At 71.0% G+C, this 56,728-nt stretch carries 49 protein-coding genes and 2 pseudogenes (1 of these 51 cut by a window edge); 24 read left to right on the top strand and 27 right to left on the bottom strand.

From position 1 onward, the window contains the following. Window positions 1-1,484: the 5' portion of a M28 family metallopeptidase gene (locus tag ABE487_RS10245; protein WP_346452041.1), read on the bottom strand. 238 nt of this gene lie to the left of the window's left edge; 1,484 of the gene's 1,722 nt are visible here — the first part of the coding sequence; the start codon lies at window positions 1,482-1,484; the stop codon falls past the left edge of the window. Window positions 1,485-1,587: 103 nt separating this feature from the next. On the opposite strand from ABE487_RS10245, the gene ABE487_RS10240 reads away from it, so the two are divergent. Continuing rightward, complete coding sequence (locus tag ABE487_RS10240) at window positions 1,588-2,007, top strand: I78 family peptidase inhibitor (RefSeq protein WP_346441931.1); 420 nt, start codon at window positions 1,588-1,590, stop codon at window positions 2,005-2,007. A 51-nt stretch (window positions 2,008-2,058) separates the two neighbouring features. On the opposite strand, the gene ABE487_RS10235 is transcribed toward ABE487_RS10240, so the two are convergent. From ABE487_RS10235 to ABE487_RS10220, 4 genes are all read right to left on the bottom strand, one after another. Continuing rightward, entirely contained in the window at window positions 2,059-5,136 is a 3,078-nt protein-coding gene (locus tag ABE487_RS10235) for an efflux RND transporter permease subunit (RefSeq protein WP_346441933.1), read from the bottom strand. After that, window positions 5,133-6,227: an efflux RND transporter periplasmic adaptor subunit gene (locus tag ABE487_RS10230; protein WP_346452040.1), complete on the bottom strand. Its 1,095-nt coding sequence runs from the start codon at window positions 6,225-6,227 to the stop codon at window positions 5,133-5,135. Before ABE487_RS10230 ends, ABE487_RS10235 begins: the two co-directional genes overlap by 4 nt. Window positions 6,228-6,288: 61 nt before the next feature. Continuing rightward, complete coding sequence (locus ABE487_RS10225; protein WP_346441935.1) at window positions 6,289-6,921, bottom strand: TetR/AcrR family transcriptional regulator C-terminal domain-containing protein; 633 nt, start codon at window positions 6,919-6,921, stop codon at window positions 6,289-6,291. A gap of 309 nt (window positions 6,922-7,230) precedes the next feature. Next, a complete protein-coding gene (locus tag ABE487_RS10220) occupies window positions 7,231-7,455 on the bottom strand; it encodes a hypothetical protein (RefSeq protein ID WP_346441937.1) in 225 nt (74 codons plus the stop codon). Window positions 7,456-7,710: 255 nt separating this feature from the next. On the opposite strand from ABE487_RS10220, the pseudogene ABE487_RS10215 reads away from it, so the two are divergent. Next, window positions 7,711-8,796, top strand: a pseudogene (locus ABE487_RS10215) (LysM peptidoglycan-binding domain-containing protein). A gap of 61 nt (window positions 8,797-8,857) precedes the next feature. Beyond that, the gene (locus ABE487_RS10210) at window positions 8,858-9,403 is read left to right on the top strand and encodes a hypothetical protein (protein WP_346452039.1); all 546 of its coding nucleotides are present in this window, start codon (window positions 8,858-8,860) and stop codon (window positions 9,401-9,403) included. 59 nt (window positions 9,404-9,462) lie between these two features. On the opposite strand, the gene ABE487_RS10205 is transcribed toward ABE487_RS10210, so the two are convergent. The 3 genes from ABE487_RS10205 to radC all read right to left on the bottom strand — a co-directional run bounded on the left by ABE487_RS10205 (window position 9,463) and on the right by radC (window position 11,951). Further along, window positions 9,463-10,686, bottom strand: a complete 1,224-nt coding sequence (locus tag ABE487_RS10205; RefSeq protein ID WP_346441941.1) for a lytic murein transglycosylase — start codon at window positions 10,684-10,686, stop codon at window positions 9,463-9,465. 139 nt (window positions 10,687-10,825) lie between these two features. Further along, window positions 10,826-11,224: a YchJ family metal-binding protein gene (locus tag ABE487_RS10200; RefSeq protein WP_346441942.1), complete on the bottom strand. Its 399-nt coding sequence runs from the start codon at window positions 11,222-11,224 to the stop codon at window positions 10,826-10,828. A 52-nt stretch (window positions 11,225-11,276) separates the two neighbouring features. After that, on the bottom strand, window positions 11,277-11,951 hold the full coding sequence (gene radC, locus ABE487_RS10195; protein ID WP_346452038.1) for a DNA repair protein RadC: 675 nt from the start codon (window positions 11,949-11,951) through the stop codon (window positions 11,277-11,279). 177 nt (window positions 11,952-12,128) lie between these two features. Between radC and coaBC the strand changes: the two are divergent. The 4 genes and pseudogenes from coaBC (at window position 12,129) to ABE487_RS10175 (ending at window position 17,216) form a co-directional block, all read left to right on the top strand. Next, window positions 12,129-13,345: pseudogene (gene coaBC, locus ABE487_RS10190) on the top strand (bifunctional phosphopantothenoylcysteine decarboxylase/phosphopantothenate--cysteine ligase CoaBC). After that, window positions 13,342-13,800 carry a dUTP diphosphatase gene (gene dut, locus ABE487_RS10185; protein WP_337243592.1) on the top strand — a complete coding sequence of 153 codons (459 nt, stop codon included), beginning with the start codon at window positions 13,342-13,344 and terminating at the stop codon, window positions 13,798-13,800. Before coaBC ends, dut begins: the two are co-directional and overlap by 4 nt. A gap of 11 nt (window positions 13,801-13,811) precedes the next feature. After that, the gene (locus ABE487_RS10180) at window positions 13,812-16,115 is read left to right on the top strand and encodes a phosphomannomutase/phosphoglucomutase (RefSeq protein ID WP_346452037.1); all 2,304 of its coding nucleotides are present in this window, start codon (window positions 13,812-13,814) and stop codon (window positions 16,113-16,115) included. 192 nt (window positions 16,116-16,307) lie between these two features. Next, entirely contained in the window at window positions 16,308-17,216 is a 909-nt protein-coding gene (locus tag ABE487_RS10175) for a DNA ligase (RefSeq protein ID WP_346452036.1), read from the top strand. Between the two features lie 71 nt (window positions 17,217-17,287). Here ABE487_RS10175 and ABE487_RS10170 read toward each other — a convergent pair whose 3' ends face one another. The 4 genes from ABE487_RS10170 to hrpB all read right to left on the bottom strand — a co-directional run bounded on the left by ABE487_RS10170 (window position 17,288) and on the right by hrpB (window position 23,646). Then, the gene (locus tag ABE487_RS10170; RefSeq protein WP_346452035.1) at window positions 17,288-18,898 is read right to left on the bottom strand and encodes a mechanosensitive ion channel; all 1,611 of its coding nucleotides are present in this window, start codon (window positions 18,896-18,898) and stop codon (window positions 17,288-17,290) included. 345 nt (window positions 18,899-19,243) lie between these two features. Continuing rightward, window positions 19,244-20,293, bottom strand: coding sequence for a patatin-like phospholipase family protein (locus ABE487_RS10165; protein ID WP_346441947.1), 1,050 nt, complete (start codon window positions 20,291-20,293; stop codon window positions 19,244-19,246). Between the two features lie 201 nt (window positions 20,294-20,494). Continuing rightward, the gene (locus tag ABE487_RS10160; RefSeq protein WP_346441948.1) at window positions 20,495-20,860 is read right to left on the bottom strand and encodes a hypothetical protein; all 366 of its coding nucleotides are present in this window, start codon (window positions 20,858-20,860) and stop codon (window positions 20,495-20,497) included. 230 nt (window positions 20,861-21,090) lie between these two features. Further along, complete coding sequence (hrpB, locus tag ABE487_RS10155; protein WP_346452891.1) at window positions 21,091-23,646, bottom strand: ATP-dependent helicase HrpB; 2,556 nt, start codon at window positions 23,644-23,646, stop codon at window positions 21,091-21,093. 135 nt (window positions 23,647-23,781) lie between these two features. Between hrpB and ABE487_RS10150 the strand changes: the two genes are divergently transcribed. The 3 genes from ABE487_RS10150 to ABE487_RS10140 all read left to right on the top strand — a co-directional run bounded on the left by ABE487_RS10150 (window position 23,782) and on the right by ABE487_RS10140 (window position 27,487). Beyond that, window positions 23,782-25,548, top strand: a complete 1,767-nt coding sequence (locus tag ABE487_RS10150) for an endonuclease (protein ID WP_346452033.1) — start codon at window positions 23,782-23,784, stop codon at window positions 25,546-25,548. Between the two features lie 105 nt (window positions 25,549-25,653). Continuing rightward, window positions 25,654-26,463, top strand: coding sequence for a TatD family hydrolase (locus ABE487_RS10145; protein ID WP_346452032.1), 810 nt, complete (start codon window positions 25,654-25,656; stop codon window positions 26,461-26,463). A gap of 127 nt (window positions 26,464-26,590) precedes the next feature. Next, window positions 26,591-27,487, top strand: coding sequence for a pirin family protein (locus tag ABE487_RS10140; protein ID WP_346452031.1), 897 nt, complete (start codon window positions 26,591-26,593; stop codon window positions 27,485-27,487). 34 nt (window positions 27,488-27,521) lie between these two features. On the opposite strand, the gene ubiB is transcribed toward ABE487_RS10140, so the two are convergent. The 4 genes from ubiB to oleD form a co-directional block, all read right to left on the bottom strand. Then, on the bottom strand, window positions 27,522-29,204 hold the full coding sequence (gene ubiB, locus ABE487_RS10135; protein WP_346448541.1) for a ubiquinone biosynthesis regulatory protein kinase UbiB: 1,683 nt from the start codon (window positions 29,202-29,204) through the stop codon (window positions 27,522-27,524). Further along, a complete protein-coding gene (locus ABE487_RS10130) occupies window positions 29,201-29,845 on the bottom strand; it encodes an SCP2 sterol-binding domain-containing protein (protein WP_346448543.1) in 645 nt (214 codons plus the stop codon). Before ABE487_RS10130 ends, ubiB begins: the two co-directional genes overlap by 4 nt. A 107-nt stretch (window positions 29,846-29,952) precedes the next feature. Next, entirely contained in the window at window positions 29,953-30,111 is a 159-nt protein-coding gene (locus tag ABE487_RS10125; protein WP_047137175.1) for a DUF1328 domain-containing protein, read from the bottom strand. A gap of 68 nt (window positions 30,112-30,179) precedes the next feature. After that, window positions 30,180-31,187, bottom strand: coding sequence for a 2-alkyl-3-oxoalkanoate reductase (gene oleD / locus ABE487_RS10120; protein ID WP_346452030.1), 1,008 nt, complete (start codon window positions 31,185-31,187; stop codon window positions 30,180-30,182). 170 nt (window positions 31,188-31,357) lie between these two features. On the opposite strand from oleD, the gene ABE487_RS10115 reads away from it, so the two are divergent. Beyond that, window positions 31,358-32,464 (top strand): serine hydrolase, encoded by a 1,107-nt coding sequence (locus ABE487_RS10115; protein WP_346452029.1) that lies wholly within the window; start codon window positions 31,358-31,360, stop codon window positions 32,462-32,464. Here the strand turns inward: ABE487_RS10115 and ABE487_RS10110 are convergent. Both ABE487_RS10110 and oleC read right to left on the bottom strand, forming a co-directional pair. Further along, window positions 32,448-34,031, bottom strand: coding sequence for a winged helix-turn-helix domain-containing protein (locus ABE487_RS10110; RefSeq protein WP_346452028.1), 1,584 nt, complete (start codon window positions 34,029-34,031; stop codon window positions 32,448-32,450). The genes ABE487_RS10115 and ABE487_RS10110 overlap by 17 nt on opposite strands. Beyond that, window positions 34,024-35,691, bottom strand: a complete 1,668-nt coding sequence (gene oleC / locus ABE487_RS10105; RefSeq protein WP_346452027.1) for an olefin beta-lactone synthetase — start codon at window positions 35,689-35,691, stop codon at window positions 34,024-34,026. Before oleC ends, ABE487_RS10110 begins: the two co-directional genes overlap by 8 nt. 85 nt (window positions 35,692-35,776) lie before the next feature. Between oleC and ABE487_RS10100 the strand changes: the two genes are divergently transcribed. The 6 genes from ABE487_RS10100 (at window position 35,777) to ABE487_RS10075 (ending at window position 39,351) form a co-directional block, all read left to right on the top strand. Continuing rightward, a complete protein-coding gene (locus tag ABE487_RS10100; RefSeq protein ID WP_346452026.1) occupies window positions 35,777-36,208 on the top strand; it encodes a hypothetical protein in 432 nt (143 codons plus the stop codon). A 100-nt stretch (window positions 36,209-36,308) separates the two neighbouring features. Continuing rightward, window positions 36,309-36,746, top strand: a complete 438-nt coding sequence (locus tag ABE487_RS10095) for a rhodanese-like domain-containing protein (protein ID WP_346452025.1) — start codon at window positions 36,309-36,311, stop codon at window positions 36,744-36,746. A gap of 71 nt (window positions 36,747-36,817) precedes the next feature. Next, entirely contained in the window at window positions 36,818-37,348 is a 531-nt protein-coding gene (gene secB, locus ABE487_RS10090; RefSeq protein WP_346441961.1) for a protein-export chaperone SecB, read from the top strand. Window positions 37,349-37,350: 2 nt separating this feature from the next. Next, window positions 37,351-38,373, top strand: coding sequence for an NAD(P)H-dependent glycerol-3-phosphate dehydrogenase (locus tag ABE487_RS10085; RefSeq protein ID WP_346441962.1), 1,023 nt, complete (start codon window positions 37,351-37,353; stop codon window positions 38,371-38,373). 172 nt (window positions 38,374-38,545) lie between these two features. Continuing rightward, window positions 38,546-39,037 carry a hypothetical protein gene (locus ABE487_RS10080; protein WP_346452024.1) on the top strand — a complete coding sequence of 164 codons (492 nt, stop codon included), beginning with the start codon at window positions 38,546-38,548 and terminating at the stop codon, window positions 39,035-39,037. Beyond that, window positions 39,034-39,351, top strand: coding sequence for a hypothetical protein (locus ABE487_RS10075; protein WP_346452023.1), 318 nt, complete (start codon window positions 39,034-39,036; stop codon window positions 39,349-39,351). Before ABE487_RS10080 ends, ABE487_RS10075 begins: the two co-directional genes overlap by 4 nt. A gap of 556 nt (window positions 39,352-39,907) precedes the next feature. Here the strand turns inward: ABE487_RS10075 and ABE487_RS10070 are convergent. The 3 genes from ABE487_RS10070 to ABE487_RS10060 all read right to left on the bottom strand — a co-directional run bounded on the left by ABE487_RS10070 (window position 39,908) and on the right by ABE487_RS10060 (window position 41,950). Beyond that, on the bottom strand, window positions 39,908-40,486 hold the full coding sequence (locus tag ABE487_RS10070) for a diffusible signal factor-reguated Ax21 faimly protein (RefSeq protein WP_346447600.1): 579 nt from the start codon (window positions 40,484-40,486) through the stop codon (window positions 39,908-39,910). Window positions 40,487-40,734: 248 nt separating this feature from the next. Further along, entirely contained in the window at window positions 40,735-41,199 is a 465-nt protein-coding gene (locus ABE487_RS10065) for a tRNA (cytidine(34)-2'-O)-methyltransferase (protein ID WP_346452022.1), read from the bottom strand. A 46-nt stretch (window positions 41,200-41,245) separates the two neighbouring features. Beyond that, window positions 41,246-41,950, bottom strand: a complete 705-nt coding sequence (locus ABE487_RS10060; protein WP_346452021.1) for an SDR family oxidoreductase — start codon at window positions 41,948-41,950, stop codon at window positions 41,246-41,248. A 294-nt stretch (window positions 41,951-42,244) separates the two neighbouring features. Between ABE487_RS10060 and ABE487_RS10055 the strand changes: the two genes are divergently transcribed. From ABE487_RS10055 to ABE487_RS10045, 3 genes are all read left to right on the top strand, one after another. Then, window positions 42,245-45,013 (top strand): pitrilysin family protein, encoded by a 2,769-nt coding sequence (locus ABE487_RS10055; RefSeq protein WP_346452060.1) that lies wholly within the window; start codon window positions 42,245-42,247, stop codon window positions 45,011-45,013. Between the two features lie 77 nt (window positions 45,014-45,090). Then, window positions 45,091-45,402 carry a DUF4156 domain-containing protein gene (locus ABE487_RS10050; RefSeq protein WP_346441968.1) on the top strand — a complete coding sequence of 104 codons (312 nt, stop codon included), beginning with the start codon at window positions 45,091-45,093 and terminating at the stop codon, window positions 45,400-45,402. A 151-nt stretch (window positions 45,403-45,553) separates the two neighbouring features. Beyond that, window positions 45,554-46,570 (top strand): 3-oxoacyl-ACP synthase III, encoded by a 1,017-nt coding sequence (locus ABE487_RS10045; protein ID WP_346441969.1) that lies wholly within the window; start codon window positions 45,554-45,556, stop codon window positions 46,568-46,570. 87 nt (window positions 46,571-46,657) lie between these two features. On the opposite strand, the gene ABE487_RS10040 is transcribed toward ABE487_RS10045, so the two are convergent. Together ABE487_RS10040 and ABE487_RS10035 are read right to left on the bottom strand one after the other, a co-directional pair. Further along, window positions 46,658-48,376, bottom strand: a complete 1,719-nt coding sequence (locus tag ABE487_RS10040; protein ID WP_346441970.1) for a GAF domain-containing protein — start codon at window positions 48,374-48,376, stop codon at window positions 46,658-46,660. Between the two features lie 32 nt (window positions 48,377-48,408). After that, window positions 48,409-48,960: a biliverdin-producing heme oxygenase gene (locus tag ABE487_RS10035; protein WP_346452020.1), complete on the bottom strand. Its 552-nt coding sequence runs from the start codon at window positions 48,958-48,960 to the stop codon at window positions 48,409-48,411. A gap of 200 nt (window positions 48,961-49,160) precedes the next feature. Between ABE487_RS10035 and ABE487_RS10030 the strand changes: the two genes are divergently transcribed. Next, window positions 49,161-50,009 carry an alpha/beta fold hydrolase gene (locus ABE487_RS10030; protein ID WP_346442083.1) on the top strand — a complete coding sequence of 283 codons (849 nt, stop codon included), beginning with the start codon at window positions 49,161-49,163 and terminating at the stop codon, window positions 50,007-50,009. A gap of 22 nt (window positions 50,010-50,031) precedes the next feature. Here the strand turns inward: ABE487_RS10030 and ABE487_RS10025 are convergent, their stop codons facing one another. Further along, window positions 50,032-50,460, bottom strand: coding sequence for a YkgJ family cysteine cluster protein (locus ABE487_RS10025; protein WP_346441973.1), 429 nt, complete (start codon window positions 50,458-50,460; stop codon window positions 50,032-50,034). A gap of 108 nt (window positions 50,461-50,568) precedes the next feature. Next, the gene (locus ABE487_RS10020) at window positions 50,569-51,036 is read right to left on the bottom strand and encodes a YiiD C-terminal domain-containing protein (protein WP_346452019.1); all 468 of its coding nucleotides are present in this window, start codon (window positions 51,034-51,036) and stop codon (window positions 50,569-50,571) included. 67 nt (window positions 51,037-51,103) lie between these two features. On the opposite strand from ABE487_RS10020, the gene ABE487_RS10015 reads away from it, so the two are divergent. Continuing rightward, window positions 51,104-51,892, top strand: a complete 789-nt coding sequence (locus tag ABE487_RS10015) for a uroporphyrinogen-III synthase (RefSeq protein WP_346452018.1) — start codon at window positions 51,104-51,106, stop codon at window positions 51,890-51,892. Between the two features lie 85 nt (window positions 51,893-51,977). After that, window positions 51,978-53,249 (top strand): heme biosynthesis HemY N-terminal domain-containing protein, encoded by a 1,272-nt coding sequence (locus ABE487_RS10010; protein ID WP_346447608.1) that lies wholly within the window; start codon window positions 51,978-51,980, stop codon window positions 53,247-53,249. 57 nt (window positions 53,250-53,306) lie between these two features. On the opposite strand, the gene ABE487_RS10005 is transcribed toward ABE487_RS10010, so the two are convergent. Continuing rightward, window positions 53,307-53,870, bottom strand: a complete 564-nt coding sequence (locus ABE487_RS10005; RefSeq protein ID WP_346447609.1) for a hypothetical protein — start codon at window positions 53,868-53,870, stop codon at window positions 53,307-53,309. 26 nt (window positions 53,871-53,896) lie between these two features. After that, the gene (locus ABE487_RS10000) at window positions 53,897-55,174 is read right to left on the bottom strand and encodes an acetyl-CoA C-acetyltransferase (RefSeq protein ID WP_346452017.1); all 1,278 of its coding nucleotides are present in this window, start codon (window positions 55,172-55,174) and stop codon (window positions 53,897-53,899) included. Window positions 55,175-55,266: 92 nt separating this feature from the next. Between ABE487_RS10000 and ABE487_RS09995 the strand changes: the two genes are divergently transcribed. Continuing rightward, window positions 55,267-56,166, top strand: coding sequence for a hypothetical protein (locus ABE487_RS09995; RefSeq protein WP_346441982.1), 900 nt, complete (start codon window positions 55,267-55,269; stop codon window positions 56,164-56,166). The last annotated feature ends 562 nt before the right edge of the window (window positions 56,167-56,728 follow it).

Here is a 56,728-nt window from a genome sequence, read left to right as displayed (position 1 = left end):
CCATCGAGCTGGTCCATGCCCGGACCGATCGTCAGCGCCGGCACCCCGGCCTGGGCGAACGCGAAATGGTCGGCGCGGTAGAACAGCCCCGCTTCGAGATTGGGATCGGACGACCAAGTGCGGCCGTCGATGGCCGCCGCCGCGGCCAGGTCGCGCTCGAGCGAGACGCGGCCGTTGCCCCAGGACGAGATGTCGCGGGTTTCGCCGTCCGGGCTCCACATTTCCATGTTCAGCACCGCGGCCGTGGTCTCGAGCGGACGCAGCGGATTGGCCGCGTAATAGGTCGCACCGAGCAGGCCGTTCTCCTCGGCCGTCAATGCGATGAACTGCAAGGTACGTGCCGGGCGCGGACCGGCGGCGAACACGCGCGCCAGTTCGATCAGCGACGCGATTGCGGTCGCGTTGTCGACCGCGCCGTTGATGATCGCATCGCCGCTGGCATCGGGCTCGCCGACACCGAAGCTGTCCCAGTGCCCCGACAGCACGACCGTCTCGTCGGGACGCGACGCGCCCGGCAGCACGCCGACCACGTTGTGGCTGGTCACGCGCTCGCGCTGCACGTCGAAGGCGATGTCCAGGCGCGCATCGCCGAGCGCGCTGCCGCGAAAGCCCGTCTGCTGCGCCCGGCGCTTTTCGGCCTCGAAATCGAGCCCGGCATCGGCGAACAGACGCACCGCGACCTCGCGCTGCATCCAGCCACGCATCGGCAGGTGATGGGTCTGGGCGTCGGCGCGGACGATGTCGTACTGCGGCCCGGCGCGACCGTTGCGCACCGTCGCCCACGGGTAGGACGCCGGCTCGGTCTCATGGACGATCAGCACGCCGGCCGCGCCGCGTCGCGCGGCCTCTTCGTACTTGTAGGTCCAGCGGCCGTACCAGGTCAGCGCGCGCCCGCCGAAGCGACCCGGCGCCTCGGCCTCGAAATCGGGATCGTTGATCAGGACCACGACCAGCTTGCCGGCGACGTCGAGACCCGCGTAGTCGTCCCAGTCGAGTTCCGGCGCGGTGATGCCGTAGCCGGCGAACACCACCGGCAGGTCGGACAGCGCCACGCGCGCGCCCGGCCGCAGGGTCTCGACCGCGATGTCCTCGCCATTGGCGAGCGCGCGCGTCTGGCCGCCGACATGCAGCCGCGCCTCGACCGGGCCGACGATCGCACTGCGCTCAAGGACGACCGCCTGGGTCCAGCCACCGTCGTCGCCGCCCGGCGACAGTCCGGCCTGCGCGAACTGTTCGGCGATATAGGCAATGGTCTTGCGCTCGCCCTCGGTCGTTGGCGCGCGCCCTTCGAAGGCATCCGAGGCAAGCACCGACAGGTGACGGGCGAGATTGTCGGCGACGATCCCGCCGCCCGGCACATCGGCCGTTGCGGCCGGAGCGGGGCCGCGATCGGTCCCGGCGGCGGCGGCGAATGCCGGCTCGCCGGCGAGCGACAGGGACAGCGCGGCGGACAGAAGAGCGACAGGGACAGCGCGGCGTGGCATCGGCGGATTCTTCCTCGCATGAATTCTCCCCATCATGCCGCAACTGGCCCGGGCCCCTGCCAGCGGCTAAAGTGGAAGATGGTCCCCCCGACAGGAGCACTGCATGTCACGACGCCTCCGCGTTTCGCTGCCCCGGCCCATGCTGGCCGCCTTGCTGGTGCCCGCGTTCGCACTGGCTGCCTGCGCACCTGCCCATGACGAGGGCTTCGAGGAAGAGCCGCCCGCAGCCGGCGTCGCCGATGCCGACACCGGGGCCGGCAGTGCGATCGAAACCGAAGCGGCGGCCGGCGAGCCGTCGGCCGAGGGCGCGATCGGCACCACGCCCTGCGACACCGAGGCGGTGCAGGCCATGATCGGCCAGCCCGGCAACGACGCGCTTTTCGACAAGGCTCAACAGGATGCCGGCGCCCGCACCCGTCGCGCGATCCGTCCTGGCGATGCGGTGACGATGGATTTCCGCGAAGACCGGCTGAACATCGATCTCGACGCCGAGGGCCGGATCACCGGATTCCGCTGCGGCTGATGTCGCGGCGGCCAAGGGGGCCCGGCACGCCGGTGCCAGGCCCCAGGCGCCTCATGTCGCGCCGTGCACGGCTGGGTGCGAGCCGCGATGGCGGAACCGGCGCGACAGCCAGTCGCCCAGGTCGTCGATGACCGTGAACGCGGCCGGGATCACGATCAGACTCAGCAGCGTCGAGGTGATCAAGCCGCCGATCACCGCGATCGCCATGGGCGCGCGGAAACTCGAATCGCCGGCAAAGCCCAACGCGATCGGCATCATGCCCGCGCCCATGGCCAATGTGGTCATGATGATCGGCTGGGCGCGCTTGCGGCAGGCGTCGACCAGCGCGTCGTGCTGGCTCATCCCCAACTCGTCCTCGGCGATCACCGCGTAGTCCACCAGCAGGATCGAGTTCTTGGTGGCGATGCCGATCAGCATCAGCAGGCCGATCAGCGCCGGCAGCGAGAGCATGTTCTGGGTCAGCAGCAGTGCGCCGAATGCACCGCCTGCGCTCAGTGGCACCGCCGCCAGGATCGTGACCGGCATCAAGGCGTGGTTGAACAGCAGCAACAGCACCATGTAGATGCACACAAGGCCGGCGGCCATCGCCAGCACGAAGCCCACGAACAGCTCGACGAACACCTCGGCATCGCCGCTGTTGAGGAAGCTCACGCCCGGCGGCAGCGTCTTGACGCTCGGCAACGCCTGCACCTGGGCCATGACATCGCCCATCGGACGCCCGTTGAGTTCGGCGGTCAGCGTTACGTTGCGCTGGCGCTGGTAGCGCGAGAGCTGCGACGGGCCGCTGCCGGGCCGGATCTCGGCGACCGCGGCCAGCGGCACCGGACCATCGCGACCGGGCACGCGCAACTGTCCGATCAACGCCGGGTCGGCGAGCACCGCCTCGGCGAAGCCGACCCGGATCGGCACCTGGCGGTCGGGCAGGTTGAGCTTGGCCAGGCGCTGCTCGTAGTCGCCGGCGGTGGCGATGCGGGCCGCTTCGGCGATGTCCGCCGTGGCCACGCCCAGGTCGGCGGCGCGCGCCGGCACGGGCACGATCTGCACTTCGGGTCGCAGCAGCGATGCACTGGAGGTGACGCTGCCCAGCCCTGGGATGCCGCGCAGGTCGCGCTCCAACGCGATCGCCGCCTCCTGCAGCCGCTGGGGGTCGTCGCCCGACAGCACCAGCTGCAGCAGGTTGCCCGGTTCGGAACTGACATAGCTCACGCGCACGCCCGGCAGGTCGGCCAGACGCTGCCGGGCCTCGCGTTCGAGGACCCGCTGGTCGCGATCGCGGGTATTGGCGGTGCCCCAGTCCAGCACCAGGACCGCCTTGCGCGACTCGCCGACGCCGGTCGCGCCGGGATCGCCGAGATCGAGCACCGCGCCCACCGCGGTATAGACCTGTCGAAGCTCGGGCATCTCGCCCAGCAGCCCGCGCGCGCGCTCGGCCATCGCCACGGTCTCCTGCAGGCGCGTGCCCGGCGGCAGCTCGAGGCTCAGGTTGCTGCGCCCCAGATCGGACTGCGGGATGAAGGTGGTCGGGATGAACGGCACCAGCGCCAGCGAGGCGACGAACAGGCCCGTCGCCAGCCACAGCGTGCGACCCCGGTGGCGCAGCGCCGCGTCCACCCAGCCCAGGTACCAGACCATCAGCCGGGAATCGGCCTTCTCCTCGCCGTGCGGCTTGAGTAGGTAGGCCGCCATCATCGGCGTGAGCAGGCGCGCCACCAGCAGCGAGAACAGCACCGCAGTGGCGGCGGTCCAGCCGAATTCCCGGAAGAACTTGCCGGCGATGCCGGGCATGAACGCCACCGGCACGAACACCGCGGCGAGCGTCAGCGAGGTGGCGATCACGGCATTGCCGATTTCGCCGGCGGCCTCGCGCGCCGCTTCCAGCGGCGGCTTGCCCATGCGCAGATGGCGCACGATGTTCTCGATCTCCACGATCGCGTCGTCGACCAGGATGCCCACCACCACCGACAACGCCAGCAACGTGATCAGATTCAGTGTGAATCCGAACGCATACATCACCGCGAAGGTCGGGATGATCGACAGCGGCAGCGCCAGCGCCGCCACCCAGGTCGCGCGCCAATCGCGCAGGAACAACCACACCACCAGCAGCGCCAGCAACGCGCCTTCGTAAAGCATGGTCATCGACGAGTCGTAGGACCGGTGGGTCTCGTCGATCGCGGTGGAAACCAGCCGGAAATCGACACCGGGGTGATCGGCTTTGAGGCGGTCGAGTGCGGCATGCACGCCCGCCTCGACCTTGACCTCGCTGGAGCCGCGCGTGCGCGACATCGAGAACGCGACCACGTCCTCGCCGTCGAGCAGCGCCGCCTCGGTCGGATCGGCGGCGGCGTCGGTGACCGTGGCCAGCGTCGACAGCCGGACCGCACGACCATCGGGCAATGCGACCGCGTAATCGCGCAACGCCTGCGCATCGGCGACGGTGCCCAGCGTCCGGATGGTCTGCTGCGCACCCGCGATCTCGGTCTTGCCGCCTGCGCGTTCGACCTGGATGCGGGCCAACTGCTGCGAGACATCGCCGGCCGTGATGCCCATGGACATCAACGCTCTGGGGTCGAGATCCACCCGGATCTGCCGCTGCACGCCGCCCACGCGGGTGACCCGGGCCACGCCCGGCACGCCGTACATCGCCCGGGCGATGTCGCGGTCGACGAACCAGCTGGCCTCGTCGGCGGTCATGTGCGGCGCGACCAACGCATAGGTCATCAGCGAACCGCCGATGTCGACCTTCGAGATCACCGGCTCCTGGATGTCCTGCGGCAGGTCGGTGCGGATACGGGTGATCGCATCGCGGGTGTCGTCCAGCGCCGTGGCCAGGTCGGCCTCGAGCTGGAATTCGATCGTCGTGGTGCTCACGCCCTCACTGACCGACGATATCACCCGCTTGACGTTGCTGACCGTGGCCACCGAGTCCTCGACCTTGCGAGTGACCTCGGCCTCGAGTTGACTCGGCGAGGCGCCGGGCTGGCTCACGGTCACCGTGGTCATCGGAAACGCGATGTCGGGGAAGCGCGCCACCGGCAACTGGTGGAACCCCCACAGGCCGGCCACGCACAACACGAAGAAGATCAGCAGTGCCGGCAACGGGCGCTTGATGGCCCAGGCGGAGATGTTCATCGCGCAGCCGCCCCGGTGTCGCCAACCACCCGTACGCGGTCGCCCTCACCGAGGAAGCCGGCACCGTCGAGCACGACACGGTCGCCGGCGGCCAGGCCATCGACGATCGCGGTCCGGCCGGCGACAGTCTGGCCCGTGCGCACGCGGCGTCGGGTGGCCCGCTGCTGGTCGTCGATGCCGAACACATAGCTGTGACCATCGCGCTGCACGATCGACGCGGTGGGCACAGTCAGCACCTGGCCTTCACCGGTGACGATACGGCCATCGACAAACACGCCGGCCTTCAACGGGCCGGGCGCCGGCAGGTCCGCATAGACCGTGCCGGTGCGCGTTTGCCCGTCCACACCGGGACTGACCGCGCGAATGCGGCCCTCGATCGTCTGGTCCGCGTACTGCAGCACCACGGCATTGCCGACGACGACGTCGGCCAGCTGCGCCTCCGGCAGCTCGGCCCGCCATTCCAGGCGACCGTCGCGGATCAGACGCAACAACTCGGTGCCGGCCGCGACCACCTGCCCGGGTTGCACCAGGCGCTTGGAGATCATGCCGTCGGCGGGCGCGCGCAGGTCCGCAAAATCGCGGCGCAACTGCGCCGCGTCGCGCGCCGCCCGCGCCGTCGCGGTCTGCGCTTCGGCATTCAGTCGCGCGGCACGCAGTTCGTCCAGATTGCCGGCACTGATCAGCTGCTGCGCCGCCAGGGTCTCGCTGCGCGCGTAGTTCATCTGCGCCAGCGCCTGCGCAGCGTGCGCCTGGCGCAGCGACGCATCGGCCTGGGCCAGTTCGCTGTCCAGACTGCGGTGATCGAGCCGCAGCAGCACCTGGCCTTTCTTCACCCACTGGCCGACGTCGACCTCCAGCGCGGTGACACGTTGCCCGCTCAGTTCCACGCCCAGCTGCATGTCCTCGTACGCGCTGACCGGTCCGGACACCAGGACCGTGCGCGCCATGGTCTGGCGCTCCACGAGCGCCAGCGACACCGGCAGCGCCGAGGTCTCGGCGGTCGCGTCGGCGGTGGGCCCGTCGGCGTCGCCACAAGCCGAGAGCGCTGCGACGAGCAGCAGACAGCAACAACGCAATAGTCGATCACGCATGGCGAGGGTCCCGGACCGCGGTAGCGGGGATGGAGGAGGAAGGAAAAGAGAGACGGTGAGATCAGCCGTCGCGGGCGATCCGCTGCGCGATGCCGTCGAGCATCAGGCCAAGTCCTTGCTCGAAGCGCGCGTCGAAATCGACCGCGTTCCAGGCGTCGCGGGCCTGCCAGCAGTGTGGGAACCGCGCCTCGGCCAAGGCGAGAAACGTCGCACCCAGCGCCTGCATGCTGCCGTCGCCGGGCCACGACTGTTCCTCGATGACGAAGCCCATCGTGTAGTAGACCAAGTCCATCGACGTGGTCGCGGCGAACGTCGCCGGCGCCCCGGCACCCACCAGCGCCGCGATGCTCGCCTCGCCCACGCGCAGCATGTTCTCGGTGGCCAGGAACGTGCCCACATAGACCCGGGCCCCGTCACGGCGCGCCTTGAACGCCGCCCGGAACTCGTGGGCGATCTGCAGCAGCGTTTGCCGCCAGGGCTGGCCGTCGGGCACGTTCCGCGCGACGTCGGCGAGCATCGCATCGGCCATCGCATCGAGCAGCGCCTGCTTGCTGCAGAAGTGCCAGTACAGCGACGGCGCCCGGATGCCCAGTGCACACGCCACCTTGCGCAGCGTGAGGCCTTCGAGGCCGGCGTCGTCGAGGACCTCGAATGCGGCTTGGATGATGGTGTCCCTGGCAATGGGCGTACGCACGCGACGAGGCGACCTAACTTTGTTAGGGAGAGAATCTAACAGCGTTAGTTTGACGCAGCAAGCATCGCAAACCCCGCCCATGCGGCGGTCTGCTCGATCTTCTGACCGATGGAGGCGTGGCGCCTAGCGGCCGGCTCGCGAGGCCTCGAGCATGCGGCGACCGGCCTGGCCGTCGTAGGGCATGCGCCCGAGCCGACGCTGCTCGGCCTGGATCGCGCGCGGTGGCGGTCCAGGTCATGCCGTCGACCTCGCCGAAGTGGTGTCCGTGCGCGGAGCAGGGTCTGCAGCGCGCGGGGCGTCGGCGCGCGGTCAGCGCTCGTCGCGTCTGCCGAACTCGACCGGTTGGGCGTCGGACTTACTGCGCCAGACCCCTTCGCGGTAACGCTCGCAGTCGCGCGACACCGGCTCGCCCGGCTGGTCGGGCCGGCTGACGCATAGCGGATTGTTGTCGACCGCGGCATTGGTATCGCGGTACTCCATCGTGCCGCAGGCGGCGAGCGGCAAGGCCGCTGCCAGGCTCCACAAGCTGCGCATGGATGCAAATTCCGTCGCGTGACGGCCTCGACAATGTCAGGGACACGCCGCCTGCGCAAGGCCGGCCCGGCTGACCAGGCGATGCGCAGCGCCGCGGGTCTCCCAGCCGGTATCGACGCGGCCACGTCGTGGCGATGGGATGCGCTCGACTGCGCCCGCGATGCCGGCGAGCCGTCCGCCTAGGGTCGGCCCGGGGATGCCTGCGCGATCGTCGCGCGCGACGCTGGCGCTCCCCTCTGATGACGGGAGCGCAAGGTGAACACGATCCAATCGACGACGTCGTCCGGACTTGCCGCCGAGGCCCGCCCCGGGCCGGATGAGACCGGGCGGCATCACACGGTCGAACGTGGCGACACGCTGTCGGCCATCGCCCGGCGCTACGGGACCGATATCGCCGGTTTGCTGGCCGCCAATCCCCAGATCCGGAACCCCGACGTGCTGTATCCCGGCGACACGGTCGTCGTGCCAGCAGGGCAAGGCGCCGTGGACGTGCGTGCTGGCGACACGCTGTCCGGCATCGCCGCCGCACATGGCACCACGGTGCGCGCCCTGCTCGACGCCAATCCGCAGATCCGAAATCCCGACCTGATCCACGCCGGCCAGTCGATCGCGCTGCCGGGCGACCGGGGCGCGGCGCCCGTGCCCGGGCAGCCCGCTCCGCCGACCGCCGTCGACACCCCCTCCACGCCGCCCGCCGATGCCGGCGACCATCGTCTGGGCCAGTTGTCGGAGCAATACGAGACCGGCGGCCGCGGCCCCGGCACGGTGTCGAGCGGCGTCGGCGATCCGGGGGGCGTGTCCTACGGCAGCTACCAACTGGCGACCAATCGCGGCCGTCCGCAAGAGTTCCTGGCCGAGGAAGGCAGCCGGTGGGCAGGCGCGTTCGGCGGCGCCGCTCCGGGAACACCAGCCTTCAGCGCGACCTAGCGCGAGATCGCCGCGCGCGAGCCGGCGGCATTCGCCGACGCACAGCATGCCTACATCCAGCGCACGCACTACGACGTACAGACCGAACACGTGCGGACTAACACCGGTCTCGACGTCTCCGACCGCTCGGCGGCGGTGCAGGACGCGGTCTGGTCCACGGCGGTCCAACATGGGCCGGCGACGAATGCGATCACCCGCGCCGTGCGCGACGTCGAAGCGCGCGGGCTGTCGCCCGACGACGGTGTCGCATACGACCGCGCGCTGATCGATGCGATCTACGACGAGCGCGGCCGCCGCAACGCCGACGGCGCGCTGGTGTACTTCACCAGTGCACCGGCGTCCACGCAACGCAGCGTGGCCGAGCGGTTCGAGAACGAACGCGCGGACGCGCTGGCGATGCTCGACCCACCGTGATGCGCCGATGATGGCGGCCCGGGTATCGTGCGCCGCAACCACGGACGATGGAGCCGACCCCATGCAGCGCATTTCCACGCCTCGTGCCAGCCGCCTGATCGGCGTCACTTGCCTGGCCCTCGCCCTGTCGGCCTGCTCGCAGGCTGCAGCGCCGCCGGACGAGGGGTCGTCCGGCGCAGCACCATCGCGCGGCGCGGCGCATGACGCCGGCCAGCCGGCCTCCGAGCATCCCGAACGCGCAGGGCGCTATGTCCTGCGGGGCGCGCACGCAGCCGACCTGGAGTTGGCGCCTGCGGCCGCCGGTGCGCACTGGGAGGTGGTGCTGCGCGGCGGCGGCGCAGCCGCCGATGGCGCGGCCGTGGCGGCCGATTGCGAACTCCATGCCCGCGGCCCGCTGCGCGACGACCGCATCGATGCCGACGTCGTGCCGTTCGAGGGCGAACTGATGTCGGTGACTGCCGCCGACCTCAAGCGCGCACATGCATCGGTGACGGTCCGCTTCGACGGGCCCAGCGTCGTCGTCCAGACCGACGCCGCGCTGTGCGGCAACGGCGCGGACTTCAACGGGCGCTACCAACGCAGCCAGCAATTGCAGCACGCTGGGTGACCCAAGCCGGTGTCGCCATGCGCGCACTTGAAGGCCACACGCATCGGCGAGAGCGAACGCTAACGGCCGGCCTGCAAGGCCTCGAGAATACGGCGACCCGCCCGGCCGTCGTCGGGCGTGAGCCCAAGCCGGCGCTGCTCGGCCTGGATCGCACGCCGGGTGGCGGTCCCGATCATGCCGTCCACCTCGCCGATGTCGTGCCCGCGCGCAGCGAGCAGGGTCTGCAGCGCGCGACGGTCGGCGCGCGACAGCCCAGGATCATCGGTCGGCCACGGCGTCGCCAGGCCCGTCCCGCCGCGCAGCCGGTCGGCGAGCAAGGCGATCGCCAGTGCGTAGCTCTCGGCGGCGTTGTACGAGTAGATCGCATCGTAGTTACGCAACACCAGAAACGCCGGGCCCGACGCGCCGGTCGGTGCGATCACCGCCGCGCGTGTGTCGCCGGCCGGCAACGCGCCGCCGTCGACGCGGGTCACGCCGCGCGCGGCCCACTCGGACACCGGCCGGCGGTTCGTGCGCCCGGCCTGCGCGATCGCGAAGCCCGACGGCAACCGGACCTCATAGCCCCAGGGCTGGCCGCGGCGCCAGCCGGCGCGCGCGAGATAGTGCGCGGTCGAGGCCAGGGCGTCGGGAATGCTGTCGACGAGATCGCGGCGGCCGTCGCCATCGAAATCCACCGCGATGCGCGCGTAGGTGCTGGGCATGAACTGCGTGTGGCCGAAGGCACCGGCCCAGGAACCGGTCAGGCCCGGATCGCGCAGATCGCCGTCGTGCAGCAGCTTGAGCAGCGCCAGGAATTCGCCGCGGAAGAACGGCTGTCGACGACCGTTGCAGGCCAGCGTCGCCAGCGACACGCGCAGCGGCCGCTTGCCCGAGATGCGCCCGTAGTCGCTCTCCACGCCCCAGACCGCAACCACGGTCTCGGCATCGACGCCGTACTGCGCCGCAACTCGCGCCAGCAGGTCGCGGTGCTCGGCCAACATCGCGCGGCCATCCTCGACGCGCTGCGCATCCACCAGCCCGGCCAGGTAATCCCACAGCGGCGTGGTGAATTCGGGTTGCGCGTCGAGCAGCGGCAAGACGCTCATGTCCGGCTGCAGGTCGGACGTCAACCGGTCGAAGGCATCGCCGGGAATACCGCGCTTGGCCGCATCACCACGGATGCCGGCCAGGCACTGGGCGAACGCGGCCGGATCGGCCGGCGGTGGCGGCGGCGTGGCCGCCGACACCGTGCCGGCCGCGCCCAGCAGCGCGAAGGTCGTGAGGGTACGCAGACGGATCTTCATCGCATGGAACTCCTGGGCAAAACGGCCCTGCCACTGTGCCTGAGCAGGCGGTCAGCGGGCGCGTGCGCGGGTTCGGGTTTAACGCGCCGCTCAGGCGGCCGCGCACGAAAGATGGCAGAACGCGCAGGCCGACTCGGCCTCAGCGCACGTCGCCATCGACGTAATACCAGTGGCCGTCCTCGCGCACGAAGCGGCTGCGCTCGCGCATGCGCACGACGCTGCCGCCGCCGATGCGATAGCGCGCGACGAACTCGACCTCGGCGCGATCGTCGTCCAGCACGTCGAACGCACGCACGTCCAGGCCCAGCCACGTGGGCTGCGGCCCGCGCAGATCGAGATCCGGCGGGCAGGTGCGCGGATGCCAGCTCGTCCGCAGGTAGTCGACATCGCCGCGCACATAGGCGCTGTAGCGCGCACGCATCAGGGTCTGGGCATCCGGCGCCGGCATGCCGGCGTGGATGCGACCGCAGCAGTCGTCGAACGACAGGTGGCGGCCACAGGGACAGGCGGTCACGGAGGACGTATCGGAAGCGGACATCCGGGCATTGTGCAAGCACCGCGGCGCGATCGCGAGCGTGGACGGGGCGCGCTCACAGAAAGCCCGTCGCCGCCAGCGACACTGCCTCGCCCTCGCCGATGACGAAGTGATCGAGCACACGCACGTCGACCAGCGACAACGCCTGCCGGATCATGCTGGTGACTGTGCGGTCGGCGCCGCTCGGGCGATTGCTGCCGCTGGGATGGTTGTGGCCGACGATGATCGCCGCAGCGTTGTGGGCGAGCGCGCGCCGTGCCAGTTCGCGCGGATACACCTGCGCGTTGTCGATCGTGCCCTGGAACACCTCCTCGAAGGCCAATGCGCGATGCCGGGCGTCCAGGTAGAGCACGGCGAAGACTTCATGGGGAAGGCCGCGCAGGCGCTGGGTGAAGTAGCGACCGGCCGTGCTGGGGTCGGTGATTGCCTCGCCACGTTCGAGCGTCTGGGCCAGCACCCGGTTGCCCACTTCGAGTGCGGCGCTCAGGCAACTGGCGCGCGCCATGCCCAGGCCCGGCAGTTGGGTGAGTTCTTGCGGCCCGCGCTCGAGCAATGCGCGCAGCGAGCCGTGGTCCTTGAGCAGGTGGCGGCCGGTCGCCACCGCGTCCATGCCGCGCAGGCCCGAGCCCAGGAAGATCGCCAGCAACTCCGCGTCCGACAGCGCGCCCGCGCCCCGGGCGAAGAGTTTCTCGCGCGGCCGCTCGCTCTTGGGCCATTTCGATATGTGCATCGCCGCCTCCGTTGGGGGAGCCGGCACCGGCGCGACGCGACGGGGAGGACGTCGGACGCGCATCGCCGGTGCCGGCGGGACCTGTATTGCAGCGCGTCCGCCGGTCCCCGCGCAGCCAGCGGTCCACACCGCTTCGGGTAAGCTGTCGGTCGATTTTCCGGTAGGGCTTCCCCGACCATGACTGGCGCGTCGACCTCGCTGCATGGGCAGCGCATTCTGCTGTGCGTGTGCGGCGGCATCGCCGCCTACAAGGCCGCCGACCTCGTCCGGCGTCTGCGTGATGCCGGCGCCCAGGTGCGCGTGGCGATGACCGACAGCGCGCTGCACTTCGTCTCGGCCGCGACCTTCCAGGCGGTGTCGGGCGAACCGGTGCGCACCACCTTGTGGGACCCAGGCGCCGAGGCCGCGATGGGCCATATCGAGCTGGCACGGTGGGCCACGCGCGTGGTCGTGGCGCCAGCGACCGCGAACACGCTGGCCAAGCTCGCGCACGGTTTCGCCGACAACCTGGTCACCACGCTGTGCCTGGCGACGACCGCGCCGCTGACCGTGTGCCCGGCGATGAACCACCGCATGTGGCTGCACCCGGCCACGCAGGCCAACCTCGCGCTGCTGCGCGAGCGCGGCGCGCAGGTCGTGGGGCCGGAGGACGGCCCGCTGGCCGAAGGCGAATCGGGCCCCGGACGACTGGCCGAGCCGACCGCGATCGTCGCGGCGCTGCCGGTGTGAGCGGGCCGCTGGCCGGCCGACGCGTGATCGTCAGTTCCGGACCGACGTACGAGGACCTCGATCCGGTGCGGTTCCTGGGCAACCGCAGCAGCGGCAAGATGGGCTTCGCGGTCGCCGCGGCCGCCGCCCAGGCCGGTGCCGAGGTGCGGCTGGTGGCCGGCCCCGTGCACCTGCCCACGCCCGACGGCGTGACGCGTGTCGATGTGCGTTCGGCCGCGCAGATGCACGCCGCGGTGTTCGCGGCCCTGCCCGCCGACGTCTACGTCGGGGCCGCTGCGGTCGCGGACTTCACACCGGCCCAGGTCGCCACGTCGAAGATCAAGAAGCGTGCCGGCGAGGCCGGCCTGACGCTCGAATTGGTGCGCACCCGCGACATCCTCGCCGAGCTCGCCGCCGACCCGCGCCGGCCTCGGCTGGTGGTCGGCTTCGCCGCCGAGACCGACGACGTCGACGGCAACGCCCGCCACAAGCTCGCCACCAAGCGCGTCGATCTGATCGCGGCCAACCGTGTCGGTGTCGCCGGCAGTGGGTTCGAGGGCGACGACAACCTGCTGGTGGTGCACGATGCCGCCGGCCAGCACACGCTGGGCCCCGGCCCCAAAACCGCGATCGCGGCCGACCTGGTCGCGCTGATCGCCCACCGCCTCGATCCGGAGCCGCCATGAACCACATCCTCGATGTCCGCGTGCTCGATGCGCGCTTCGGCCAGCAGTGGCCGCTGCCGGCGTACGCCACTGAAGGCAGCGCCGGTCTCGACCTGCGCGCGGCGCTCGACGAGCCGCTGGCGCTGTTGCCCGGCGACGTCGCGCTGGTGCCCTCGGGCCTGGCGATCCATATCGGCGACCCGGGCCTGTGCGCGGTCGTGTTGCCGCGTTCGGGGCTCGGCCACAAGCACGGCATCGTGCTCGGCAACGGCACCGGCTTGATCGACGCCGACTACCAGGGCCCGCTGATGATCAGCGTCTGGCACCGCGGCAAGGACGCCTTCACCATCGAACCGGGCGACCGCATCGCACAGCTGGTGCTGCTGCCGGTGGTGCGCGCGACGCTCAACGTGGTGGATACTTTCGTCGACACCGCACGTGGAGCCGGGGGATTCGGGCACTCGGGCGTCCGCTGACGGGGAAGGCCATGGGCGAGAAGGATCCGCATCGCACACGCGAACTGACGACGCAGCTGGCTCGCGTCGCGCCGGTGCTCGCCGTGGTGCTGGCGCTGCTGGCCCTGTGGTGCGCCTGGCAAGGCGTCCGCCAGTGGCAGGCCGGACAGCGCAGCGCCAGCGTGGCGCAGGCGCGCGATGCCGCGATCGATGCGACCGGGCAGGCGCTGCAGGCCGAACTGCGGCGGATGGGCGAACGCCTGGCCAGCGCGCCGGTGCAGCGCGCGCTGCAGGACGGCCGCCTGGATGCCGCCGGCGTCGAACTCGGCCGCGACTGGTCCGGCGCGACCGGCGTCGCGGTGGTGCCGCGCGACCTGCGCGGCGAGTACGACGCCCTGGGCCCGGGCCACTTCGGCCGACTCGCGGCCCTCGAAAGCGCACTCGCCGCCGGCGAGCCGGTGCTGATGGTGGCCGGCGGCCCCGCCGGTCCGCAGATCCTGGTCACCGCCCCCGCGCGCGCCGGCGAACGACCGGTAGGCGTGGCGATCGCCGCGCTCCCGCTCGAGCGCGCGACCGCCGGCCTGGCTGCGGCCGACGTCGACCCGGCGACCTACGTCGCGCTGCGGCAGGGGGGCCAGACGCTGCTGGCGCGCGGCGAGCCGGCGCTGTCGAACGTCGCCGAGCGCCTGGGCCGACAGGTGCCGGGCACGCAGTTGCGGATCGTCGCCGCAACCCCGCACGTCGGTCCCCCGCCGCTGGGACTGTCGGCAGTGCCGTTGCTCGTGCTCGCCGCGACGCTGCTGGCCTTGGCGGTCGTGGCCTGGCGACTCGCTCGGCGGCGCTCGCCTGCCGGCAGCGCACCCGATGCGGCGCCCACGCTCGCCCAGTCGCTGGCAACAGCCGACGCGGGGCGCCCGGCCCCCCGTCCGGCGCCGGCAACGGCGCCCAAGCCAGTGGCGGCACGGCTCGATCCGGCGATCTTCCGCGCCTACGACATCCGGGGCGTCGTCGGGCGCACACTCGATGCCGCGATCGCCGAGTCGATCGGGCGCGCGATCGGCACGCTGATGCACGAGCAGGGGCTCGAGGAGATCGTGGTCGGTCGCGACGGCCGGCTCTCGGGCCCGGACCTGGTCGCCGGCCTCGTCGCCGGTCTGCGCGCGAGCGGGCGCAATGTCGTCGACATCGGCCTGGTGCCCACACCGCTGAGCTACTTCGCGGCCTACCACCTGCGCACCGGCTGCTGCGTCTCGGTCACCGGCAGCCACAATCCGCCCGAGTACAACGGGTTCAAGATCGTCGTCGGCGGCGAGACGCTGTCGGGCGAGGCCATCGCCGATCTGCATGCGCGCATCACGGGCGAGCGCCTGTACGCTGCGCCGGCGCCGGGCGGGCTGGTCGAGCGCGACCTCGCCGACGACTACATCCGCCGCATCGCCGACGACATCCAGATCGCACGACCGCTGAAGGTCGTCGTCGATGCCGGCAACGGCGCGGCGGGCGCGCTGGGCCCGCGCGTGCTGGAAGCGATCGGCGCCGACGTGATTCCGCTGCATTGCGAGATCGACGGCACCTTCCCGCATCACCATCCCGATCCGAGCGAGCCGCGCAACCTGGCCGACCTGATCGACGTCGTCAAGCGCATGGGCGCCGACCTGGGCGTGGCCTTCGACGGCGACGGCGACCGGCTGGGCGTGGTCGCCGCCGATGGCGCCATCATCGAGGCCGATCGCGTGTTGATGCTGTTCGCCGCCGACCTGCTCGAACGCAACCCCGGCGCGTTGATCATCCACGACGTCAAATGCACCGGCCGCTTGACCGGCCATGTGCTGCGCCACGGCGGCAGCCCGCTGATGTGGAAGACCGGTCACTCGCTGATCAAGGCCAAGATGCGCGAGACCGGCGCCGAACTGGCCGGCGAGATGAGTGGCCATTTCTTCTTCGCCGAGCGCTGGTTCGGTTTCGACGACGGGCTCTATGCCGCCGCGCGGCTGCTGGAGATCCTCGCGCTGGAAGCCGACCCCACCGCCGCGCTCCATGCGCTGCCGGTCGGCGTGTCGACGCCCGAGCTCAAGGTCGAGGTGCCCGGCGGCGACCCGCACGCATTCGTCGCGAGATTCCTCGCGCAGGCCGCATTCGACGGCGCACGGCTGTCGACGATCGACGGGCTGCGTGCCGACTGGCCCGACGGCTGGGGACTGGTGCGCGCGTCGAACACGACGCCGGTGCTCGTACTGCGCTTCGATGCCGACGATGCACAGGCGCTGGCACGGATCCAGGGATTGTTCCGCGAGCGCCTGCTCGCGATCGAACCAGGACTGACGCTGCCGTTCTGAGGTGCGCATCGCCTGCGACGTGCACGCCGCGCGCCCTCGCGCTGGCGTGTTGGCCACCGGGATCATGGAAAGCACCGCGCACCGCCCGACCCGCGCTCGCGGGCACGTCCGACATCGGCACGGGCAACAGGCCGATGTCACGCATCGACGCACTGACCGAGGCTGACGGCACACCTTCATCGGAGTGCCGCCATGTCGATGCCGATCCGTTTGTCCTGCCTGCTGTGGCTGTGCACCGGCCTGGCGCCGATGCCGGTGCCTGCGCAGCCAACCCCCGATGCGCTCATGTTGGCCACCGACCTGCGTGGCGAGATCGACGTCGGCGCCTACTACGTCAGCGAGAAACTCGACGGCGTGCGCGGGCGCTGGGACGGTCAGGCGCTGTGGACGCGCGGCGGCCACCGCATCGCGGTCCCGGCAGGCTTCACCCTGGGCTGGCCGGCCGGCTCGATGGACGGCGAGTTGTGGCTCGGGCGCGGCCGGTTCGACGAGACCAGCGCGCTCGTGCGTGGCGCCGATCCGACCGATCCGCGCTGGCGGCAACTGCGGTTCCTGGTCTTCGACCTGCCCGACCACGCCGGCCCGTTTTCCGAGCGCATGGCCGCGATGCAAGTGCTGACCTCAGGCACGGCGCATCCACAGTTGGCCATGATCGCGCAGACGCGCCTGCCGTCGCGGGCCGCGCTCGACGCCCGGCTGGCGGAGGTCGTGGACGGCGGCGGCGAGGGATTGATGCTGCACCACCGCGACGCGCGCTACGCCGCCGGCCGCAGTCCCGCGCTGCGCAAGCTCAAGCCGTTCGACGATGCCGAGGCGCGGGTCGTGGGTTACCTGCCGGGCAAGGGCAAGTACGTCGGTCTGGTGGGCGCCCTGCTGGTCGAGCATGCCGACGGACGCCGGTTCCGGATCGGCAGCGGACTGCGCGACGCACAGCGGCGCGACCCGCCCGCGATCGGCAGCCTGGTCACCTACCGCCACAACGGCGTGACCGCCAACGGCCTGCCGCGTTTCGCCCGGTTCCTGCGCGTCCGCGACGACGAACCCAACGCCCCGCCCCCTGGTGACGGCAAGCCGCCTGAGAGGCCCTCGCCGCGATCGTGATGCCGGCACCCCGGCCGGTCCCCCGGCAGGCGCACCCGAGACCGGGCGCGCCCGCCGGGACCGCTGGCAGGTTAAGGCGAGGGACCGTCGTCGCGGCGCCGATCCAGGTAGGCCTGCGCCCACCGGTCGGCCACCTTGCCGGCCGCTGTGCGCCCGCCCAGGCCGAAGGCCAATGCGACCGCCACCGCCACTGCACCGAGCACCAGGCCGAACGCGAGATTGACGATGTCATCGGCGATGCCCATCGCGCGCAGCCCCATCGCGATCACCAGCCCCAGGATCGCGACGCGGGCGATGCGCGACAGGCCGACGCCGCCGCCGGGATTGGCGCGCTGGATCGCGCGCGCGGCCAGGTCGGCCAGCCAGTAGCCCACGACCAGGATCACGCCGCCCAGCAGGATGTCGCCACCGAAGGCGATGAAGGTCGCCAACAGATCGCGCACGCCGGTGAAGCCCAGTCGATGCGCGGCTTCGACCGTCGCAAACAGCAGGATGAAGAACAGCGCCACGCGGCCAACGCACGCCGACAGGCCGGTACCGGCCGTTGCGGAGGCCGGGGCCACCGGTGTGGTCTTAAGCGGCAGGCCAGGCTCCGGCGTGCCGGCGGCGGCAACCGGATCGGCGGTCGCGAGCGCCGTGTCCACCGGCGCCGGCCCGGTCGGCGTCGTGCCGAACACGCCCCCCAGTCCCAGGCGCTCGGGCAGGCGGTCGAAGCCGAGATTCTCCAGCAGGCGCGTCAGCAGCCCGGAGACGAACCGGCCCAGGTACCAGGCCACCAGCAGAATCAGCGCAGCGGCCAGGATGTTGGGCACCGCGGTCAGGAACAATCCCAGCATCTCGCCGGCCGGCTCGGAGATCGCGCGGATCGCAAGCGCGTCGAGCGCGGCGATCAGCGTCGGCACGATGACCAGCACGAACGCCAGCGTGCCGCCCAGTTGCGACAGGCGCACGCCCGCACCGGCCTGCCCGTGATCGCCGAAGCGGTCGATGCCGGTCGCCGCGAGCAGGTTGCTCACCAGCCCGCGCAGCACCTTGGCGATGAGCCAGCCGACCAGCCCGATCACCACGGCGGCAAAGACATTGGGCAGCATCGACGTGACCTGCGCGGTCATCTGCGACAACGGCGCCATGAGGCCTTCCACGCGCAGGGCTGCAACGATCGCCGGCAGGAACAGCAACAGCACCAGCCAGTAGACGACATCGCCGAGCACCGCCGAGATCGGCCGCACCCCGGCCGATGCCGACAGTTTCTCGTCCCAACGCCCGGCGGCCATCAGCCGGTTGACGCCCGCGCGCAGCGCCGTGGCCAGCAGCCAGGCGACCAGGGCGAGCACGCCGGCCAGAATGATCCGCGGCAGATACAGCATGACTTCGGCCACCAGCGCCGAGAACGGGCCGTACAGGCCATCGAAGCGCAGTACGCTGAACACGCCGATCAACGCGACGATGATCACGAACCAGAACGCGACCGACGCCGCCACCCGGACGACATCGATACTGGACGCGGTCTGGGCGTTCACCCGTTCGTTGAGGCGCAGACGGGTCAGCCCGCTGCGGACCAGGCCGCGCACGAACAGCGCGACGATCAGTCCGACGACCAGGACGGCGACCGCCGCCAGGACGGTCGGCAAATAGTGGCCCAGGCTCAGTTGAAGTTGCCGGGCGAGCGTATCGGGTTGCATGGGGCGTCTCTCCTCGCAGGGATGCGGATCCACCGCATCGCGTCGATGGCGCCGGCAGCGCGGGCGGCAGTGCCGACGGCGGAAGGCGCGCGGCGGCATCGGGATCGCACCGTCATGCGACGGTCGAGCAGAATCGATCCCCATGCCGGGGCGATGACGGTGACCGCATCGCCGGAACCGGGCGAGGTCCAGTCTGGTGATGACGATGTCGGCTCAGAGTGAACGGAACGTAACGCCCGTATCGTGCAGGCAACGCCATCAAGCGCCGTCCGGCGCGATGCCGCGCCCCCGGCCCCACGGCTCGCGGGTCAATTCACCGGTCAAGCATGACGCCGCCGGCGCGTCTCAGCAGGCGCGTTCCCGGGCGAAGGGATTGAGCCTGCGCACCCAGCTGTCGCCGCAGTCGATATCCACCGGCTCGGGCTCGACCGGCTTGGCGGGCGCACGCGCCGCCGCGCGCGCGCGCTCGAGTTCGGCGCGCTTCTCGCGGATGCGCGGCAGCGCGGCCAGCGCGGCGCGCTCGCCCTGCAGGATCGCCGCATTGCGCTGTTCAAAACTGGCCGGCCCGATGTCGTTGACCTGTGGGCGGATCACCACGTCCGCGCGGGCGAGTTCCTGCCGGCCGAGGTTCTGGCCCATGATCGCGATCGACTGGTTGACGATGCCCAGCATGCTGCCGGGCGTGCTACCGCTGGCCTTGCTGGAGATATCGACCGCGATCACCAAGTCGGCGCCGAGTTGGCGGGCCGCATCCACTGGCACCGGGCTGACGACCCCGCCGTCGACATAATGGCGGTCGCCGATCTTCACCGGTTCGAACACACCCGGCACGCTGCTCGAGGCGCGCACGGCCTGGCCGGTGTTGCCGCGGACGAACACGATGCGATCGCCGGTCTCCAGGCGCGTGGCAACGGCTGCGAACGGGATCGGCAGACGGTCGATCGTGCGATTGCCGACTTCGCGATTGACGTAGTCCTGCAGCGCGACGCCCTGCACCAGCCCGCCGGAGAACAACCGCACGTCACGGATGCTCGATTCGTCGAGCGCAACCGCCCGCTCCTGCATCCGGAACGGATCCATGCCGCTGGCGTAGAGCGCACCGACCACGCTACCGGCGCTGGTCCCGGCGACGACATCGGCCTTGATGCCATTGGCTTCGAGCATCTTGATCACGCCGATGTGCGCGAAGCCCTTGGCCGCACCGCCGCCGAGCGCCAGGCCGATCCGGACCGGAGGCGTCCTGGTCGCGGGCGCCGCGGACGTCTGGGCGGGGGCGACCGGCACGGGTTTGACGTTGTCGCGTCCGCAACCGGCCACGAGCAACGCCAACGCGCACAGCACGAGCGCCAGCGGGACGCGGCGCGAGACGGGAAACGGCGGGGAACATGGACGCATGGCGGTGGCATCGAAGGGGCGAGGCGCGAGGATACCGAGGCAGGCCCCGCACGGGCAGACACCGGCGACATGGCGCAACACGCGGGCGCATGACGCGCGATGGGCGTCGCATCGGCACGACGAAAAGCGGCCGACCCTGTCAGGATCGGCCGCTTCTTCGACGCTTGGAGACGACGCCGCGACGCGACGCCCGGGGGCGGCTCAGTCCTGGCCGGCGTCGTCCGACGCGGTCTGTCCACGTGCCGCGTTGACCGAGCGCTTGCGTGCGGCGGCGTTGCCGGCCTCGATGCGACGTGAGTTGCCCTGGATGGTGCCGTTGGCCTGCTTCTTGCGGTACTGCCGCGCGGCCACCCAGACCAGGCCCAGGCCGATGGCGCTGGCGGCCACGATCGCCGGGTTGCGACGCAGGAACCCGCCCGCGACCTTCGCGCCAGTGCGCGCGGCACCCACGGTCAGGCCGGTCTTGAGCCACTTTTCCGCCGTGCCCGGAATCGCGTGGCGCAGGCTGTCGCCTGCCTGGCCGACCAGCGACACGGCCTTGTCGGACAGCGCTTCGAACTTGCTCATCGGGGGCTCCTGGAAAATGACCATGGGGAAAGGCCGTCAGTGTGCGGCCGCGACCGTCGATCCAGCGTGAGCGCAGGCCCGGCGCGCCTTGGCGTTCAACCCCCGTTGTGCACGCCACGCCGCGCCGCGCCGCGCCGCGCCACACACCACCAACCCCCGCAGCCGCGCCACGCACGCCCGACCGCCGCGGCAAAGTCCCACCGTCGCCACGGGTCCAGAGCCCCACGTCGCTAAGTACCGCGCGGTTTGGCCCGATGTGTTGCAGGGGCATTCCAAGGATCCTCCGGCCACGGATGTTTCGGATACCGCCCCTTCATCTCCTTGCGCACCTCGGGGTACGTCCGTGCCCAGAACCCCTGCAGGTCGCGGGTGACCTGCAACGGCCGACCGGCCGGCGACAGCAGGTGGATCGTCAGCGCGACGCGGCCATCGGCGATCGTCGGCGTGTCCCCCAGGCCGAACAGCTCCTGCAGCTTGACCGCGAGCACCGGCGGGCGCGGCGTGCCGTCGGCCTCGAGGCCGTACTCGATCGCGCGCATCTGACCGGATGGCACGGCGATCCGCACCGGTGCCAGGCGGTCGAGCTGCTGGCGCTGCGCCCAGTCGAGCCGGCCCTGCAAGGCCTGAGCGAAGGTGTCGGCGTCCAGCGCGTCGAGCCGCGTGCAGCCGGCGAACGCCAGCGCCAGCCAGGCCTCGCGGGTGGCCAGCAGCGCGGCATCGGACAGGTCGGGCAGGCCCAGTTCGGGCATCCACGTGCGCAGGCCCTCGACACGCGCCTGCCACTGGCGCAGGCCGTCGCGCCACGGCAGCACGTCGAGTCCGAGTTCGCCGACTGCGTCGCTGAGCGCCCGCGCAGCCTGCGCCGGATCGACCCGGCCGTTGGGCCGGGCGTCGAGCACGATGCCGTCGAAGCGCTGCACGCGCAGGCCCACCAGCGCACGCTTGCCCGCATCCCAATGGGTCTCGTCGGCGACGACGAAACGCGCGGGCCAGGCCCGCCGCAGCTGCGCCTCGTCGACCGGTGCGCCGCGCAGCAGCAGGGCATCGAGCGCCTCGAAACGCAGGTCGCTGGCGACGATCCACGGCTCGCCGAGCAAGGCACTGTCGTCGAACAGCCGGGCCATGCGTCCGTTGCTCAGGCCGTAGCGCCGGGCGTCCCGGGCATGGCGATGGCCGATCCGGTCCGGAAAGGCATGCACCAGCAGGTCACCGAGCGCATGCGCCGGCACGCTCGATGGCGGCGCGACTTCGACCCGCAGGCGTCGCCGCCATTGCCGGGCTGCCGCGTCGATTGCCGCCAGCGCCGAGCGCGCGGCATCGGCCGGCACGCGGCCGGCGCGAAACGCGGCCAGCGCCTGCCAACGCGCCGCCAGCGCGTCCGAACGCGCCGCGCCGCGCATCGGATCGCGGGCCTCGACCAGCGCGCACAGGTCGCAGGCCAACGCACGCGCGGCCGGCGCGTCGGCGGCCAGCAACATCGCTGCCAGCCGTGGATGGGTGCCCAGCGCGAGCATGCGCCGCCCGGCCGGCGTGATCGCATCTGCCGTATCGAGCGCGTCGAGCCGGCGCAGCAGATCGCGTGCGGCCGCCAGCGCGCCGACCGGCGGCGCATCGGGGAACGCGAGCGCGTTGTCGCCCCAGGCCGCCAGTTCGAGCGCGAGCGCCGCCAGTTCGACCTGCGCGATCTCCGGACGACGCTGCGGCTCGAGCCGTTGCGATTCCGGCCACAGCCGCAGCGCCACACCGGATGCGACACGCCCGGCGCGCCCGGCGCGCTGGTCGGCCGAGGCCTGACTGATCGTCACCACGTCCAGCCGCGAGAACCCGCTGTTGGGATCGAAGCGCGGTTCGCGCGCCAGTCCGCTGTCGATCACGATGCGCACACCCGGCAGCGTGACGCTGCTCTCGGCGACATTGGTCGCCAGCACGATCCGACGCCGGCCGTCGGCGGCCGGCTGCAGCACGTGCGTCTGCGCCTCGACCGGCAGCTCGCCGTGCAGTGCGAGCACGTCAGGCGAGCCGCCAGCGCCGCTTGCCCCCAGCCGCTGGGCATCGGCCTCCAGCAGCGCCTGCACCTGCGCGATCTCGCGCTGGCCGGGCAGGAACACCAGCACGTCGCCCGGATGCGCCGCGAGCGCGTCCACGAGCACGCGGCGGACCTGCTGCGCCAGCGCTTCGTCCCGACGCGGGGGCGCGTGGGAGATCTCCACCGGGAAGCTGCGCCCGGCGCTCGACAGGCGCGGCGCATCCAGCCACTGCGCGATGCGCGCGCCATCGAGCGTGGCCGACATCACCACGAGGCGCAGGTCTTCGCGCAGGCCCGCCTGCACCTCGCGCGCCAGCGCCAGCCCCAGGTCGCCGGCCAGGTGCCGCTCGTGGAATTCGTCGAACAGCAGCGCGCCGACGCCGGCCGGCCCCATGCCGCCGAGCTCGGGGTCGTCCTGCAGCATCCGAGTCAGGATGCCTTCGGTCACCACCTCGATGCGCGTGCGCGCCGACACCCGGTGTTCGAAGCGGATGCGGTAGCCGACCGTACCGCCGACCTCCTCGCCGAGCTGGCGGGCCATGAACGTCGCAGCCGAGCGCGCCGCGACCCGGCGCGGCTCGAGCATCACGATGCGGCGGCCGGCCAGCCAGGGCGCATCGAGCAGCGCCAGCGGCACCTGCGTGGTCTTGCCGGCACCGGGCGGCGCCTCGAGCACCAGCCGCGGGTGCGCGGCCAGGCTGGCGAGGAGCTCGGGCAACAACGGGGCAATCGGAAAGTCGGGAGCAGCGGCGGTGGTCACGACACACAGGCTAGCGGGCCGGTCGGTCGCGCGATAGGCGTGGCGATCGCCCGCGGCCGCTTAGGGTTGCCCCGGGTGGCCACCGTCATCGGCGGCGCTTAAGGTCGGCACGTCTCCCGTGTCCGGAAAGCCGCCATGTGCCCTGACCGTCCCCGCTCCGCCCGCGCTGCGGCGTGGCTGCTCGCCCTGATCACCGCCCCGGCCGCGCATGCCGAGGTGTTCGTCAACGAGCTGCACTACGACAACGCGGGCGCCGATGTCGGCGAAGCGGTGGAGATCGTCGCCACCGCCGGTGAGGACCTCGTCAGTTACCGGCTGTGGCTCTACAACGGCAGCAACACGCCGAATGCGGCGACGACCTACGGCAATGTGGCGGTGCCCGCCGGCCAGGCACGCCACTGCGGCGCGGCGGTATCGATCGCGACGGTGACCTTCCCGCGCGACGGCTTGCAGAACGGCCCCCACGACGGCATCGCGCTCGTCGACGCGGCCGGCACGGTCGTGCAGTTCATCAGCTACGAAGGCACGATCGTCGCCGGCAACGGCCCGGCCGCCGGGCTGTCGAGCCGCAACCTGCCGGTGTCCGAAAGCGCGTCGGCGCCGGTCGGCACCTCGCTGCAGCTGACCGGCAGCGACACGATCGCCGACGACTTCGACTGGGCGCCGTCGGCGTCGCAGACCTTCGGGGCCTGCAACACTGGCCAGACCTTCGCCGGCACCGGCGCGGGTCCAGGCACGCCGCCGGCGGTGGTCGCGACCATTCCGGTGGCCGGTGCCGGCGATTTCCCGGCCGCCGGCGATCTGTCGGTGGACTTCAGCGAAGCGGTCACGCTGTCGCCGGGTGCGTTCGCACTGCAATGCGCGACGTCGGGCACGATCGCGCTCGACCACGCGACCAGCGGCACGCACTTCGCATTGTCGACCGGCACCGCGCTGCATGGTGGCGAGTCCTGCACATTGACCATCACGGCCGCTGCGGTCCACGACGCCGACGGACGGCAGCCGGCCAGCGATGCCAGCGTCGCGTTCACCGTTGCCAGCGGCGGCACCGGCGGCGGCGACTACTACGCCCGCGTCCACACCAGCAGCGCCGCGCAACTGCGCTGCTCGCTGCACGCCACGATCCGCGGCCACACCTCGTATCCCTACAGCGGCAGCGGTACCAACACCTGGACGATCCTGGAGATCGCCGACGAGGACCCCAGCGATCCGGGCCGCATCCTCGATGCCTATCGCAACCGCAGCTACCCCAAGGTGTCGGGCCGCGCAGGCACCGGCAGCGGCCTGACCTACAACCGCGAGCACACCTGGCCCAAGTCGCTGCGCTTTTCGAGTGCGACCGGCGACAAGGGCCTGCCCAATGCGCCGCACACCGACGCGCACATGCTCTATCTCACCGACACCGACCACAACGCCGCGCGCGGCAACAAGCCGTTCGCCGACTGCAGCGCGCAGGCCAGCTGCAGCGAGCGCGCGACCGAGGCCAACCACGGCATCGGCGGCGGCACCGGCACGTTCCCGGGCAATTCGAACTGGACCGACAACGCCGGCTTCCAGGTCTGGCGCCATCGCAAGGGCGACATGGCGCGCGCGGTGCTGTACATGGCGATCCGCTACGAGGGCGGCACGCACCCGTCGACCGGCCAGTCCGAGCCCGACCTGGAACTGACCGACGACCGCAGCCGCATCGTCGGCACGTCGGCCTCGCCCGCGTACATGGGCCTGCTGTCGACGCTGCTGGCCTGGCACCAGGCCGACCCGCCGGATGCGGCCGAGCGCGCGCGCAACGAGGTCGTCTACAGCTTCCAGGGCAATCGCAATCCGTTCGTCGACCATCCCCAGTGGGCGACCCGTGCCTTGTTCGAGAGCAGTCAGCCGGCCAGCTGCCAGTTGGCGAACTGAAAGACCCCGCGCCCGTCCGGCACGCATGGCGTGCCGGGCGCGACGCGCCGCGTGTCCGTCGACCCACGGCCTACAATGCGCAGCCCGTTCTCAAGGTGCTCGCGCGTGACCCCGCCCCTGATCGACATCGGCGCCAATCTCACCCACGACAGCTTCGACCGCGACCGCGACGCCGTGCTGGCGCGCGCGCGCGATGCCGGCGTGACCCGGATGATCGTCACCGGCGCCAGCCGCGAGCACTCGCCCAAGGCGCTCGAGCTCGCGCGCCAGCACCCCGGCATGCTGTACGCGACCGCCGGCGTGCATCCGCACCACGCGGCCGAGTACACCGAGGAATGCGACGCCGAACTGCGCGCGCTGCATGCGCACGCCGAGGTGGTGGCGGTGGGCGAATGCGGGCTCGACTACTTCCGCGACTTCTCGCCGCGGCCGGCGCAACGCCGCGCCTTCGAGCGCCAGTTGCAGATCGCGGCCGATCTCGCCGCCGCCGGCACGCCCAAGCCGCTGTTCCTGCACCAGCGCGACGCACACGAGGACTTCGTCGCGATCATGAAGGACTTCGAGGGCCGCATCGGGCCGGCGGTCGTGCACTGCTTCACCGCCGGCCAGCGCGAACTGTTCGATTGCCTGGATCGCGACTGGCACATCGGCATCACCGGCTGGCTGTGCGACGAGCGGCGTGGCCGCCACCTGCGCGAACTGGTGCCCAACATCCCCGCCCACCGGTTGATGGTCGAGACCGACGCCCCGTACCTGCTGCCGCGCACGCTCGACCCGATGCCCAAGGACCGCCGCAACGAGCCGGCATTCCTGCCGCACATCGTCGCCGAGCTCGCACGCGACCGCGGCCAGACGCCCGAGGCCGTGGCCGCGGCCACCACGACCACGGCAGCTGCGTTCTTCGGTCTGGATTGATCGCAGATCTGCGCAGCATCGCGATGCTGGTGATCCGGGCACACGGCCCGGCATCCGCACAAGCGGCGCGAAGCACCGCAGGGGGCGAGCATGCGATGCTCGCCACTCTGCCATCAGGATAGATCGCATGATCGAGATGATCATTCCGCAGCGCCGCCACGACCTGGGGGGCGGCTTCTCGGTCGGCCGGGTGCTGCCGTTCGCCAAGCGACGCATGATCGGGCCCTTCGTGTTCTTCGACCACATGGGGCCGGTCGACCTGCCCGCCGGCATCGATCGCAGCGTCGATGTCCGGCCCCATCCGCACATCGGGCTGTCGACCGTGAGCTATCTGTTCTCCGGCCAGATCATGCACCGCGACAGCCTCGGCTACGCCCAGGCGGTCAAGCCGCACGAGGTGAACTGGATGACCGCCGGCAGCGGCATCACCCACAGTGAGCGCTTCGACCACGCGCGCCAGCACGGCGACCGTGTGCACGGCATCCAGGCCTGGGTGGCGTTGCCCGATGGGCAGGAGGAGATCGCGCCCTCGTTCTCGCATCACGCCGGTCACGAACTGCCGCAATGGGACGAGGCGGGCGTCACCGGGCATCTCATCGCCGGCAGCGCCTACGGGCTGAGCGCGGGCGCCAAGACGCTCTCGCCGCTGTTCTACGCCCATCTCGAACTGGCCCCCGGCGCGGTCGCGGAGATTCCAGGCGGTCACCGGGAACGCGGCCTCTATGTCGCCACCGGCGCGGTGGAACTGGACGGCGCGCGCTACGGCGCCGGGACGATGCTGGTGCTGGACGCGGCAGCCTCTCGCGTGCGCGCCGCCGAGCAGGCCACAGTGATGGTGCTGGGCGGGGAACCGGTCGGCGAACGCTTCATCTACTGGAACTTCGTCTCGTCCTCGCGCGAGCGCTTGGCGCAAGCGGCCGCGGACTGGAAAGCCGGCCGGATGAAACTGCCGGACGCCGACGATGCGGAGTTCATTCCGCTTCCCGACAACATGCCGTTTCCGGCGCCCCCGGCGATGTCGTAACGCGGGCGGCGTACGACCGCACCCGCGGGCACAGCTACCGCAACAGGCGTCCGCGCCGCGGCCAGGCCGCGAGCAAGGCCCAGACGCCGCCGATGCCCGCGACCCAGGTCGCGACCGGCAGGCCGCCCACCCGCGGGCCGCCGGCCTCGAGCGCGTAGAGCACCGCCGCGACGATCAGCAGGCCCACGCCGAGGATCGCCGCGACCACGCGCCGCTGCATGCCCTGCATCGTGGTGGTCAGCAGCGCCAGGTCGTCGGAGCGCATGCGCAACTCGTGCCGGCCCTCGACCTGCTGCTTGAGCCAGGCGTGCAGCAGCTGCGGCATCTCCGGCGCGCGCGTGACCAGTTCGGGCAGGCGGTCGCGGAACTCGCGCAGCAGCCGCGGCGGGCTGTAGCGCTCGATGAGGATACGCTCGAGCACCGGACGGGCAACGGCCCAGATATCGATCTTCGGGTCGAGCAGCCGGCCGATGCCCTCGATGCTCAGCAGGGTCTTCTGCAGCAGGATCAGCTGCGGCTGCAATGTCAGCTCGTAGCGCTGCGCGGTGCGGAACAGCTTGCCCAGCACCTCGCCTAGCGAGATCTCCGACAGCGGCCGGGTGAAGTACGGCTCGCAGACCGCACGCACCGCCGCCTCGAGCTCGTCGATGCGCAGATGCGCGGGCATCCAGCCCGCCTGCACGTGCAGCTCGGCGATGCGGCGGTAATCGCGGCGGAAGATCGCCATGAAATTCTCGGCGAGGTAGTACTGATCCTCGCGCGAGAGCTGGCCCATGATGCCGAAGTCGAGCGCGATGAAGCGCGGATTGGTCGTGCGTTCGGGATCGACCCAGATGTTGCCCGCGTGCGCATCGGCGTGGAAGAAGTTGTCGCGGAAAACCTGGGTGTAGAACACCCGCACGCCCTTGGCCGCCAGCGCGGACCGGTCGATGCCGGCCGCATCGAGCGCGGCGATGTCGTCGCTGGGAATGCCGTACACGCGCTCGAGCGTGAGCACGCGCTGGGCGGTGCGCTCCCAGACCGGTGCCGGCACGTAGAGATCGCTCGACTGCGCCCAGAAGCGCCGCAGCACCGAGGCGTTGGCGCCTTCGCGCTGCAGATCGAGCTCGGCGGCGAGGGTGTTCTCGATCTCGGCCACGACTTCGCGCGGGCGGATCTTGTCGGCGTTGGGATGGGTGCGCGCGACCAGCGCGGCGAGATTGCGCAGCAGCGCGACGTCGGCGGCGATCTGCTTCTCGATGCCTGGACGCAGCACCTTGACCACGACCTCGCGCGGCGGGCCGTCGGCAGTGCCGGGCAGCATCGCCGCGTGCACCTGGGCGATCGATGCCGAGGCCAGCGGCACCGGGTCGAAGGCAACGAAGGCCTGCGCGATCGGCATCGCCAGTTCGCGCTCGACGATCGCCTGCGCCAATGCGCCGTCGAACGGCGCGACCCGGTCCTGCAGCAGCGCCAGGTCGTCGACGATGTCGGGCGGCACGATGTCGCGACGGGTCGAGAGGATCTGTCCGAACTTCACGAAGATCGGACCGAGTTCCTGCAACGCCAGCCGCAGCCGGGCGCCGCGCGACTGCGCCGCGATCGCGGCCGAGGCCCGCGGCACGAATGGCCGCGCCAGCCGCAGCCAGCGTTCGGCCGGCGTGCCGTCGAGCAGGTCGTCGAGCCGGTAACGCAGCAGCACCCGGCCGATGCGCGAAGCGCGCAGCAGGCCCTTCATGCGGCGGTCCCGCGACCGAGCCGCGCCACCCGCACCGCGAGCCGCTCGATATCGTCGCGCAAGCCGTCGACATCGTCATAGAAGGCCTCGAGCTCGGCGCGCGGCACCACATCGCGCGATTCCTCGGTCACGTACTCGGCGGCACTCTCGGCCAGGTTGCGGCCGACCTCCTGCGCCTGGCGCAGCGCCGTGGCGAAGGCGTTGGCGACCTGCACGCCGACCACCTCGCCGAGCACGGCGACGAACGGCCGCTGCCAGTCGGGGTCGAAGCCCGCGGCCAGGCGTTGCAGCCGGCGCGCGAGCTCGGCATCGCCCGAGACCCGGACCTGGCCGATCGGCGGCGCATCGCCGCGACGCAGGAACGGCAGCTGGCCGAGCGCGCCGGCCAGCGTGGTCCGCACCGACAGGTCGGCCTCGACCTCGGGATCGGGCGGGCCCACGCGCAAGCGCTCGCCGTCCACGCGCAACGTCAACGCCAGCGGCGGCGCACTCAGCGCGAGCGCGATCTGCTGGCCGTCGAGCGCGCGCAGCGCCGCCCCGGTGTCGGCATCGAGCGCGATCGCGCGGTTGAGCGCAGTCTCCAGCGCGCGGCCGGCCATCGGCTTGAGCACGGAGAACGGAGAGAACGGAAGGTCGGCCATGACGCGATTGTAGCGTCGGGCCTAGGCCAGGGCGCTCGCGCAACCCAACGCAAAAAGGCCCGCCGGTGGCGGGCCCTTTGCGTCATCGCGACGGTGCGGTCGGGGCGTCAGACCCCTCGTCCGCGCAGCATCGAGATCACGGCCAGGATCAGGAACACCACGAACAGGATCCAGGCGATATTGGTGGCGGCACCGGCCACGCCGCTGAAGCCGAGGACACCGGCGATGATGGCGACGACGAGGAAGATGACGGCATATCTGAGCATGGTGGTCTCCTGGTGGGCTTCGGCCAGTAGCGGCTGCGGGACCCACCGTATGCCCGCTCAGGTCGCGATCAGGTGATGGCTGAGCAGGACTTCCACGAATCTTTCAGTCGAATGAGACCGTCGTGAAGGGAGACCGCGGGCCGGTAGCCGAAATCCCGCATCGCCGGCGCCATGTCGTACCAATGCGTGGTGCTCAACTGCTCGGCGAGGAAACGCGTCATCGGGGGCTCGCCGGACAGGCGCAGCAATGGCCAGAGCGTTTCGCACACCGCGCCTGCCGCATAGGCCGCGCGGAATGGGATCGTCTTGTGCACCGGCGGGGCTCCGGCCGCCTCGAGCAGCGCGTTGACGATCCAGCGCACCGTCGTCGGCTCGCCATTGCTGATGAAGTACGCGCGTCCGGCGCAGGCCGCACCCGGCCCCAGATGCGCGAAGGCGTCGAAGTGCGCCTGCGCGGCATTGTCGATGTAGGTGGTGTCGATGCGATTCTCGCCGTCGCCGACGAAGCGCAGCCGGCCGGCGCGGGCCCGCTCGACCAGGCGCGGCAACAGTTGCTGATCGCCTGGCCCCCAGATCAGCCGCGGCCGCAGCGCGACCGTCGCCAGGTCCGGGCCGTTGGCCGCCAGCACCGCACGCTCGGCGATCGCCTTGGTCGCCGCGTACGGCGCCTTGAACCCCTCGCCGTAGGGCACGGTGTCGGCGGTGCCGCCCTCGACCGGATGCGTGGCGCGATGGGTGACGCTCGGCGTGGACGTGTACACGAGCCGTCCGATGCCGTGCGCGCGGCAGGCGTCGAGCACGTGCTGGGTGCCGACGACGTTGGCCTGGTGGTAGCTGTCGTAGTCCCCCCACGCGCCCGCCTTGGCGGCGTTGTGGAACACCGCGTCCATGCCGGCCGTAGCCGCGCGCACGGCGTCGCGGTCGGCGAGATCGCCGCGGATCTGGCGCACGCCCAGGGCTTCGAGTTCGGGATAGTGGCCGCGATTGAAGCTGGCGACCGTGTGGCCGCGCGCGACCAGGCCGCGGCACAGCGCCTGCCCGAGGAAGCCGCCGCCGCCGGTGACCAGGATCTGCATGTCGCGCTCCACGCTTGAGGAGCGCACACGATAGCGGGCGCCTGCCGGACTGGCGACGCAGGCACGCGCAAGCGCTTGATCGGCAAGCCCTTCAGAAACCTTCATCCCACCACCGGGCACTTCATCCGCCGCTTTGGTGGGCTGGCCGCTCCCCGAACGGAGTGCCGACGATGTCCATCCTCCCGCGCCTGCTTCTGCTGGCCGCCCTCGCCTGCCCGCTGTCCGTCGCCACCGCATCCCCCCCGGCGCTGGACGACGGCTGGCCAGTGGCCGATCCCGCCCGGCTGGGCTGGGACGCCGCACAACTGGCGGCGCTCGATGCCGCGATCCAAGCAGGCGCGGCGCCCGACACCACCAGCGTGCTGGTCGTCCACCGCGGCGCGTTGATCCACGAGGCCTACTTCGACGGCGCCGAGCGCGGCACGCTGCACGACACCCGCTCGCTGACCAAGAGCGTGACCGCGCTGCTGGTGGGCGCGGCGCTCGATCGCGGCCTGATCGCCGATGTCCGAGCGCCGGTGCTGGGCTTCTTTCCCAACCGCCGGCCGGCCCATCCCGGCGCGTTCAAGGACGCGACGACCGTCGAGGACCTGCTGACGATGAGCGCGCAGTGGGAGTGCGACGACAACAACACGTTCTCCAGCGGCCACGAAGAACGCATGTACGTGAGCGCGGACTGGACGAGTTTTGCGCTCGACCTGCCCGAGCGCGGCTACGCGCCGTGGCAGACGCGGCCGGCCGACAGTCCGTATGGGCGGGCGTTCGCCTACTGCACCGCCAACAGCCTGCTGCTGAGCGCGATCGTCGAGCGCGTCAGCGGCAGGCCGCTGGCCGACTTCGCACGCGACGCGCTGGAGCGACCGCTGGGCATCGCGGAGGCCACGTGGAAGCGCGCGCCAGAAGGCACCGGCATGGGTGGCGGCGGCACTGGATACCGCAGCCGGGATCTCGCCCGGCTTGGCCAGTTGCTGGCCGATGGCGGACGCTGGCAAGGCCGCAGCATCCTGTCGGCGGCGTGGATCGACGCGATGCTGCAGCCGCGCGCACGCACGCCGTTCGACGCCGACTACGGGTATCAGCTGTGGCGCTTCGATGTCGCCGCGGGCGCGCGGCGGTGGCAGGTCTGGACGATGTCGGGCAATGGCGGCAACGCGGTCTTCGTCATCCCCGAAGAACAGTTGGTCGTGGTCGTGACCCGGACCCACTACAACCGGCCGGGGATGCACACGCAGACCCGGGCCTTGTTGTCGGACTACGTGCTCAGCGCGCTGCCGTGACCGCGACCGCGTCGGCCGGCAGGCGCCCGGCGGCGCGCACGCGCGCCCGCTCGTGCGCGATGCCGGCATCGATCCGCGCCAGCACTGCGGCGAAGCCCGGCGCGCCGCGCAGGTCGGCAAACAGCGGCGAGACCCGCAGGTAGTCCGCATCGCGGTGGCCGGCCGTGACCGCGGCGTCCAGCGCCTCGAGCGCCGCGGCGCGGTCGCCGGCCAGCGACGCCAGCAGCGCAGCATCGAGTCCATCCAGCGGATCGGCGCCGGCGGCCAGCCCCGTGCGCAGCGCGGCGCTGCGTGCGCGCAGTGCCGGCGCCGCGGGCCGCGACTCGGCCCCGACGATCCAGGCGACCGTCGCTGGCAGGCTCGCGTGCGGCTTGAGCGCACGCGCGCGCTGCGCCGCGTGCCGCGCGGCATCGAGATCGCCGCGCTGCAAGGCCAACTCGGCGGCCAGCAGCTGCAAGCCAGCGTGGTCGGTGCCGCGCGACAATGCTTCGTCCAGCGCCGCCCGCGCCTCGACGTCGCGCCCGTGGCGGTGCAGGAAGCTCGGCCAGGCAAGGTTGGAGAACACATTGTCGGGATAGAGCTGGAAACTGCGGCGGTAGCGTCCTTCGGCCGCATCGGCATAGCCCAGCAGGTCGAGGTCGGCGGCGATCTGCAGCGCCAGGAACCGCGCGTCCTCGGGACGGTGCACGGCCAGGTTGGCCGCCAGCGCATCGGCCAGCCGGCCCTGGCGCGCGTATAGATAAGCGGCCGACGCCCGCGCGGCATCGTCGTCGGGGTCCAGCGCCACTGCGCGTTCGTAGCCGGCCAGCGCCGTGGCCACCTCGCCCCGGCAGTCGTGGGCATAGGCCAACGCGGCGTGCGCGGCCGCCAGGCGCGGCTGGCGCGCGAGCACGTGTTCGGCCAGCGCCTGCGCGCGGTCGGCATCGGCGGGGTCGCCGCCATACAGGCACAGCCGCGCGGCATGCGCGCGGGCCAGGCCCAACGCGGCCTGCACGTCGTCGGGCGCTTCTTGCAGGCGCTGCCGGTACAGCGCGAGCGCACGCGCGTTGTTCTCGCGCTGGCCGATGCGAGCGTAGTAGTCGGCACGCTGCAGCAGCGGCGACAGCGCCTGCGCGGCCGGCCTCGGCCACGACCACCAGCCGATCGCGGCGATCACCGGCAGCAGCGCCAGCACCGCGCCGGCAACGAGCCGCCTGCGGCGGACGCCGGGCACGCGCAGCGCATCGTCGTCCGGATGTGGCGGGCTGCACAGCTGATAACCGCAGCCCCGCACCGAGCGCAGATAACGCGCCCGGTGCCCGTCGTCGCCGAGCGCCCGGCGCAGCAGGCGCACGCGCTGGGTGACGGTGTCCTCGCCGACCAGCGCCGGCGCCCAGACCTGTGCGATCAGTTCGTCGAAGCCAACGACCCGCGTGCCCTGCTTCAACAGGTAGTGCAGCAGGCGGAAGCTGAGCCCGGCCACCTCCAGCACCTGGCCGTCGTCGCGCACCACCCGCTGCCGGGCCACGTCGATGCGCAGATCGTCGAGACGATAGTGCGCAGGCGACGCGGCGGCGGGCTCAGACACGGGCTGCGGCCCAGGCGGCCAGCGTCTCGCGGCCGATCTTGGCGTTGTGGCGGATATCGACCGGGAAGCGCGGGTGGAACAGCACCGTCGCGATGCCGGCGGTGTGCACGAAGCCGGCACCGATATGGCGCAATTCGTCGGCGATGCGCGTGTGCTCGGCCTTGCCCACGCCCGGCCGCGGCTCCACGCACAGCACTGGGGTCTGGCGACCGGCGGGGCCCACGCCGACCAGGGCGGTGCGTGCGACATCGGGGTGGACGTTGAACACCGGCTCGACCTGCTCGGTGCACAACGTGCCGTCGCCGGTCACGACGCGATGGCCCTTGCGCCCGCAGAACCACAGCCGGCCCTCGCTGTCGAAATAGCCCAGGTCGCCCATGCGGTGGACGATGCGCACGCTGCCGTCGGGCCGCGTCTCGGCGATCTTCGCCAACCGGGTCTGCGCCTCGCGGCCGAAGTAGGTGTCGGTCGCGGTGGGTCCGGCGACGGTGATCTCGCCGATCTGTCCGCGCGGCACCTCCAGCGCATCGGACCACGTGGCGATCGCGGCATCGTCGACGCCGATGATCCGCACCTCGTTGGGCGGGACCGGCCGGCCGACACAGGTGCCCGCGCCCTGCTCGGTGCGGCTGCGCAATGCCAGCAGTTCGCGTCCCTCCACGACCGCGACCGGCAGGCATTCGGTGGCGCCGTACGGCGTCCACAGCGAGGCCTGCGGCGGTAGCAGCGCGAGCATCGTCGCCACCACGTCCGGCGGCACCGGCGCCCCGGCCGAGGTGACCCGGCGCACGCCCGGCAGCGGCGCGCCATGCGTGGCGAGCACCCGCATCAGCGCCGGCGAGCCGAACAGCTGGTCGACACCGAAGCGCGCGATCGCCGCGTGCAGTTTGTGCGGATCGGCGCGCGCCGGCCGGGTCGGGTCCATGTCCGGGACGATCGAGGTCAGCCCCAGCGCCGGATCGAACAGCGCGAACGGCGGGAACGTCGGCAGGTCGACGCCACCGGGTGGGATGCCGAACGCGTCGCGCAGCATCGCGATCTGCGCGACGAAATGGCGGTGCCGGTACACCACCCCCTTGGGCACGCCGGTCGAGCCGCTGGTGAACAGGATCGCGGCGACCTCGTCGGCGGCCGTGGCCGCCAACTGCGGCCCGGCCCCGGCGCCGGTACGTTCGACCTGCGCCAGGGTCGCGTCGGCCAGCACGGCGCGGCGGCCAGTGGTGATGCGGATCGCCGCCGAACGCGCCCAGCCCAGCAATACGCGCGCGAACTGGGCCAGCGGAATGCCGATGAAGGCCTGCGCCTTCGCCTCGTCCAGGCACTGCCGCAGGGCGCGCCGGTCGATGCCCGGATCGACCAGCACCGGCACCGCGCCGGCCTTGAACAGCGCGAACATCAGCAGGAAGAACTCGGGACTGGGCCGCACCATCAGCACCGTGCGGGTGCCGCGGACGATGCCGCGCGCGGCCAGGCCGGCGGCGATCGCGTCGCTGCGTGCATCGAGCGCGGCGTAGCTGAGTGCATGCGCATCGCGGTAGCGCCCGTCCGGGCCGGGGCAGCGCAGTGCGATCTGGGTGGGGCGCTCGCGCGCCAGACGCGGCAACGCGGCCGCGATGTTGACCGCCTCGACGGCGGGGCTGGGGGCATCAGGGTGCGTCATCGGCGACAGGATACCGGCGTGCCGGGCCCGGCCGGCAGGCGTTGCGGCTACGATGCGCGCACGCCCGTTGCCCTGGACACTGCCGATGCGCGCGATCCGCCGCTCCCCCCTGCCGCTGCTGGTCCTGATCGCCGCCCTGGTGTTGACGATCGGCGGCTGCGCCAGCGGCAGCCAGCAACGCAACGCGCTGGAACGGGTACAGACCGCCTGGGCGAGCGCGATGCGCTGGAACGACATCGAGGGCGCCTGGCAGTTGGTCGACCCGGAGGTGCGCGCCGAGCGGCCGATGGGCGAGCTGGCGTTCGCTCGCTACGGGCAGTTGCAGGTCACCGGCTACCGCGCGCTCGGCGGCCAGGCCGGGCAGGACGAGGCCCTGCGCGAGATCGAGATCCGGGTGGTCAACCGCCATTCGATGGCCGAACGCACGCTGCGCCACACCGAGCGCTGGCGCTGGGACCCGGACGCCGGCACCTGGTGGAATGTCAGCGGCCTGCCGGATTTCTGGGAAGGCGAATAGCCGGCCCGGGCGGCGGCTCTGCCCCCGGTCGGGGCCCCGGGTGGTGCGCTCGGCGCGGTGTGCGACAATCGCCGCCCGCTGACGCTGCGCGAATCGTGTCGTGAACTTCGAAGAACTGCTGGCCTTCCTGGGCCGAAACCAGATGATGTCGCTGATCCTCGCCGTGCTGACGGTGGCGATCGTCTTCAATGAGATCTCGCGGCTGTTCCGTGGCTTCAAGGCTTTGCGGCCTGCCGAGCTGACCGCGCTTGTGAACCGCGACAACGCGCTGGTCGTCGACCTGCGCCCGAGCGCCGACTTCGGCAAGGGCCACATCCCCGGCTCCAAGAACGTGCAGATGAGCCAGTTCGACCCGGAGAGCAAGCAGCTCGCCGCGGCCAAGGCGTTGCCGGTCGTGCTGGTGTGCAAGACCGGCAGCACTGCCGGCGACGCCGCCAAGCGTCTGAAGAAGGCCGGCTTCCAGAACGTCTACGTGCTCGATGGCGGCATCGCCGGCTGGCAGCAGGCCGATCTGCCGCTGGTCAAGGGCCGCGGCTGAAGGCCGACCGCCCTCCGCGGGTGCCATAATCGGCGATCCGCTTCATCCACATCATCGCTGGAGTCGATCCCATGTCCGAAGAACAGGCCAACAACGGCGCCAACGGCGCAGCCCCGGCACAGCCGGCCGGCGCGCAGTTCAGCGTCGAGAAGATCTACGTCAAGGACGTCTCGTTCGAGTCGCCCAAGGCCCCGCAGATCTTCAACGAGCAGGCCCAGCCGCAGCTCAACATGAACCTCAACCAGAGCGTGCAGCGCGTGGGCGACAACGCCTACGAAGTCGTGCTGGCGATCACCCTGACCTGCACGATCGGCGAAGACGACAACAACACCGTCTACGTCGCCGAGGTCAAGCAGGCCGGCGTCTTCGGTCTGGCCGGTTTCGACAGCGGCACGCTCGACGCGCTGCTGGGCACGCAGTGCCCGAACGTGCTCTACCCCTACGCGCGCCAGCTGATCGGTGACCTGATCCAGGCCGGCGGCTTCCCGCCCTTCCTGCTGCAGCCGATCAACTTCGACGCGCTGTACGCCGAGGGTCTGCGCCAGCGCGGTAGCCAGCAGCCGGCCGGCCAGCCGACCACCGACCAGATCGGCAACGCCTGAGCGTGACCGACCGCGCGACTGCCGTCGCGGTGCTGGGCGCGGGCTCCTGGGGCACCGCGCTCGCTTCGCTGATCGCCCGCAACGGCCACCCCACCACGCTGTGGGGCCGGGACGCGGCGACGGTTGAAGCGATCGACCAGCGCCACGAAAACCCGCGCTACCTGCCCGGCATTCCGTTGCCGGAACGGTTGCGCGCGACCACCGACTTGGCGCGCGCGCTCGACGGCGCCGGGCTGATCCTGGTCGTGGTGCCCTCGCACGCGTTCCGCGAGACACTCGCCGACCTGGCGCCGCTGCGCCCGTCCGGCGTCGGCATTTCGTGGGCGACCAAGGGCTTCGAGCCGGGTTCGGGCCGGTTCCTGCACGAGGTCGCCGGCGAGTTGGTCGGCGACGACGTGCCGCTGGCCGTGGTCACCGGGCCGTCGTTCGCCAAGGAGGTCGCGTCCGGGCTGCCGACTGCGGTGACGGTGCAGTCCGAGGACGAGGATTTCGCCCGCAGCGTCGCCGATGTGCTGCATGGGCCGAGCTTCCGGGCCTACACCGGCACCGACATGCGCGGCGCCGAGCTCGGTGGTGCGATGAAGAACGTGTTGGCGGTTGCCACGGGCGCGGCTGACGGCATGGAATTGGGCCTCAACGCCCGCACGGGCCTGATCACCCGTGGCCTCAACGAGATGCTGCGCTTGAACCGCGCGATCGGCGGTCGCCCGGAAACGCTGATGGGACTGGCTGGCCTGGGCGATCTGGTGCTGACGTGTTCGGGCGATCTGTCGCGCAATCGCCGACTGGGCCTGGCCCTGGGCCGGGGCGAACGGCTCGAGGATGCGGTGCGCGCGATTGGCCAGGTGGTCGAGTCGGTGCAGACGGCCGATGAAGTCATGCGGCTGGCGAACCGCCACGAGATCGAGTTGCCGATCTCGAGCAACGTCCAGGCCGTGCTGCACGGCGAGATCAGCCCTGCCGAGGGGCTCGCCCGGCTGATGGCCCGCGAGCGCAAGCCCGAGTACACCGGCGCGCTGTTCTAGGCGGCGTTGCCGGCTGGCGAAGATGCGCGGCGATGCCCCCATCTGCGATGCTGGACCCGCAACCGCGGTCAAGATCGGTTGACGGTGCGGGCATCGTGCTGGACCCGATGGCGATCGCGCCTGCCTTCGGACCCCAGCCGCGATTTTCAGGAACGCCGAGATCGAAACGCGTGTGCCCCTGAGCGAAGACGAAAGGCGAGCCATCCCTCGCAGCACCGACGCGAGGGGCGTGGTGTGCATGGTCGGCCTTGCGATCGCCGCGGTGCTTGCCGGCTGCTTCTTCGTACTGTCGCTGGACTGGACCGACTACGTCTTCATCCTTGGCATCGTCGCACTCGGGGTTCTCGTGTTCGGGGCGATCATCAGCGTCATGAACGCCGACGTGCGGCGCGATCTCAAGGCAGGGCAGAAGGCCGTGATCACGGGCACTGTGGAAGCGCGCGTGCTGACCCATATCGAGCAGCTTGCATTCCACAGCGTCCGAATACGGGAGCCGCAGGGCACCCGCCACGTGTTCGCGATCCATGAGGCGATCTACGCAAGGCTGCAGGTCTACGAGAACGTGGAAGTGAGTTGTCTGCCCTACTCGCGGATCCTCCTGAGCCTACGCACGCGCCATGTGCGATGGTCGCTGCAGGACGACGCCAGACGGCGCACCGCATGAGGCCCGCCCCGCCCTCCCGGGCCATGGCGCGGTACTACGGCGCCAGCCTGGTGCTCAGCGTGCTTGCGCTGTCGGTCTGGGCAGGCTGGTTGCTGCACTACCAACCGCCGCGTGCTGTCGATGGCAATGGCCCCGACCCGGTCGGCTTGCTGCTGTTCTTCGGCGCCTGGCCCCTGGGCCTGTTGCTGGTGCACTCGGCGCTGCTGGCCTGGCGCCTGCAGCGGCGACGCCCTGCAACGATTCTCGCCGGTCGGCACGGGCTGGCGATCCATGCCGTGCTGATCTGCATCTTCATCGCCTGCCTGCTGCGCTGAGCGACACCCCGGGCTGGCGACCACGCCCGATCTGCCATGACGCCCTGCCACGTGCAGCGGTCTCGAGCGCACGGCAACCCGCCACACGACGGGGCGAGGCCACCGCACATTCACGTGGACTGCTCCCCATCCAACCGCGGACGACGCAGCGCGGCCCGCCCGATCCGGGCGAGCACTCCGCCTGGCGCACCAAAACCGGGGTCCACACCCGGGGTCCAAAACCGGGGTCCAAAACCGGGGTCCAAAACCGGGGACCAAACCCGGGGTCAGCGTCCAATGTCGCGTGGCTAAATTGCACTCTGACCCCGGTTTTGATTTAGACCCGCCTTTGCGACGTCTGTACCCGACTCTGGACGCACGCGAACATCACCTGCTGGGATGTGGGGCAATCCCTGGCCAGGACGCCGCGCCGCCGGACGAGCACCTCGACGCGCCCGCTGACTTCGACACGAACCCCAAAAAAAAACCCGGCCGTTTCCGGCCGGGTCGGTGCAGCATCCAGTAGGGGGAGAGGGGACGCGCCAGGGGAAGCGCGGACCGGATGCTGCGGGGACTCTTACCAGCTCAGACGGGGGCCGACGAACCACTGCACGTCGCCGCCCTTGATGAGCTTGACGTCACCGGCGACGCCGAAGTTGGGGTTGAACTTCCACTGCGCGCCGAGGCGGCCGTAGAACTCGCTGTCGATGCCACGGCCGTAATGCTCGTAGCCGGCCAGTGCATAGCCTTCGAGCGCCGGCAGCAGCGCACTGCGCGCGCCCACTTCAACGGCGTAGCCGCTGGCGTCAATGCCCTGACCGAAGTCGATGCTCTGGTAGGCCACGCGGGTCAGCAGATCGGTGCGGTCCGACAGTTCGTGGTTGTAGCCGATGCCCAGCCGCCACTGGTCGCGGTCGCGGTGCACGTTATCGATGCTTTCGCGGGTGTAGTCGCCGAAGGCGTGGAAATTGGGATGGAACGCCGCGGCGCCACGGATCGACCAGCCGTCGGAATCGACGTCGCGGTTGATCGGCGCGATGTCGGCCTTGCTGGCCGAATAGCCGCCTTCGACGTAGTTGTAGGACAGGCCCTGGGCCGCGTTCGCGGCGAACGGAAGGGCGGCGGCCAAGGCCGCGATCGGCAGGATGCGCTTCATGGAGGACAACTCTCTCTCAGTGAATCGGGACAACGAAATCGAACGTCTTGTTGTTTTTTATGGACTTGCGCAGATGCGCGGACGCATCGAAAAAGGCCGGCCCGGGTGGCGGGGAGGGGATGGCGCTTCGAGGGGGAGGGGAAGCACGACCACCCGGGCCGTGAACGCATCTTCGGCCCGCGCGCTGAAATCCCGGCTGAATATTGAACTTTCCAGTACAGGAACTTTTGTCCCCGCATTCAGTCCGCTCATGCGCCGCCTTCGAAGCCCTGCTGCCGCCACGCCTCGAAGACGACCACCGCCACCGCGTTCGACAGGTTGAGGCTGCGGTTGCCTGGCCGCATCGGCAGCCGCAGGCGCTGGTCATCCGGGACGGAGGCAAGCACGTCGTCCGGCAGGCCGCGGGTCTCGCTGCCGAACAGGAACGCATCGCCGGGCACGAAGTCCGGCGCGTCGTAGCGCACGGCATTCCGGGTACTCAGCGCGAACAGCCGAGAAGGCGCGATCGCCGCCAGCGCGGCGTCGAGGGTGTCGTGCACCTGCAACGTCGCGTACTCGTGGTAGTCGAGCCCGGCGCGGCGCAGGTTGCGGTCGTCGAGGTCGAAGCCCAGCGGCCGGACCAGGTGCAGCCGCGCGCCGGTGTTGGCGCACAGCCGGATGACGTTGCCGGTGTTGGGTGGGATTTCGGGCGTGTGCAGGATGACGTCGAACATGGTGCGGGGGCCGGGACGCGGGCCGCCATTGTCCGTGCTTGCGGCGTCACCAGGGCATCGACGCGCCGGTCCAGTCGAGGAACTGGCCGCTGTCGTCGGCCGACAGGCCGTCGATCACCCGCAGCAGGCCGGCGACCGCGTCGTCCGGCGCCTCGCTCGCCTGCTCGCCGCCCATGTCGGTGCGCACCCAGCCCGGGTGCAGCGCGACGACGACGATGCCGCGCTCGCGCAGCGCATGCGCCAGTTGCACCGTGGCCATGTTCAGCGCGGCCTTGCTGATCGCGTAGCTGGGCGTGCCAAAACGGGTGGTGCCGGCGATCGAGCCCAGTTGCGAGGACAGGTTGGCCACGCGGGCGCCGCCCGCCAACCACGGCGCCAGCGCCTGGGTCAGCAGCAGCGGGGCGATCGCATTCGTGCGCAGGCTGTGCTCGAGGGTGTCGCCGTCCAGGTGCCCGAAGCGCTCGCCGCCATGCAGGACGCCCGCGTTGTTGACCAGCAGATCGATCCGGCCGGCCTTGCCGATCGCCAGCGGCAGCTCGCGCACCAGCTCGGCGCGCGAACGCGGGTCGATCGCATCGAGCGGCAGGACCTTGAGGTGGCCAGGGTGTTCGCCAGCGAGTGCGTTGAGTGCTGTCGCGCGCCCTGGCTGCCGGCAGGTGGCGACGACCGGTGCGCCTGCCGCCAGTCGCTGCCGGACGAACTCCAGGCCCAGGCCGCGGTTCGCGCCAGTGACCAACGTCCACTCTGGCATGGCGGCAGACTCCAACAGGGCAGTGCCCCCACCCTAGCCCGCCGGCGATGAGGGCGAAGTCGTCGCGGCCGAGGCGATCGCGGCATGCGCGGCCACCGGCCATGACCTGCGGCCCGTGCCAGCCCACGGGCGTGTGGCTAGGATGGGCGCATCGTCCGCCCCGCGCGGCCCGTTGCTCAGGAATTGCACATGCCCGTCGGTCTTGCCCGTCCCGCCTTCTTCCGTCCCCGCCGCGCTGTGTTGGCGCTGGCCACCGGGCTCGCCCTGGCCGGTGCCGGCCTCGCACCGTCGGCCATGGCGCAGGCATCCGCCCCGGCCGCCGTCGGCGTCGACATCCCCTTTGAGAGCTTCACCCTGCCCAACGGGCTGCGGGTGGTGGTCCACACCGACCGCAAGGCGCCGATCGTCGCGGTCAACATCTGGTACCACGTCGGCAGCAAGGACGAGCCGGCCGGCCGCAGCGGCTTTGCGCACCTGTTCGAACACCTGATGTTCCAGGGCAGCGAGAACCACCACGGCGAGTTCTTCGAGCCCTTCAAGCAGGTCGGCGTCACCGACCAGAACGGCACCACCAACACCGACCGCACGAACTACTTCCAGAACGTGCCGACCACCGCGCTGGACATGGCGCTGTGGATGGAATCCGACCGCATGGGCCACCTGCTCGGCGCGATCGACCAGGCCGCGCTCGACGAGCAGCGCGGCGTGGTCCAGAACGAGAAGCGCCAAGGCGAGAATCAGCCCTACGGCCAGGTGTGGGACAAGCTCACCCGCGCGCTCTATCCCAAGGGCCATCCCTACCACCACGGCGTCATCGGCTCGATGAACGACCTCGACGCAGCCTCGCTCGACGACGTCAAGCAGTGGTTCCGCACCTGGTACGGCCCCAACAACGCGGTGCTGGTGCTGGCCGGCGACATCGACCCGGCGACGGCCAGGCAGAAGGTCGCGCGCTACTTCGGCGATATCCCGGCCGGCCCGACGATGGCCCAGCCGCAGGTGGATGTCGCCCGGCGTAACGCCGACACCCGCGAGACCATGGAGGACCAGGTGCCGCAGGCCCGGATCTACCGCGCGTGGAACGTCGCGCAACTGGGCACCGCCGACCTCGACCACCTGCAGGAGCTGGCCAGCGTGCTCGGCGGCGCGAAGGCCTCGCGGCTCGACAAGCGCCTGCTGCACGACGACCGCCTGGTCGACAACATCAGTGCCGGGGCCTACGGCTCGCAGCTGGGTTCGAACTTCATCGTCATGGCAACCGTCAAGCAGGGCGTGGACCCGGCGAAGGTGGAAGCGGCGATCGAGGAGGAACTCCAGCGCCTGATCGAGCAGGGCCCCACGGCCGAGGAACTCGAGCGCGCCAAGACCTCGTTCCGCGCCGGGTTCGTGCGCGGCATCGAGCACATCGGCGGATTCGGCGGCAAGGCCGACGCGCTGGCCGAATGCACCGTCTACGACGGCGACCCGGGCTGTTTCCGCGAAGCGCTGGCGAACGTGGCCGCGACCACCATCGATGACGTCAAGGCGGCCGGCGCGACGTGGCTCGATGTCGGCAGCCACACCATCACCGTGGTGCCGGGCGCGCGCACGCCGCTGGCCGAGGAACCCGCGGTCACGCTGGCACCGTTCACGCCGCCAGTGCCCGATCCGAAGTACCGCACCGCGCGCACGGACGTCGATCGCAGCCAGGGCGTGCCCCGGACCACGTCGTTCCCGGAACTGAAGTTCCCCCAGCAGCAGCGCGCGACGCTCACCAACGGCACCCAGGTGATTCTCGCCCGTCGCCCGGAAATCCCGGTGGTGCAACTGAGCTACGAATTCGGCGGCGGCTACACCGCCGACCAGGGGCGCACGCCGGGCACCGCGAGCTTCACGATGAGCGTGCTCGACGAAGGCGCTGGCGGCCTGGGCGCGCTGGACTTCGCCGACCGCGTCGAATCGCTGGGCGCGAGCTTGGGCGCCGGCGCTTCGCTCGACGGCAGCAACGCCTATGTATCGGCGCTCAAAGAAAACCTGGACGCATCCTTGGCGCTGTTTGCGGACATGGTCCGCCGCCCGAACTTCGAGCCCAAGGAGATCGAGCGCATCCGCGCCAGCTGGATCGCCGGGATCGGCCAGGAAAAGGCGCGGCCGTCGAGCGTGGCGATGCGGGTGCTGCCGCCGCTGGTCTACGGCGCCGGCCATCCTTACGCGATCCCGTTCACCGGCAGCGGCGACGAGGCCTCGATCGCCAAGCTCACGCGCGAGGACCTGGTGGCCTTCCATCGCGACTGGGTGCGCCCGGAAGGCGCGACGCTGATCGTGGTCGGCGACACCACGCTCGAGGAGATCGTGCCGCTGCTGGAGAAGCACTTCGGCGACTGGCGCGGCACCGGCACTGCGCCCGCCCCGATCACCGTGCCGGAGGTCGCCCGTCCCAGCGCGCCGCGGGTGTTCCTGATCGACCAGCCGGGCGCGGTGCAGGCCAACATCTTCGCCGCCCAGGTGATCCCCCCGACCAACGACCCAGCCTCCACCCGCTTCGACATGCTCAACACCGTCGTCGGTGGCGACTTCACCGCACGCTTGAACATGAACCTGCGCGAGGACAAGCACTGGTCGTACGGCGCACGCAGCTCGGCGACCGGCACGCTGGGCCAGCGCCCCTGGATGGCTTCGGCGCCGGTGCAGATCGACAAGACCGCCGAGGCGATGGCCGAGATCCGGCGCGAGCTGGCCGAGGTCGCCGATGGCGAGCGTCCGGCCACCGACGCCGAGCTCGCGCGCGCCAAGGCGATCCAGACCCTGAGCCTGCCCGGCGCCTACGAGACCGCGTGGTCGGTGATGTCGACGATCGGCGGCAACCTCCGCTTCGGCCGGCCGGACGACTACGTCTTCCAGCGCAAGGCCGAAATCGAGGCGATGACGGTGACCGACCTGGCCGGCGTGTCGCGCACGCTCGACCCCGCGACGTTGACCTGGGTGGTCGTGGGCGACCTGTCGAAGATCGAGACACCGATCCGTGCGCTCGAGTTGGGCGAGGTCCAGGTGCTCGACGCCGACGGCAAGCCGGTGGCCCGGTGACCGCATTGATCGCGCGTCCGCGCGATGCCCGCCACAATGGCGGGCATCGCGCCCTTCCTCGACTGTCCGGAGTCTCCATGCGCAAGTCCCTGCTGGTTCTGCTGCTGTCCGTGTCCGCCACCGGCTGTACCTGGGTGCACATGGCGCCCGGTGCGAGCGCGGTACGTGTGGTCAACCCGGCGCCGGGCAACTGCGAGAAGCGCGGCGAGGTCGAGGTCTCGGTCAAGCACAGCATCGCGTTCGTGGAGCGCAACGCGCTGCGTGTGCGCGAGGAGCTCGAGACACTGGCGCGCAACGAGGCGCCGGGCCTGTCGGCCGACACCATCAGCCCGCTGGGCGAGCCGGTCGCCGGCAGTCAGCGCTTCGGCGCCTGGCGCTGCGGACGCTGAACACGGTAATCCCCCTGCGGATCGGCCCGCAGGGCATCGCCCGCCCCATCCTCGCGCGGTCGGGCGGCCCGACTGCGCGCCCGCAACATGCGTCGCCCTGGCGAAGCGGTTACCCTATGCGGCTCCCTTTGCCACATCCGGCGCCCAGCCCATGCTTTTTGAAAACGTCGCCATCGCCGGCCTCGCCCATGTCGATGCGCCGCACCGTCTGTCCAGCGACGACATCAACGCTCGGCTGAAGCCGACCCTCGACCGCCTCGGCATCAAGACCGACGTCCTCAAGGACATCGCCGGCATCCACGCCCGCCACCTGTGGGACGACGAGACGCTCGCCTCCGACGCGGCGACGCTGGCCGGACGCAAGGCGCTCGCCGATGCCGGCATCGAGGCCACGCAGCTGGGCCTGCTGGTCAACACCTCGGTCAGCCGCGACTTTCTCGAGCCGTCCACGGCGAGCATCGTCGGCGGCAACCTCGGCATCGGCGACACCTGCCAGAACTACGACCTGGCCAATGCCTGCCTGGCATTCGTCAACGGCATGGACGTGGCCAGCCGCATGATCGAGCTGGGCGAGATCGACTACGCACTGATCGTCGACGGCGAGACCGCCAACCTCGCCTACGAAAAGACCATGGAGCGTCTGCTGCATCCCGACGCGACCGAAGAGGACTTCCGCAACGAGCTGGCCACGTTGACCCTGGGCTGCGGCTCGGCGGCGATGGTGCTCGCGCGCGCCGACTTGGTGCCCGACGCGCCGCGCTACAAGGGCGGCGTGACCCGCTCGGCGACCGAGTGGAACACCCTGTGCCGCGGCAACCTCGACCGCATGGTCACCGACACCCGCATGCTGCTGCTCGAAGGCATGAAGCTGGCGCAGAAGACCTTCATCGCCGCACGCGAGGCGCTGGGCTGGGTCGTCGACGAACTCGACGAGTTCGTGATCCATCAGGTCAGCAAGGTCCACACCGCCTCGTTCGTGCAGGCCTTCGGCATCGACCCGAAGAAGGTCCACACGATCTTCGGCGAGCACGGCAACATCGGCCCGGCCTCGGTGCCGATCGTGCTGAGCAAGCTGCGCGAGATGGGCCGCCTGAAGAAGGGCAACCGGGTCGCCCTGCTGGGGATCGGCTCGGGCCTGAACTGCTCGATGGCCGAGGTGGTCTGGTAACCATCGACCCGGCGTCGCGCGCATCGCGCGGGCGCCCGGCGGTCCCAGCATCGCCACGGGCCGGTCGTACCGGCCTGCGACGAGGCGTCAGTTCCCGGTCGCGTGCGCCGGTCCGATCAACGATTGCAGTTCGGCCTCCAGGCCGTTGATCCGCGCCGACAGCTGCGCCGCTTCCTGCGGGCTGACGTGCACCAAACCGTCGAGCAGTTCGGACATCTGCATCAGCCGGGTCCGCTGCTCGCGCACGTCCATGCGCGCGCGATGCGCACGCAGGTCGCCGACCTCGGCATGCAGCACGCTGTGGCGGTAGCGTTCGCGCAGGGTGGCCTGCAGGCGGCCGACGATCCGACGGTCGGCATCCGACCACGGCACGCCGAAGCCGCGCACGGTCTCGTGCCAGGCGGCAAAGCTCGCCCGCGGACCGATGCGACCGCCATCCTCGTCGATCAGGAACGGCTCGTCCGGGCGACCGGCCCAGCGCACATCCTGGACTTCCTCGCAGCGGAAGAAGAACAGCCATTCCTCGCGTGCCGGGTCGAGCGGCAATGCCAGCACGCCGGCGATGCCATCGGCCTCGTCCAGGTCGCGGCTCCAGTCGGCAGCGGTGTCGGTGCTCACCAGACCGGTGCCCGCATCGTTGCGCCGGATCCAGTCCAGCAGCCCGGGCATCTGGCCCTGGCCGGGCGTGCGTCCGGCACTGTGCCAATGCCCGCCCTGCAGCAAGCCGACGCCGTCGCAGTCGACTGCGCGGGCCAACAGGTCGAGCTCGGTGGACAGCGCCAAGCGCGGATCGATCGCGTTGTCGAGCCGCAGGGCGAGGGTCTCGCGTACACCGCGTGCCGCTTCCTCCAGCGCCAGCGCCCGCTGCTGCTCGCGCGCGGCCACCCGCATCGAGACGAACAGCCCGAACAGGTCGGCCGCCGCACGCACGCCCGGGGGCACGCGGCGCGCCGTGCGGTGGTGGCAGGCGATCAAGCCCCACAACCGGCCCGCGGACACGATCGAGATCGACATCGACGCGACCACGCCCATATTGGCGAGGTATTCCAGATGCACCGGCGAGACACTGCGCAGCGCCATCTGCGCCAGGTCCAGCGGCCCGCCGCGCCCGTCGCGATCGGGCAGGATCGGCACCGGCACATAGGTCGCATCGGGGATCACGCGGATGCGGTTGCGCAGGTACAGGGTGCGCGCCTGCACCGGGATGTCGGATGCGGGATAGCGCAGGCCCAGATAGGACGTCAGCGCCGAATCGCGCGACTCGGCGATCACCTCGCCCGAGTCGTCGTGGCGGAAACGATAGACCATCACCCGGTCATAACCAGTCAACAGGCGCACCTGCTCGGCGACCCGCTGGTGGAAGTCGACGATATCGTCGCTGCCGGCCACGCGCGCGATCATCGCCTGCGCGACCACCGTCGGCGAGCGCTCGGCTGCGCTGCGCGGCTGCGGCTCGATCTCCAGGTGCACCAGTCCATCGACGACGTGCACGCTGACATCGCATAGATGCGCCATCGGGCCGATGTTGCCCACCGCGGCGCGCTGCGGCGGTGCGCCGGATTCGCCAAAGCCGATGGTCTCGGCCACGGCCTGGATCAGGTCGTCGGTCAAGAATTCCCGCAACGTGTGCCGCAACATCTCCTCCGGACCCACGCCCAGCAGCGATTCGATGTTCGCCGAGACATGGTGGATGGTCCAGTCGGGCAAGTGGCAGCTGATCAGGTACCCGTGTGGCTGGATCGCCCCGGACAGGTGGATCGGTTCATTGGCACAGACCTGCAACGCGCGCTCGAGAGCGGTGTTCATGTGGCGGACTCCTGAGCGGGAACGGGGTGGGTCTAGAAACTGCGTTCGAAACAGTCATGCACCTGGACGAACGCATCGCAGGCGCCGCGCTGCAGGCGTGCCATCAGGGCCTCGTCCTCCGGCGCGCACGCCGCGAGACGTTCGAGCACGCGGGCCCAGCCTTCATCGTTCGCCTGACGGGTGAGGAACCGCGCGCCGGCCGCCTCGTCGTGACCGAGCGCGAGCGCGTGCCGCAGCAGATAGCGGGCGCCGACGCTGCTGCCGGCCATCACGTAGTGCCAGCCCAGGCGTTCGTCGGCATTGGCGACCGGCGTGCAGACCCCACCCGGCGGCAAAGGGGCCAGCCCGAGCGTCTGCAGATCGCACGCAAGCCAGAACGACTGCCGCGGCAAGGCGCCGACGGCAATCTCGTGGTCGGCCGCAAAGCGATGCATGCCGACCAGATAGCGCGCGTAATCGCCCGCGGTCCGCAACCCGTCGGCGAAGAAGGCGTCCACGCGCGCGTGCAGATGCCGCGTCTGGCAACGCAGGAATTGCCTGGCATCGACCCGTGGATCGGCCGGCTGATGGACGCTCGCATTCATCGAAAAAAGCATACCGGGCCGCATCGTCGCCTTCTGTTGGATTCCGACATTGCGTGCAGATCGCCGCACCCTCGGGCAGTTGAGGCCCTGGCGCCTACAATGGCGCGTTTCCACGACCGCGCCGGATCCACGTCACCGTGCAAGAATTTCCCGATTACGACTTCGCCCGCCATCGCCTGGAGGTCCGGCCCGGCATCGGCATGCATTACCTCGACGAGGGCCCGCGCGACGGCGATGTCGTGCTGATGCTCCACGGCAATCCATCGTGGAGCTATTACTGGCGACATCTGGTGCGCGGCCTGCGCGACCGCTATCGCTGCATCGTGCCCGACCATGTCGGCATGGGCCTGTCGGACAAGCCCGACGACGGCCCGCGCGCGTGCCCGCGCTACGACTACACGCTGGACTGGCGCGTCGAAGATGTCGGTACGCTGCTCGCGCACCTGGGCATCGACGGACCGCTGACGCTGGCCGTGCACGACTGGGGGGGCATGATCGGCTTCGGCTGGGCGCTCGCGCATCAGGCGCAGGTGCAGCGCCTGGTGATCACCAACACCGCCGCGTTTCCGATGCCGGCCGACAAGGCGATGCCCTGGCAGATCGCGCTGGGGCGCGACTACACCGTCGGCGAATGGCTCATCCGCGGCTTCAACGCGTTCTCGGCCGGGGCCTCGTGGCTGGGCGTCGAGCGACGCATGCCCGCCGACGTGCGCCGCGCCTACGTCGCCCCGTACGACAGCTGGCGCAACCGGATCGCCACGGTGCGCTTCATGCAGGACATCCCGCTGGGGCAAAACGACCGCGCCTGGCCGCTGCTCGAAGCCGCCGGCCGGGCGCTGCCCGACTACGCCGACCGCCCGGCATTCATCGGTTGGGGCCTGCGCGATTTCGTCTTCGACCGGCATTTCCTCGACGGGTTCCGCAGCGCGCTGCCGCAGGCCGACGTCGAGGCTTTCGACGACGCCGGTCACTACGTGCTGGAGGACCGGCATGCCGTGCTGGTCCCCCGGATCCGCAGCTTCCTCGAACGCCATCCGCTGCCCGCCTAGTTCACGTACGCGCAGCGGCGGTTCAGGCCGCAATGGGCGGCACCGTCGGTGGCGTCGGACTGTGGCCGTTGTCGTCGGGTTCGTCGTCGTTGGCCGGCTCGTCGCGCCAGCGCCAGTCGGCGGCCGACAGCAGCGGCAGGCCATGCGCCAGGCGCGCCCGATCGCACTGGCCGCTGCGCTCGCCGAACTCGAGCGAGGCCGGCACCGCGGCGCAGACCGACGGCCGCACCGGATGGATGGTGCAGCGCGAATACCGGCCGATGTCGGCGTCGAGGGCGATGCAGCGCGGCTGGGCACAGGACGTACCCCGCATCGCGCGTTCGTGCGTGCGCAGCGGTTCGGTCAGCGCCAGCGGGACCGGCCCGCCGAGTTCGGGGTCGGCCTCGCTCCAGTGGAAGCTGATGCGGAAATGCGCACAACAGGCACCACAGGTCAGACACGGATGCGGCATGGCGCGACCGGACGGGAGAAGGCAGGCGGGGCGCGGATTCTCGATCCCTGCGGCGGTGCGCGCAAGGGGGCCGGGGACCACGCCCACGCGGCATTCAGCCCAATGCGCTCAACGCTCGGCGCCGGGCCGGAGAATCGCGGCGTAACGGGCCTGCATGCCAGTCGCGACTGCGCCATCGGGCAGCACCACCTGCGCGGCCAGTTGCACGCGTGCACGGCCCCGGGTGCGCAGGGTCCGTACGAACGTGTCCCAGTCGCCGTCCGACAGCACGGCCTCGGCCTGCAGGTCGTCGCACAGCGGCGCACGGTAGCGGATCTGCGAATCGGCGACGTAGACATCGGCATCGAGTCCGGCGGCTTCGGTGCGTAGCGTGGTCAGCCCCCAGCCGGCGAGCGTCATCAGCGACACCAGGCTGCCGCCGAACGCCGACCCCTTGTCGTTGACGTGCTCGGCGAGCGGCGCGCGCAGGCGCAGGCGCTCGCCATCGAAGCCGGCGATGTCGATCCGCATCGCCGCGACCGGCGGCATGGAAGCGTAGTGCGCCGCGAGCCGGCGCAGCGGTTCTTCGTGTTGCATCGGGTGTCCTGTCGGGGGGAGAGTCGTCCGGCTTGCGCCGTTCCCCGGCAGCCACCAAGCTTCGCGCATGCATGTCGCGCCGGCTTCCTCGCTTCTGGCGGGATACTACGTCATCTCGCTGCGCCCGGTCGGGGCCCACGTCGCATTGCGGCGCGCCGCCGCACGCCTGGGTGCGCGCACGTTCGCACTGTCGCCTTGGCGCATCGCCCAGCGCGACGGCGACGCCGTCCGCGCCTCGCTGCAGGCCGCGCTCGAGGCCGAGATCGTGATCTTCTCCAGTCCGCCGGCGGTGGCCGCGGCCGCGGCCTTGCAGCCCCTGCTGCGCCGCGCAGGCCAGGACTGGCTTGCCGTCGGGGCCGGCACGGCCGCAGCGCTGGCGGCGCGCGGCGTGGCCGAAGTCCGCGCGCCGACGCGCATGGACAGCGAGGGCCTGCTGGCGCTGCTGCCACTGACCGACCTGGCGGCGCGCAGCGTCGGCCTGGTCACCGCGCCCGGCGGCCGCGGCATGATCGCGGCCGCACTCACGGCCGCAGGCGCCCTTCTGCGGCGCGCCGATGTCTACGCGCGGGTGCCGGTCCGGCCGTCCGCGCGCCGGCTGGCGGTCCTGCAGACCTTGCCCGACCCCTGGCTGTTGCCGGTCAGCAGCGGCGAAGCGCTGACGACGCTACTGGCCGACCTGCCCGATCCCGTCCGTTCGCGTCTGCAGCGCGCGCAGGCGCTCGCGGCCAGCGAACGGCTGGCCGTGCTGGCGCGGACACTGGGATTTGACGACGTGCGCGTCGCCGCCGACGCCCGCCCGGCATCCCTGCTCGCGGCCGCATCGCCCGCCACGCAGGCGCGTGCGCACGTATCCTGAATGGCGCTCCCATCCACCACGGAGCCATCACGATGCTGTCAGGCACCGTAGTCTGTCTTCGCATCGCCTTTACGGAAGCCTCCCCATGTCCCTGCTTCGCGCGTTGCTGATCTGGATCGTCATTGCCCTGCTGGGCGCGCTGGCTGCGCAGTTGCTGCTGTCCAGCGATCCTGGCCTGGTCATCGTCCGCTACGACGGCCTCGATCGCAGTACCACGCTGGTCAATGCGATCGCGATGGCGCTGGGTGCGCTGGTGCTGCTCTGGCTCGTGATGAGCCTGATCGCCTTGCCGTTCCGCAGTTGGGGCCGCTATCGAGAGTCGCGCGCCCAGAGCCGTCTGGGCGAGGGGCTCGACGCCTTGCACCAGGGCCATTACACGCGGGCCGAGAAGCTGCTCACGCAGTCGGCGAACGAGAATCCGCATTACGAGCCGGCGGCCCGCCTGGCGGCCTCGCAGGCCGCATTCGCACGCGGCGACGCGGCAGCGGCACGTGCGTACCTCGACGGCCTGGGCGACCGGCATCCGGCCACGCGCGCCATCGCACTGGCGCAGATCGCCATGCTCGAAGACCGTCCGATCGATGCGCTGACCGCACTCGATGCCCCCAGCGCGCAGCCGCTGCCGCCGCGCGGCCTGGCGTTGCGCGCCGACGCCTGGGCCCAGACCGGGCACGCGGCGGAAGCCTACGGGCTGCTCGGCGCGCTGCGGCGCCAGCAGGCGCTGTCCGAGGCCGAACTCGCTGCCCGCGAGGTCCGCTGGGCGGCCGCGTCGCTGCACGAAGCGGCCGACGCCAACATGCTCGCCGAGCGCTGGGAAGCGCTGCCCAAGGGGCTGCGCACCGAGACCCCGGTGGTGCTTGCCTATGTCGACCGCGCATCCGCGCTGGGCTGGCACGATGCCGCACTGCGCAGCCTGGAAACCGCACTCGATGCCCGCTGGGACGAGCAACTGGCCTCCCGTTACGCGATGCTCGATGTCGGCGACCCCGAGCATCGACGTGCGCGCCTGGAGCGCTGGCTGCAGGCACATCCGGCCAGCTCGGCGGCGATGCTGGGCCTGGCGCGGCAGCATCACGCGCGCCGCGACTGGGGTCGTGGGCGCAGCCTGCTGCAGCGCGCAGCAGAGCAGGGCGCCGGCAGCGAAGCCTGGGTCCAGCTCGGCGACGGCTACGCGGCCGAGGGCGATGAGCGCACCGCACGTCTGTGCTACGCCAACGCCCTGCGTGCGGCGCGCAACGAGCCGATCCTGGCCTTGCCCGCGGACGCATCGGCACCCACGATGGCGGCGGCCGAACGGCGCGACGATCACGGCCTGCCGCACCTGCGCGATCCCGACGACCTCACGCCGCGGCCCTGAGCCCGACACCGCGGTCGCCTCGATGGGCGGCCGAGACCGGCCGTCACCCGCGGCCGGTCAGCGCATCAGGCGATGGATCGCCGCTGCACCATCGACAGCCTGCGCCAAGGTCACATCGGCCACTGCGCCACGCGCGTTCGCGGCCAGGGTCACCGTGACCGGACCGACGATCACCTGCGGCCCGACCGGCCCCAGGATCTCGGCCCCATCCAGGCGCCCTTCGGGATAGGCGATGAAGCCGCCGAGCGCGGCGACCCTGGGATCGTCCACGTACAACCCGGCCCGGCGCATATCGGCCTCGGTCAGTGGCTGCTGGTCGACGATCACGATCGCGCCCAACGCAGCGCCATCGTCCGCCCCGCGCCAGGCGCAGCTCAGGCTGAAGGCGTCCGCGGTGTCCTGCCGGGTCCCGGCGGGGTCGACCACCTCCAGGCCGGCGACCAGCTCGCCCAGCGCGGTGGCGATCGCATCGCAGTCCGGCAAGGCGTCGGGCGGGGGCGGCGCAGAGATGACCGCAGGTCCACGCGCCGGCGCCGGGGCCTGATCGCAGGCGGCCAGGGCGACGAGCAGGACCGCGGCGAGCGGCCCGAGCCGGCGCGCGGAAGAAGGGAGAGCGGACATGGATGCGGCCTTGGATGGACGTACGATCAACGTTCGAGGATCGCGACCACGCCCATGCCACCGGCGGTGCAGATCGAAATCAACGCCCGGCCGCCCCCGCGCTCGACGAGTTGCTTGGCGGTGGTGGCGACAATGCGCGCGCCGGTCGCCGCGAACGGGTGGCCGGTCGCCAGCGACGAGCCCAGCGGGTTGATCTTCTGCGGGTCGATGCGTCCCAGCGGCGCCTCCAGGCCCAGCCGCGTGCGGCAATAATCCGCGCTCTCCCACGCGCGCAGCGTGCACAGCACCTGGGCGGCGAAGGCTTCGTGGATCTCGTAGATATCGAAGTCCTGGAGCGTCAGGCCATTGCGCGCGAGCATCTGCGCGACCGCAACTGTCGGCGCCATCAACAGACCCTCGCCGTGCACGAAGTCGACTGCGGCCACGTGCGCGTCGCGGATGTGACACAGCACCTCGTGCCCGTGCGCGGCCGCCCAGTCGTCGCTGGCGAGCAGGCAGGCGGCCGCGCCATCGGTGAGCGGTGTCGAGTTGGCGGCCGTCAATGTGCCGCGACCCGACGCCTTGTCGAATGCCGGCTTGAGCGTGGCGAGCTTCTCGATCGAGGTGTCGGGCCGCAGGATGTTGTCGCGCGCCACGCCGCGGAAGCTCACGACCAGATCGTCGAAGAACCCGCGCTCGTAGGCGGCGGCGAGCTTGTGGTGCGAGGCGACCGCGAGCTCGTCCTGCGAATCGCGCGCGATGTTCCATTCCTTGGCCATGTCCTCGCAGTGCTCGCCCATCGACTTGCCGGTGCGCGGCTCGGCCACGCCCGGGAAATCGGGCTTGAGTTCGCGCGGACGAAATCCCCGGAACGCCGCGATGCGGTCCTTGGTGGACTTGGCCGCGTTGGCCGTCAGCAGCCTGCGACGCAACGCGCGGCCGTAGACGATCGGCACGTCGGAGGTCGTGTCCGAGCCGCCGCCGATGCCCGATTCGATCTGGCCAGTCGCGATCTTGTTGCCGATCGCCACGATGGTGTCGAGCGAGGTGCCGCAGGCGCGCTGCATCGTGATGCCCGGCGTCAGCGCCGACAGCCCCGACGACAGCGCCGCCTCGCGTCCGAGGTTCCAGTCGCTCGAGTGCTTGATCACCGCCCCCATCGCCACCTCGCCCAACTGCTGCCCGTGCAGACCGAACTTCTCGACCAGGGCGCCGAGCGTGCGGACCGACATGCCCAGATTGCCGACGTCGGCGTACGCGGTGTTCTGGCGACAGAACGGGATGCGGACGCCACCGAGCACGGCGACGGGACGACCTAGCAGCATCGGATTTTCCTCGCAGGGGCTTGCGTGAGACTGTCCACGACGCGGGACGGGCATAATGTGAACGAGTGTATCCCTGCCCGTGTGGACGGCCAATGACCGCAGATCCCGACTTTTCCCGACACGATGCCGCGCCGCTCGTGCGCGGCGTCCTGGCCCTGGAACTGAGCGACGACTCGGTACCGGCCCGCGATGCCGTGGGCCAGCAGGCGGCCGGCGCACTGGCCACGCGCTTGGGGCGCGACCTGGGCGTGCTGGTGCCCGGGGTGCGCGATCTCGACCTGGTCTTCGCCGCGGCGCATTTCGACCCGGCCGAGCTGCTGCGCCCGGGCTGGCCGGTGCACCGCCGGCTCGAGGAACTGCGCGCGCGTGCGCCGCAGGCCGGGCAGGGGCCGCGGATCATCGCCTTCGGCGCCGACGAGCAGGGCGAAACACCGTTGCCGTTCCGCGCAGACCCGCAACTGGCCGGCGGTCGCCTGCGCGTGCTGCCGTATCTGTTCGTCGGCGAACCCGCCGCGACCGAAGCAGTCTCGGCGCACATGGAGTCGATGCTGCTCGACCTGGGCATGGTCCAGGCCGACACCGCGTTGCAGACGCAGGACGCGTTCGGTGCACGCATCGAACACGCCCGTTACCTGACGCTGCACGACCTGTTGGCAATGACCGCGCTGCAGTACCGCAACCAGGGACTGGAGCCGCTGTGGGACGTGCTCGAGGCTGCGTTGTTGGCGCCCGACGACGAGATCTGGCTCGATGCCCCGCCCGAGCCGCTGCTGCGACATGCGCAGGGCGAGGTGCGCATGGCATTGCTGGGCCCCGACGACTGGCGGCGACGCTGCGCGCCCGGCGAGCAGGACGAAAGTCGCCTCGCTCATGGCCTGGCGATGCACGAAGCCCGCCAGCGCCAGTTCGCGGCCGTGCTGCAGGCCCATGGCGTGCCGGCCGAGTTCGTGCACGTCACCCCGGGCCATGACCCGCGCGCCGCGCTGGCCTGATCACAGGCAGCCGATCGGCGCTACAGACGCCACGCGGAAGGTCGGCGGGGCCGCCTCGTGGCCGACCTGGACTCATCTCCCCGCATGCGGGGAGGTCGATGCTACAGGCATCGGGCGGGGGCAGCGGCTTCTGCATGCACCACCGCGACCTCTTGCCCCCACCCAACCCTCCCCCGCGATGCGGGGGAGGGCTCATGGCATCGCGCCTGCGACAACTCATGGCATCGCGCCTGCGACGACGTAATCGCGCCTGTGACGAACTCGCACGACATGACGGCGGGCAGCGCATCAGCGGTACCGCCATACCCCGTATCAAGCGCCGCACCGAGGTGCGATTCGACGCGGAATCTGGACGCCATCAACGCGCAACTCCCCGCTCAGCCCGAAATACCAGCAGTGAACTGGCGCCAGACGCTGCCGAGGTTCGCTAGCAGAGCCACCTCCCCCGCTTGCGGGGGAGCAACGGTGTTGGAGGTCAAGCCGCAACAGGCGTTTCGAGTCGGAATCTGGCGTTGTCTCGAAGCATGGCGTTGAGGATGGTCAGCAGCTTGCGCATGCAGGC

It is taken from the genome of Luteimonas sp. TWI596, assembly GCF_039674105.1.
In the GTDB taxonomy this organism is placed as follows: Bacteria; Pseudomonadota; Gammaproteobacteria; order Xanthomonadales; family Xanthomonadaceae; genus Luteimonas.
This window is presented reverse-complemented; position numbering and strand designations above follow the sequence as displayed.

Bases quoted from the DNA above. Each gene is read 5' to 3' on its own strand.
- ABE487_RS10240 (WP_346441931.1), top strand. From the start codon at position 1,588: ATGTCACGACGCCTCCGCGTTTCGCTGCCCCGGCCCATGCTGGCCGCC.
- ABE487_RS10235 (WP_346441933.1), bottom strand. From the start codon at position 5,136: ATGAACATCTCCGCCTGGGCCATCAAGCGCCCGTTGCCGGCACTGCTG.
- ABE487_RS10230 (WP_346452040.1), bottom strand. From the start codon at position 6,227: ATGCGTGATCGACTATTGCGTTGTTGCTGTCTGCTGCTCGTCGCAGCG.
- ABE487_RS10220 (WP_346441937.1), bottom strand. From the start codon at position 7,455: ATGCGCAGCTTGTGGAGCCTGGCAGCGGCCTTGCCGCTCGCCGCCTGC.
- ABE487_RS10210 (WP_346452039.1), top strand. From the start codon at position 8,858: ATGCAGCGCATTTCCACGCCTCGTGCCAGCCGCCTGATCGGCGTCACT.
- ABE487_RS10205 (WP_346441941.1), bottom strand. From the start codon at position 10,686: ATGAAGATCCGTCTGCGTACCCTCACGACCTTCGCGCTGCTGGGCGCG.
- ABE487_RS10200 (WP_346441942.1), bottom strand. From the start codon at position 11,224: ATGTCCGCTTCCGATACGTCCTCCGTGACCGCCTGTCCCTGTGGCCGC.
- radC (WP_346452038.1), bottom strand. From the start codon at position 11,951: ATGCACATATCGAAATGGCCCAAGAGCGAGCGGCCGCGCGAGAAACTC.
- dut (WP_337243592.1), top strand. From the start codon at position 13,342: ATGAACCACATCCTCGATGTCCGCGTGCTCGATGCGCGCTTCGGCCAG.
- ABE487_RS10180 (WP_346452037.1), top strand. From the start codon at position 13,812: ATGGGCGAGAAGGATCCGCATCGCACACGCGAACTGACGACGCAGCTG.
- ABE487_RS10175 (WP_346452036.1), top strand. From the start codon at position 16,308: ATGTCGATGCCGATCCGTTTGTCCTGCCTGCTGTGGCTGTGCACCGGC.
- ABE487_RS10170 (WP_346452035.1), bottom strand. From the start codon at position 18,898: ATGCAACCCGATACGCTCGCCCGGCAACTTCAACTGAGCCTGGGCCAC.
- ABE487_RS10165 (WP_346441947.1), bottom strand. From the start codon at position 20,293: ATGCGTCCATGTTCCCCGCCGTTTCCCGTCTCGCGCCGCGTCCCGCTG.
- ABE487_RS10160 (WP_346441948.1), bottom strand. From the start codon at position 20,860: ATGAGCAAGTTCGAAGCGCTGTCCGACAAGGCCGTGTCGCTGGTCGGC.
- ABE487_RS10150 (WP_346452033.1), top strand. From the start codon at position 23,782: ATGTGCCCTGACCGTCCCCGCTCCGCCCGCGCTGCGGCGTGGCTGCTC.
- ABE487_RS10140 (WP_346452031.1), top strand. From the start codon at position 26,591: ATGATCGAGATGATCATTCCGCAGCGCCGCCACGACCTGGGGGGCGGC.
- ubiB (WP_346448541.1), bottom strand. From the start codon at position 29,204: ATGAAGGGCCTGCTGCGCGCTTCGCGCATCGGCCGGGTGCTGCTGCGT.
- ABE487_RS10130 (WP_346448543.1), bottom strand. From the start codon at position 29,845: ATGGCCGACCTTCCGTTCTCTCCGTTCTCCGTGCTCAAGCCGATGGCC.
- ABE487_RS10125 (WP_047137175.1), bottom strand. From the start codon at position 30,111: ATGCTCAGATATGCCGTCATCTTCCTCGTCGTCGCCATCATCGCCGGT.
- oleD (WP_346452030.1), bottom strand. From the start codon at position 31,187: ATGCAGATCCTGGTCACCGGCGGCGGCGGCTTCCTCGGGCAGGCGCTG.
- ABE487_RS10115 (WP_346452029.1), top strand. From the start codon at position 31,358: ATGTCCATCCTCCCGCGCCTGCTTCTGCTGGCCGCCCTCGCCTGCCCG.
- oleC (WP_346452027.1), bottom strand. From the start codon at position 35,691: ATGACGCACCCTGATGCCCCCAGCCCCGCCGTCGAGGCGGTCAACATC.
- ABE487_RS10100 (WP_346452026.1), top strand. From the start codon at position 35,777: ATGCGCGCGATCCGCCGCTCCCCCCTGCCGCTGCTGGTCCTGATCGCC.
- secB (WP_346441961.1), top strand. From the start codon at position 36,818: ATGTCCGAAGAACAGGCCAACAACGGCGCCAACGGCGCAGCCCCGGCA.
- ABE487_RS10075 (WP_346452023.1), top strand. From the start codon at position 39,034: ATGAGGCCCGCCCCGCCCTCCCGGGCCATGGCGCGGTACTACGGCGCC.
- ABE487_RS10070 (WP_346447600.1), bottom strand. From the start codon at position 40,486: ATGAAGCGCATCCTGCCGATCGCGGCCTTGGCCGCCGCCCTTCCGTTC.
- ABE487_RS10065 (WP_346452022.1), bottom strand. From the start codon at position 41,199: ATGTTCGACGTCATCCTGCACACGCCCGAAATCCCACCCAACACCGGC.
- ABE487_RS10060 (WP_346452021.1), bottom strand. From the start codon at position 41,950: ATGCCAGAGTGGACGTTGGTCACTGGCGCGAACCGCGGCCTGGGCCTG.
- ABE487_RS10055 (WP_346452060.1), top strand. From the start codon at position 42,245: ATGGCGCAGGCATCCGCCCCGGCCGCCGTCGGCGTCGACATCCCCTTT.
- ABE487_RS10050 (WP_346441968.1), top strand. From the start codon at position 45,091: ATGCGCAAGTCCCTGCTGGTTCTGCTGCTGTCCGTGTCCGCCACCGGC.
- ABE487_RS10045 (WP_346441969.1), top strand. From the start codon at position 45,554: ATGCTTTTTGAAAACGTCGCCATCGCCGGCCTCGCCCATGTCGATGCG.
- ABE487_RS10040 (WP_346441970.1), bottom strand. From the start codon at position 48,376: ATGAACACCGCTCTCGAGCGCGCGTTGCAGGTCTGTGCCAATGAACCG.
- ABE487_RS10035 (WP_346452020.1), bottom strand. From the start codon at position 48,960: ATGAATGCGAGCGTCCATCAGCCGGCCGATCCACGGGTCGATGCCAGG.
- ABE487_RS10030 (WP_346442083.1), top strand. From the start codon at position 49,161: ATGCATTACCTCGACGAGGGCCCGCGCGACGGCGATGTCGTGCTGATG.
- ABE487_RS10025 (WP_346441973.1), bottom strand. From the start codon at position 50,460: ATGCCGCATCCGTGTCTGACCTGTGGTGCCTGTTGTGCGCATTTCCGC.
- ABE487_RS10020 (WP_346452019.1), bottom strand. From the start codon at position 51,036: ATGCAACACGAAGAACCGCTGCGCCGGCTCGCGGCGCACTACGCTTCC.
- ABE487_RS10015 (WP_346452018.1), top strand. From the start codon at position 51,104: ATGCATGTCGCGCCGGCTTCCTCGCTTCTGGCGGGATACTACGTCATC.
- ABE487_RS10010 (WP_346447608.1), top strand. From the start codon at position 51,978: ATGTCCCTGCTTCGCGCGTTGCTGATCTGGATCGTCATTGCCCTGCTG.
- ABE487_RS10005 (WP_346447609.1), bottom strand. From the start codon at position 53,870: ATGTCCGCTCTCCCTTCTTCCGCGCGCCGGCTCGGGCCGCTCGCCGCG.
- ABE487_RS10000 (WP_346452017.1), bottom strand. From the start codon at position 55,174: ATGCTGCTAGGTCGTCCCGTCGCCGTGCTCGGTGGCGTCCGCATCCCG.
- ABE487_RS09995 (WP_346441982.1), top strand. From the start codon at position 55,267: ATGACCGCAGATCCCGACTTTTCCCGACACGATGCCGCGCCGCTCGTG.